This is a genomic window from Acinetobacter sp. SFA, from assembly GCF_001647535.1.
In the GTDB taxonomy this organism is placed as follows: Bacteria; Pseudomonadota; Gammaproteobacteria; order Pseudomonadales; family Moraxellaceae; genus Acinetobacter; species Acinetobacter pecorum.
Map to the genome: position 1 here is coordinate 115,343 of NZ_LSZI01000019.1, position 57,671 is coordinate 173,013.

Here is a 57,671-nt window from a genome sequence, read left to right on the forward strand (position 1 = left end):
TTGCCATTTTATTGGCGACGGTGATTAACCACGGTCTTTCTGCGGTATTGGGACAATGGGTCACTACAGTGATTGGGCCAGAGGTACTAATGTGGATCGTTTCGCTTGGCTTTATCGCGATGGCTATCTGGATGCTGATTCCGGATGAACTCGGGGATGAAAATGCCAGCATCAATAAATGGCAAAAATTCGGGGTATTTGGTGCGACCTTTATTCTGTTCTTTCTGGCAGAAATTGGCGATAAAACCCAGATTGCCACAGTTGCACTGGCGGCACGTTTCGACAGCGTATTCTGGGTCATGCTTGGGACCACTTTAGGTATGATGCTGGCCAATGCACCTGCGGTCTTTTTAGGTGATAAACTCGCCAACAGATTGCCAATCAGCCTGATTCATAAAATTGGTGCGGCGATTTTCCTGGTGATTGGTGTGGCAACCCTGGTTCAACATTATTTCTTTTAAATAATAAAATAATATTTATGTGAATCCTGAGCTAAAAACTCAGGATTTTTTATGATTAAAATGCTATCGAAATGTTGATAAATAGCGTGATATGGTCAGTTCTATTGATTGTAAGTTTGATTAATTCCATATATTTTATACGGGTATAAAAGTGTCATTTTTATTATAAATTGGGGAATTTACATGGCTTTTGAACGCACCACATCGCAGGTTCTGTTTGATAACGGGACGCATAAATGCATCAGCTTTACCAGTCTGGTTAAAGGTGAAGGCGTTCAGGCAAACCAGTTTCTGATCATTGATCATGAGCGTGCTGCGGTGCTCGATCCGGGGGGTGATTTAACCTATGTGCCGCTGACCATGGAACTGAATAAATACACCCGTTTGACCAATCTGGATTATGTCATGGCCTCGCATCAGGATCCGGATATTATTACCTCGATGCCACGCTGGCTGGTCTATACGGATGCCAAAGTCGTCGCATCCAAGCTCTGGGCACGTTTCCTGCCCCACTTAAACTCGGCTTTTATGAGTGACCGGATGAAAGGTAACTGGCTGGACCGCCTGGTAGAGCTTCCTGATCACGGTCAGATCGTTCCGCTCGGTCAATCTCATATTGTGGCGGTACCGGCGCATTTCCTGCATTCGGTTGGGAACTTCCAGTTTTATGATCCGGTTGCCAAAATCCTGTTTTCCGGTGATATGGGCGCGTCCATGGTTGAAGATGCCGCAAAGCCACTGGAAAACTTTGCCGCGCATATTCCGAAAATGAAAAGTTTCCATCAGCGCTATATGTGCAATAACAAGGTCATTCGTCTCTGGGTGCAAATGGTGCGCGGCATGGAGATAGAGATGATCGTGCCGCAGCATGGTACGCCATTTATCGGCAAAGAACAGATTACCCAGTTTCTCGACTGGATTGAAACGCTGCAATGCGGTACCGATCTGATGGATGAAACGGTTTTTACCTGTCCTGAATAGTTCATCCAAAAGATAAAATTTTTCTTGTATGGAAAAACAACATTTTTTATATTTCTTCTTCAAAAAATTTTTTTGATGACGAGAACTTATAAGAAATGTTGTCTCAAATTCCAACACCGGATGCGTGTTTAAGCTGTGGGGCGTGCTGCGCCTATTTCAGGGTTTCTTTTTATTGGGCTGAAGGGATTCATATGCCTGAGCACTATACTGAACCTGTTAATGCAGTTTATTCATGTATGGCTGGAACCAATCAAAAAAATCCACGCTGTATCGCACTGGATGGCACCATCGGCCAGCAGGTGAGCTGCGGTATGTATGAGCTGCGCAGTTCATCCTGCAAAGAAGTACAGATTGCCGATCAGCAATGCAACAAGGCACGGGTGGCACACAATATGTTGCCCTTTGTCCAGATTGAAACTGATGAAGCCGAGAATGATGACAGTTTTGAATATGTCAGCTAAATCCATCCGTAGCAGAGCTTAGGCTCTGCTTTTTACAATAGCCTCGAAGGATCAGGGTATATATTAAGTTAGGAAACTTGATTATTAAGCATAAGGGACTGCCCCAGAACACAAATAGCTCTGCTGGTACAACGCTTGAAGAAAAAAATAATTTTGCAATTACAATGAAATTTAAGCCGATATTTGTTTATAATAGTGCACGGAAATTACCAGTGAGACTGTTATGTTGACCATCGTTCAAGACGCGTTAACCTTCGATGATGTCCTATTACTCCCTGCCTATTCTACTGTTCTTCCAAAAGATGTCTCCCTAAAGACACGTTTAACTCGTGGCATTAACCTGAATATTCCTCTTGTGTCCGCAGCAATGGATACGGTGACTGAGTCCCGTATGGCAATTGCAATGGCGCAAAATGGTGGTATCGGTATTTTGCACAAGAACATGGATATCGCTGTTCAGGCTGCAGAAGTGCGCCGTGTGAAAAAATTCGAAGCGGGTATGGTTAAAGACCCGATTACAGTCACTCCTGAAACCACAGTACGTGAACTGATTGCCTTGACTCAAGCCAATAACATCAGTGGTGTGCCAGTTGTGAAAGACGGCAAAGTGGTCGGCATTGTGACCGGTCGCGATACACGCTTTGAAACCAATCTTGAGCAGCCAGTCAGTAATATCATGACCGGTCAGGATCGTTTGGTGACGGTTCGTGAAGGCGAATCGAAAGAAAACATTCAAGCCTTATTGCAACAGCATCGTATTGAAAAAGTATTGGTAGTTAATGATCAGCAAGAGCTGAAAGGCTTGATTACGGTAACTGATTTCCGTAAAGCTGAATTGTATCCAAACAGCTGTAAAGATGATCTGGGTCGTCTGCGTGTTGGTGCTGCTGTCGGTACCGGTGCAGAAACGCCAAGCCGCGTAGAAGCCCTGGTTGATGCAGGTGTGGATGTGATTGTAGTCGATACTGCACATGGCCATTCTGCAGGTGTGATCGAGCGTGTACGTTGGGTGAAAGCCAACTATCCACAAGTTCAGGTGATTGGCGGTAACATCGCCACAGGTGATGCTGCATTGGCTTTACTGGATGCAGGTGCGGATGCAGTAAAAGTCGGGATCGGTCCTGGCTCAATCTGTACCACACGTATTGTGGCGGGTATTGGCATGCCGCAAATCTCTGCCATCGATAGCGTAGCCTCTGCACTTAAAGATCAGATTCCATTGATTGCGGATGGTGGTATCCGTTTCTCTGGTGATATGGCTAAAGCGATTGGCGCCGGTGCGAGCACCATTATGGTCGGTTCATTAATGGCAGGTACTGAAGAAGCGCCTGGCGAAGTTGAATTCTTCCAGGGCCGCTACTACAAAGCTTATCGTGGTATGGGTTCATTGGGCGCGATGGCGGGTGCCACAGGTTCTGCTGACCGTTACTTCCAGGATTCCAAGGCCGGTGCCGAGAAGCTGGTTCCAGAAGGTATTGAAGGTCGCGTACCGTACAAAGGTCCAATGGGTAATATCGTACATCAGATGATGGGTGGCCTACGTTCTTCGATGGGTTATACCGGTTCTGCGACGATTGAAGACCTGCGTCAAAATGCCAAGTTTGTAAAAATCACTTCTGCCGGTATGTCGGAATCGCATGTACATGATGTGACGATTACCAAAGAAGCACCAAACTATCGTGTGGGTTAATCTCCCGTGATTTAAAATTTGAAAAAGCCGTCATGCAAATGACGGCTTTTTTATTTTGGTGTAAAGTGTGGCACAAGGAAAAAAATGGGTGATATCAATCATCCGCGAAGAAGTGAGATAAAGATGAGTTATTTTGGTACGGACGGTATCCGTGGAAAGTTTGGCGAATTGCCGATTACCCCTGAGTTTGCCCTGAAACTGGGATTTGCAGCCGGAAAAGTTTTAAAACGTCATAGCAAAAAATCCAAACCGCTGGTGGTTTTAGGTAAAGACACCCGTTTGTCTGGCTATATTCTGGAAGCGGCCTTGCAGGCAGGTTTAAATGCTGCCGGTGTGTATGTTCATCTCTTGGGTCCATTACCGACACCAGCGATTGCCCATCTGACTCGTGCCCTGCATGCCAGCTTGGGAATCGTCATTTCTGCGTCACATAATCCTTACTTTGACAATGGGATCAAGTTCTTTTCTGCGGAAGGCAAGAAATTGCCAGATGCTATCCAAGAAGAAATTAATCAAGAACTTGATAAAGAAATGGTCATTGAAGATACGGCGAATCTGGGTAAAAGTGTCCGGGTCAAAGATGCCAACGGCCGTTATATTGAGTTCTGTAAATCGACGTTCCCATATCACCTGGATCTGAATGATTTAACTATCGTGGTGGATTGTGCCAATGGCGCGGCCTATAACGTCGGACCTGCGGTGTTCCGTGAACTGGGTGCCAAGGTCATTGCCATTCATGATGAACCAACCGGTTTAAATATTAATGATAATTGCGGTTCCACCCATCCTGAAAGCTTGCAACAGGCGGTACTTGAGTATAAAGCGGATCTGGGCGTTGCGTTTGATGGCGATGCCGACCGTGTGGTCTTGGTGGATCAATACGGCAAACTGATTGATGGCGACCATATACTGTATATCTTGGCCACTCAAAGCTCGAAAAAACCGGCTGGGATTGTGGGTACCTTAATGAGCAACATGGCACTGGAACTGGCGCTAGAAAAAGCGCAAGTACCCTTATTGCGTGCCAAAGTGGGTGACCGTTATGTATTGCAGGGTCTGGAAGAAAATGGCTGGACCATTGGTGGTGAGCCTTCAGGTCACATTCTGACTTTGGACAAGAGCACCACAGGCGATGCGATTATTGCCGCCTTGCAGGTCTTAACGGTGATGGTGGAACAGAAAAAAGCCCTGCATGAACTGGTAGCTGACTTTAAACTGCTGCCAAATGTCCTGGTCAATGTACGTTTAGATGCCATGTTTGATCCTTATTCAGTACCGGCACTGGCAGCTGAATTTGAAAAAGCCGAACAGCAGCTGAAAGGCCGTGGCCGTTTATTGATTCGCAAATCAGGCACAGAACCGGTCATCAGGGTGATGGTCGAAGGTGATGATCTGGCTGAAGTTACCACACTTGCAAATAGCTTGGCAGATGCTGTACGTGCCAATGCTGCTTAACGGGAGCATAAATGATGAGTGATCTGATCAAGGATCTGAGTGAGCTACGCCTGAATTATGAAAAAGGCGAGTTGCAGGAACAGCAAGTCAATCCGAATCCGCATATGCAGTTCCTGCAATGGTTTAACCATGCACTGGAAGCGAAATCGCATGAACCCTATGCCATGTCGCTGGCGACTGCCAATGCACAAGGGCGTCCGCATGTGCGTACTGTGCTGTTACGTGGTGCCACTGAAGCAGGCTATGACTTCTATACCAATTATGACAGTCAGAAGGGTCTGGATCTGGCTGAAAATCCGTATGCCGAACTGTTGTTTTACTGGCAGGATCAGGAGCGCCAGATTCGTATTTCGGGTCGTGTAATGAAAATCTCGGAAGAAGAATCCACCGATTACTATCATAAACGTCCACGTGATAGCCAGATTGCCGCACATGTCAGTACGCCGCAAAGCGGGGTGATTGGTAGCCGTGAAGATTTGCAACAGCGGTTCTGGGATTTGCATCATCAGGTCGCGAATCAGCAAGAGCTGGACAAACCGGTCTTCTGGGGTGGCTATCGTCTCGAGCCAGATTATTATGAATTCTGGCAGGGTCGTCCCAACCGTTTACATGACCGTCTGAGTTATCGTAAAAGCGATGATGGCTGGACTTTAGAGCGCTTAATGCCATAACCATGCAAAAACTGGAAATCAAACAGCGACCTTTTTTAACCCGTCCTGAAAACTTATCGGGTGTTCCTGCATTTGTAGCCGAGATTCTGGCCCGGCGTGGGGTGGCATCTGGGCAGGAGCTGGAACTCAAGCTGAAGCATCTGCTGGCACCGACCATGAAAGGATTGCCTGAAGCCATTCAACTGATCGATCAGGCGATTGATCGTGGCCAGAAAATCGTGATTGTCGGTGATTATGATGCTGATGGCGCGACCAGTACTGCTTTGATGGTGCTGGCACTTCGGGATATGGGTGCAAAGGTCGATTATCTGGTACCGGACCGTTTTAAATATGGGTATGGACTGACACCCGCAATTGCAGACCTGGCCTTTGTCAATTTTACCCCTGATTTACTGATTACCGTGGACAATGGCATTTCCAGCCATGACGGAGTAAAACAGGCGCAGGATCACGGCATGCAGGTGATCATTACCGATCATCATCTGACGACCAAGCCGACACCTGAAGCTGAAGCGGTGGTCAATCCCAATCAGCTGGGTTGCGACTTTCCAAGTAAAGCCTTGGCCGGGGTCGGGGTGGCTTTTTACGTTCTTGCTAATTTGTCCACACATCGTAAAAAACTGGGAAAATCCACCACCTCAATTATTAACTATCTTGATCTGGTGGCGCTCGGTACTTATGCCGATGTCGCGAGTCTGGACTACAACAACCGCATTCTGGTCGATGCAGGTCTGAAACGGATTCAGCAAGGGCAGTGCCGCGCAGGAATCAGTGCGCTACTTGATATTGCCAAACGTGATCCCGCTGGTCTGAAAGCTCAGGATTTGGGCTTTGTGCTGGGCCCGCGGATTAATGCCGCTGGACGCATGGAAACCATGGACATCGGCATCGAATGTCTGCTGGCTCCTGATCTGGCCACGGCCTATCCACTGGCTGAACAACTCAATAAGCTCAATGTTGAACGCCGTCAGGTGGAAGGAAAAATCAAGCAGGAAGCGCTGCTTGAGCTGGATAAAATTCAGTGGGATGCACCTGAACTGCCTGCTGCACTGATTATGTTTGAACAGCATTGGCATCAGGGTGTCATCGGGATTGTAGCAGGACGTTTGAAAGAGCAGTTTCATCGTCCAAGTATTGTCTTCGCTGCTGATGAGGATGGCATTCATATTAAAGGTTCGGCACGCTCGATTGAAGGTATTCACATTCGGGATAGCATTGAACGGGTTGCGGAACAGTTTCCGCATCTGGTCAGCCACTTTGGTGGACATGCAGCTGCGGCAGGTTTGACGATAAAAAAACAGTACTTTTCTGAATTTAAACAGGTTTTTGAAAATCTCGTTGCACAGATGGATGAGGATTTATTCACTGCAACTTTATGGACAGATGGGGAATTGCCAAGTTCTGCTTTTCAGATTGAAACAGTCGACTTGTTGCAAAACTTAAGTCCTTGGGGGCAAAAATTTCCCCAGCCGACTTTTGAGGGTGTATTTAAAATTATGGACTATCGCTGGCTCAAAGATGTCCATCTGAAATTGCGCGTGGCTTTGGAGAATGGTCAGGTGGTGGATGCGATTGCCTTCAATGCAGCGGATAAATATAGTTTTGACCCAATGAAAAATACGCGGTTGGTCTATGAGCTGGATAAAAATATCTTTAACGGCAATGTCAGCCTGCAGATGCGGATTATTCATTTAGAACAGTAGCTAATAGGCCATAAAAAACCGCTCACTAGAGCGGTTTTTTCTTTTCAACGGAGAGATTAGAAGCGGAAAGTACCGTTAATTCCAAAAGAGTCAGCACCGTCAGTAGTCGTATAATTTACGCCAGCTGCAATAGCAGGGGTAAAGAATTTTTGTGCGCGTACTGAGAAGACAGTATCAAAATCTTCTAAAGTTGTATCGTTAATAGATACACCAACGCTTAACGTTGGATCAATATAAAGATCAGCAGCAACACCATATGCTGTTTCATCACCGAAAGCAGTTGACGCTTCAAAGTTAGCGTAGTGGTTGCCAATGAGAGTTACATATTTAGCACGTAGAGTAAAAGCAGTATCATCTGCTAATGCAGAAGCAGAGCTAAAAGTATTGATAAAGCCTTTTTTGCCTGCTTGATACGCATCGATATTTTCTTTTGAAATACCAACAGCTAAAAGTAGGCCATTAATCGGTAAATAACCAGCTTCAACAGCGTAACCTGTATTGTCATCAGACACTTTACCAAATTCATTTTCAACAGTTACTTCTGCACGGTTTAAGCTACCAGCAACGTAGAATTGCGAATCTGGAATAAAGAATTCACCATTGATGCCTACAGTATCAATTTTAAGCTCAGCGCCTTCATCGTCAGTATTCGCATGAGCATAAGCTAAACCAATATTACTTGCTCTACCTAAAAAAGCTGCTTCAGCAAGAGGTGAATTTTTAACTTGCACTCCGTTTAAATAATATTTTCCACCTATAGAAAATGTATTTACATCATCACTAAAACCATCAAGATCTGTGTTCTCATATCCAGCATTGAGTTCAGCTTGATAAGCATGTGCAGTTCCTAGGCTAGCAATAAGTGCTGTAGCAAGAGCAAGTTTCTTAAGCATTTAGATTTCTCTCTTTGTTATAAAAATATAACTGTTTGATTAACAGTTGTAACAAATTGTACGGTTTATATTTGATCCGTCAATGTGCAAAAAATACCTAAATGCCTGTTAAAAGTGCAATAAAAAAACCCATCCGAGGATGGGTTTCTTTTGAATGAAAAGTATCGTGGTTTAAATTAGAAGCGGTATTTCGCAGCTACACCAAATTTGTTGTAGTCATTATTCCCTACTTCACCAAAACCTACGCGACCTTCCAAGCTTACTTGCTGGTTAATGAACTTACGTGCACTGATACCAAATTCATTGGTATCTGCAAAACCATGATCTTTACTATAATAATCTATACCAACACTGAGAGTTTTATCGATGAAGTAGTCTGCTGCCAGATTCCATTCATCTAGATCACCAAATCCTGCACCTGCTTCCAGGTTAATATCTTTACCATTGCTTAATGTAGTCACATATTTAGCACGAAGCGTTGGATCTACACCATCATCGTAGTCATTATCATAACCTTTCAGACCCGCAGCAATTAATAAGCCTGGTGCTGGAAGATAACCAATTTCGGCGCCATAGACAGTTTCATCAAAATCACGGCCGTTGTCGCGTTTGATATCATCACGACCCACGTTACCACTTAAATAAAAATCGGAATTTGGTACAAAGTATTCAACGCCTACACCATAACGATGACGATCATCATCACCCACTTCATCATATTGGTATTGAGCGCTTACATTGCTAGCACGGTCAAGGAATGCCGCTTCTGCCAATGGTGCATTACGAGTTTGAACTGGATTGAAGTAATATGTACCATCAACACCGAAAGAACCGCTGGTTCCACCGTTGTCCGGATCAATTACTCCCGCTGATCCACCAATTTCAGCTTGGTAAGCATGTGCTGCTGTTCCAGTCATGGCTATTGCTGAAAGTAGTGCTGAAGCAATCGCTAATTTTTTCATGGTTAATACCCCTCAAATCGTGAGTTAAAATATTACACTTTTTGTTACAACTTTAAGTGTAGACCAATTCCAAAGATCGTCAATCACAGGAAAGTTACCGCAATGTGAATAGCGTAATCTTATGTAATTTTATCTAAATAAGTCACTGAATAATAAGGTTAAGTTTATAATGTAGTGTTTTATTAAAACTGTGTAGATATTGTGGAATGTATTGAAATTGCTACTTTTTATTTTTTTTAGTATGCCTTTTAAAAAAGAAAAAAAGATCCATAGTCTTCAGAGACTAACTGAATAAATAGCAGCAAAAAATAATAGAAACCATTAAATAAAAAATAACTAATAAAGGGATTTTAGGGCGGTGCTGAATTCTACAAATAAGTCCTAAGAAATAATCATTTGAACTTTTAGCCAACACTGAGGACGCGCAAACTGCAAAAAAAGACTGTGCTATAATCGCGGGCTAAATAATTTGTGCCTAATTCTGATTGAGAGTAATTCACGTGGAAATTAATCCGTATCTAAACCAATTAAAAGACTTAAACGAACGTGGTCAGACACTACGGGGGTATCTTTGACTACGATCTGAAAAAAGAGCGTTTAGAAGAGGTCCTGCGTGAATTAGAAGATCCGGCCATCTGGAATGACCAGAGTCGTGCCCAAGCCATGGCTAAAGAAAAAGGCGAGCTGGAAAACGTATTAAATGTACTGGACGGGTTAGAGACCCAGCTGGAAGATGCGCAAGCGATGCTTGATCTGGCTGTGGAAGCAGATGAAGAAACCATGCTTGAAGATGTGCAGGCTGAGCTGAATGCTGCTGAAGAAGAACTGGCCAAACTTGAATTCCGCCGCATGTTTAGCAATCCGATGGACCCGAATCCATGTTATGTGGAAATTCAGGCAGGTTCAGGTGGTACTGAAGCACAGGATTGGGCGTCCATGCTGCTGCGTATGTACTTGCGCTGGATCGAACGTCATGGCTTTAAAGCTGAACTGATGGAAGAGTCTGACGGCGATGTAGCCGGGATCAAGTCTGCCACGATTCGTGTAGAAGGCGAGTATGCTTATGGCTGGTTACGTACTGAATCTGGCGTACACCGTTTAGTGCGTAAGTCGCCATTTGATTCGGGTAACCGCCGTCATACTTCATTTTCTGCCGTGTTTGTGTCACCTGAAGTAGATGACAACATCGAAATTGAAATCAATCCTTCAGATGTGCGTACCGATACTTATCGTGCCTCAGGTGCCGGTGGTCAGCACATTAACAAAACTGATTCTGCGGTGCGTTTGACCCATATTCCGACCGGGATCGTGGTGGCCTGTCAGAACCAGCGTTCACAACATGCTAACCGTGACCATGCCTGGAAACAGTTACGTGCCAAGCTTTATGAGCTGGAAATGAACAAGCGTAATGAAGCTGCCCAGGCGCTGGAAGATTCCAAGTCTGATATCGGTTGGGGTAGCCAGATCCGTTCTTATGTACTGGATGATTCACGTATCAAGGATTTGCGTACTGGCGTAGAAAATTCCAATACAGGTGCCGTACTGGATGGTGATCTGGACAAATTTATTGAAGCAAGCCTGAAACAGGGCTTGTAACAAGTCGTTTAAAGCTGGCGTAACAATGCTTTAACAGTTTGTGACTTTTATATCTAAATTTATCGATATATAAATCGAAAAAATACGATATAATGATTGCAGATGCTGAATGAAGTTTCGTTGCGCCACTGATTGTGATGTGCTTATGGATCTTGATCTAATTTTTAAAGCCTTGGCCAATCCGACCCGTCGGCAGATTCTGGAGTGGTTGAAATCTCCAGAACAATATCTGTCTGTGGAGGAGTGTGGCGGCTTTCAGCGTGGTGTCTGCGCGGGCCAGATTGAAAAATTAGGACAAGTTTCTCAATCCACCATGTCCAACCATTTGTCCGTGTTGCAACAGGCGGGTTTAATTACCGCCACCAAACATGGGCAATGGTCGTATTTTTCCCGCAATGAAGCTTTGATTCAGCAATTTATCGAACATTTACAACAACACCTTTAGCCGGTGGGAGTAACGATGGCTGAATTAAATTCTCCTTTAACGCTCGGTGCGTTAGAACTCAAAAACCGTGTCATTATGGCGCCGCTGACCCGTAGCCGTGCCACTGCTGATCGTGTGCCAACGCCAATGATGGCCGAATACTATGCCCAGCGTGCAAGTGCAGGTCTGATCATCTCTGAAGCAACTGTTATTTCTGAAGAAGCCAATGGCTATCTGAATACGCCAGGACTGTTTAGTGATGCCCAGGTAGAAGGCTGGAAACAGGTGACAAAAGCGGTTCATGAGAAGGGCGGCCTGATTGTTGCCCAGCTTTGGCATGTCGGCCGTGTATCGCATCCGGATTTGTTAAACGGTGAAACACCAGTATCGGCGAGCAGCGTACAACAGGCTGGTCACGTCAGCCTGTTACGTCCAAAACGTCCATACGTCCTACCACGCCCATTAGAAATTGCTGAAATTCACGCAATTACCGAGCAGTATAAACAGGCTGCAATTCGTGCCAAAGCAGCCGGTTTTGATGGCGTTGAGTTGCATGCAGCCAATGGTTACCTGATTGACCAGTTCCTGCAAACAAAAACCAATAAACGTGAAGATGAATACGGCAGTTCAGTTGAAAATCGTGCGCGTTTCCTGCTAGAAGTCATGGATGCACTGATTGAAGTCTGGGGTGCTGATCGTGTGGGTGTACATCTGGCACCACGTGGCGATGAGCATGATATGGGCGATAATGATCCACGTGAAACCTTTGGTTATGTCATGGAGCAGCTGGGCAAACGTCAGATCGCATTTTTCTTTACCCGTGAGTACCTGGCAGAAGACAGCATTTCAGAGTATATGAAACAGCGCTCACATGGCGTACCGTACATTGCCAATATGCGCTTGAGCCGTGAAGATGCGATTGAACTGTTAGCATCTGGCAAAGCTGATGCGGTATCTTTTGGCAAGGCTTATATTGCCAATCCGGATCTGTATGAGCGACTGCTTGAAGATGCACCCTTGAATGAACTAAAACTGGAAAACATGATCGGCAGCCAGGCAGCTGAAGGATATATTGATTATCCAACCCTGGCTGAAGCAGAAGCTTTAAGCATCGCAGAATAATCTAAAATTGAGCCACATTGATTAACATGTTGATGTGGCTCTGCTATATTCTGCCCATTGAATCTTTGGACAGGGGCGCAAAGTGGCCACTCCATTTTGGTACAACGCAGCCTTGGCGCTGGTTAAACCCTTATATCAATCGCGTATTCGTAAACGTACGACCGGGCCGGAACAATTACAACAAGAAATGACAGAACGTTTCGGTCCATTTCAATCCCCCAAAAACCTGCATGCCATCTGGTTTCATGTAGTGTCGGTAGGTGAAACCAACGCGGCCCAACCTTTAATTGAGCATTATTTAAAACTCGGTCATCCGGTGCTGGTCACCAATACCACCAAAACCGGTCAGGCCCGGGCCAAATCGCTGTTCTTAAAGCCACCCTACTTAGATTTATTCCAGGCCGTGTATTTGCCTGCTGACCAGAAAACACTGATTCAGGATTTCTATCGGAAATATCAGCCTAAGCTACTGTTGTTAATGGAAACTGAACTCTGGCCGAATCTGATTGATCAGGCACCGGATTTTAAGGTGCCCTGTTTACTGCTGAATGCCCGACTTTCTGAAAAATCCGCCAAAGGCTATGCCAAGGTCAAAGGTCTGACCCGTGGCATGCTGAAAAATTTAACTGGCCTTTTGGCACAGGATGCGGCTACCCGGCAACGCTATATCGAACTGGGAATTGCAGCGGGGAAAACCCAGGTTTTGGGCAATATCAAGTTCGATATTACTGCGCCTGAGCACTTTATCCAGCAGGCAGATCAGTTAAAACAGCAATGGTCTTTAGCAGGTCGTAAAGTGATCACGCTGGCCAGTACCCATGCTCCTGAAGAAAAAGAAATTTTGAGTGCTTTAAAAGCTGCTTTAGAGGCTGATCCTAAGTTGGTCTGTATTGTGGTGCCGCGTCATCCGGAACGTTTTGATGAGGTGTTTCAGGCAACACAGTTACTAGGTTTAACAACCCGGCGCCGTAGTTTGGGGCAACATATTGAAGCAGATACCCAGGTTTATCTGGCCGACTCTATGGGGGAAATGTGGCTTTGGTATGCTTTGAGTCAGGCATGTTATGTCGGTGGTTCTTTAAATGAACCAGGTGGTGGACATAATATTCTGGAGCCGATTGCGCTGAATGTGCCGACTGTTTTAGGCAAAAACTATTTTAACTTTCAGACCATTGTGGATGAGTTTTTAGAAGCTCAAGCGGTAGAAGTGGTCGAAAATGCTCAGCAAGCAGCGACGACTTTATTGGAGCTTTTAAATAATTCAGAAAAGGCTGAAAGTTTGAATACGGCTGCGGAAAAGATTATGCAGCAAAATCAGGGTTCACTGGCAAAGCATATTCAGGTGATTGATCAGTATCTCCAGAAAAATTAGTCATAGAAAAAAATCAAATGTTTTGGAGGCGGCAGGGATGCCGTCGTTAGGCTGTGATACAGGGAAGTGTCCTCAGCCTAACAAAAGCGTTTTCCCTACTTTTGCGCTGTCAAAAGTAGGGAAGGCCTATACAATAATAATTTGATCTAATTATGATTAGAGGCGATGTTAAGTCAATTTAAAGGGCAATCACGGCCTTTTGATGAGGTACAGAATATATTTTTTATAGCGCAGGCAGTATCTTACTTTTGTCAGGCCAAAAGTAACAAAAGCCTTTTGCAGCGCTGAAGGGACGTCCTGTCCCTCAGCACTGCAGGCGACATCCCTGTCGCCACCCTCTAGCCAATAGAGGGATATATCATATTTTTTTGGTCTTCTTTTTTATGAACATCGTCCTGCTTGATCCCCGTCAAACCCAATCTGAGATTTGGACGATCAGTGCCAAACGTCAATTGGAACATTTGCAGACACATTTGGACATTCAAGTCGGTGATACGCTCAAAGTGGGTATCCGTGAAGGCAAGCGTTATCTTACAGAAATTGTTGAAATCTCTGAAACATCAGTACAACTAAAACCGCTTCAAGAGGAAGCTGTTCCAGAAAAATTACCTGTGACCTTAATTGCGGCCTTGCCACGGCCCAAAGTCCTGCGTCGTCTGATCATGGATGCTGTCACGATGGGAGTAGAAAAAATCATTTTACTGCACAGCTATCGGGTAGATAAAAGCTACTGGCAGACACCGTTTTTGCAGCAGCTGGATCATTATGTTGAACTGGGACTGGAGCAGGCAGGGGATACGCTCGCTCCAGAAATAGCGCTATATAAACGCTTTAAACCTTTTGTGGAAGATGTCTTGCCGGGTTTGATTAGTACGGATTGTCCAGCTTTTGTGGCACATCCTTATGCCGAACAGCCTATGCCATTTGCGCTTCAGCATCCTTGCAGTATCGTGATTGGCCCGGAAGGTGGTTTTATTCCCTATGAGATCGATCTGCTCATAAAAAACGGCTGCCAGGCAGTGAGCCTTGGCAACCGTATTCTGCGTACCGAGACGGCAATTCCTTATATTTTAGGTCGGCTGTTTAGCGCGAGCTGAGGCATCGTCATGACCATCCCCACGATAGACCTTCACTTCCTGAACGGGATAAGGAATTGAAATATTGTGTTCTGCAAAAGCTTGAATCACGCGTTCCTGCACCGCACTGATCGAAGTTCCGGTTCCGGTATCTGTGGTGTCGACCCACCATAAAGCTTTCAAGGTAATCGAGAAGTCTGCCAGTGCAATGACATTGACGCTAAAGGCAGGTTGACTCAGGATGGTTGGATCCTTATCCAGAATTGCAGTAATAATATCTTTGGCTTTCTGGATGTCATCTTCATAGCCAATACCGACCGAAAACTCACAGCGGCGACGGGTATAGGCGGTATTTACAGTCACTGCACTGGTGTAGACCGTGGCATTGGGAATGACGATACGCCGGCCATCTGGTGAGCGTAAAAAGGTCGCGCGAATCTGGATATCTTCAACTGTACCTTCCATGCCATTCACGATAATGTCATCACCAATCTTGAAGGGTTCACCCAGTAAAATCAGTACGCCGGAAAGCAGGTTCTGGAAAATATCCTTGAAGGCGAAACCGATGGCCACTGAGCCAATTCCGAGGGCACTCATCAGCTGAGCCGGGGTAAAGCCAGGAATTGCAATCACCAGCCCGATTAATACACCGAAAAATATAATGAAAGTACTGCCTACACGGTTCAGGACCAGCACCAGATTCTGCCGGGTATAAGAGCGGTTTTCTAAAGTCTTGCGAATAAAAAACTTGAATATTTTGGAGAGTAACCAGAAAATCGAAATCACCACCAAGGCAATACAGAAATAGGGCACACGCTCCCAAAAGCCTTCTATGATCTTGTCAATGGCACTATAAGCATCATTATACTTGGCGGTATGTTCAATTACGGTCTGTGCTGTTTTTTCAGTTGCCTCGTGCAACAGCTCAGTCGTGCCTTCAGTGACCTGATTCAAAGTGTTTTCTTTTTCTGCCACGAAATTTCCCGCATTTAAATTTTGCCTATTTTGCCTGATGTTCAGCAAAAAATTAACCAGGGTTTGCCAGCATGGCCAGGTATTTCTCCCAAGGCTAAAGTCAATATTAAAAGTATTTTGTGGTTTTCTGCATCATTTCTGCCGGAGTCTGCGGCTGTTCTCCACCACTCATATAACCGAATAAAGCCAGTGAAGCCAACAGGCTAAGCAAAGTCAGGATAATCATCAGCCAGGCCAGGACCTTTTCCCAGAACAAGGTGATCCGTGCCGGACCATAGTGATTTATGCCACGATCACCCGAACCAAAGATTATATAAAGCCATACAAAAATGTTAACTAAGGGGAGCAATAATAACAGCACCCACCAGCCGCTCCTGTTTAAATCATGGAAACGGCGAACAGTAACGACTAAAGCAAAATACAGGTAGGCCAGAACGATGAGCAGTACACCAATGCTGCCCAAGCCTTGTAATGAAATCAGCCAGTTCGGGTCCATGGAAGGTGTGGCAATATTTAGAATATCAATACTAAGGCCCAGTGCGAGCGTGCAACATAAAAAAATGAAATGCAGAAACGCCGACCAGGCAATAAAGCTCAAGCGCCCGAAACGCCCTTTCATCGACAGGGGATGATCTGCTAGAGGCAGATCAGGCGGACTAAAGTAGGGAGATTCAGGCGATGTCATAAAGAGAGTGTCCTGCTAAACCAGACCCAATAACAATGAGAGGTCAATTTTATTTTAAAGGGAATTACTACAGATCATACACAGTTGTGTAGAAAATTCTGTACTGATAAGTTGTGGTTTATTTTGATTGAATTTGTATAAATAATCTACGACGAAAGCATGATTGCCGGATTTGAAATAAGCAGGCCATACTGCCATTATGCATAAAAAACAATCAACCACGCCGCATTAACCTCTCGTGATGAGATAGAACAAAATCAAGGAAGTGAATTATGCAAGAGATCTATCCAGTACCTGAAGAATTTAAAAAAACAGCACGTACGCTCGAAGAGCAGTATTTCGAGCGTTATCAGTATTCTATAGAACAGCCAGATCAATTTTGGGCAGAGCAGGCGCAACGTCTGGACTGGATCAAACCCTTTACCCAAGTCAAAAATACCAGTTTTAACAAAGACGATTTTAAAATCGAATGGTTTGCCGATGGCCAGCTGAATGTCAGTGCCAACTGTCTGGACCGGCATCTGAAAGAACATCCCTATAAACCGGCGATCATCTGGGAAGGTGACCATCCTTCAAGGCACAAGATTATTTCCTTTGCCGAGCTGCATGATGAAACCTGCCGTTTCGCCAATGTACTGAAGAAAAATGGCATCCAGAAAGGTGACCGGGTCATGCTGTATATGCCGATGGTCTCCGAAGCTGCGATTGCCATGCTGGCCTGTGCCCGGATCGGTGCGGTTCATTGTGTGGTATTTGGCGGTTTTTCGCCAGACTCCTTAGCCAGCCGGATTGAAGACTGTCAGGCCAAAATGGTGATTACTGCTGATTCTGGCATGCGTGGCGGTAAGGTCATTCCACTGAAAGCCAATGTCGATGAAGCGCTGAAACTTGCAGGCACAGAGTCTATTCAGAATGTCATCGTGGTACATCGCACCGGTAACCCGATCGAAATGCAGGAAGGGCGTGATCTGTGGTATCACATGGAAATTATGTCAGTCAATGACATCTGTCCACCCGAACCGATGAATGCCGAAGATCCGCTGTTTATCCTGTATACCTCAGGTTCTACCGGCAAGCCCAAGGGAGTATTGCATACCACTGGCGGCTATCTGACCTATGTGAACTGTACCTTCCGTGAAGCATTCGATATCAAGCAGGATGATGTGTTCTGGTGTACTGCAGATGTCGGCTGGATTACCGGGCATTCCTATGTGCTGTATGGTCCGCTTTCAAATGGTACCACCACTGTGATGTTTGAAGGGGTTCCGCAATATCCGAGCTGGGCACGTACCGGGCATATTGTCGACAAGCATAACGTGACCATTCTCTATACCGCGCCGACAGCGATCCGCGCCATGATGCGTGAGGGAGATGCTTTTGTACGGGAAAGTGACCGTAGCAGCCTGAGAATTTTAGGATCAGTGGGTGAGCCAATTAATCCGGAAGCCTGGAACTGGTACTACACAGTGGTCGGTGAAGGTCGCTGTCCAGTGATTGATACCTGGTGGCAGACCGAAACTGGCGGTTTCATGATTACGCCATTGCCGGGTGCGACTGCCTTAAAACCGGGTTCGGCGACACGGCCTTTCTTCGGCGTACAGCCGGCCATTGTCGATGCTGACGGCAAGGAACTGGAGGGAGAAGCCGAGGGTAATCTGGTGATTAAGGATTCCTGGCCGGGTCAGATGCGGACCATCTGGGGTGATCCCGAGCGTTTTATTGAAGCCTATTTCTCGACCTATCCAGGCACCTATTTTACCGGGGATGGGGCACGTCGTGATAAAGATGGTTATTACTGGATTACCGGCCGTGTCGATGATGTCCTGAATGTGTCCGGACATCGTCTAGGTACGGCAGAAATTGAAAGTGCACTGGTGGCGCATGAATCGGTGGCCGAGGCTGCTGTTATTGGTATGCCACATGATATTAAAGGACAGGGAATTTGTGCCTTTGTCACTTTGCAGGCCGCTGTAGTAAGTTCAGATGAACTACGCGGTGAGCTGGTGAGCTGGGTGCGTAAGACTCTCGGTCCAGTGGCTACACCAGATGCCTTGCACTGGGCACCGGCCTTGCCAAAAACCCGCTCCGGCAAAATCATGCGTCGGATCCTGCGAAAAATTGCAGCCGATGAGCTGGACAGTCTGGGAGATACTTCAACCTTGGCTGAACCGCAGGTGGTGGAGCATCTGATTGCAGAAGTACAGCGTAATAAAGTTTAAATTTAAGCGGTTCCAATACCGGCATTCTGCCGGTATTTTTATATCAGTCATAAGCTCTGCATGCTTTCGGATATAGGTCAGTACCCTGATCTGCTAAGCTGTTTCCATGCTGAACATGAGTTAAAATAATGAATGCACAATCCCCATATTTAAATCAGTCTCCTGTCGATATTGCCCAGAAACTTGCTGAAAATTTTGCTCTGACTGCCGCAGAGCGGGACAAACAGGGGGGTAATCCCAAAGCCGAGCGTGACCTGATTCGCCAGAGTGGCTTGCTTGGCCTGTCCATTCCAAAACAGTATGGCGGTCAGGAGGCAGATTGGCAGACCATTTTTAAAACCATTCAAATTATGGCCCAAGTGGACAGTTCACTGGCGCATGTCTATGGCTTTCACCATTTGCTGATTGCGACCGTGCAATTATTTTCCCAAGCGGAACAATATGGCCCGTGGTTTGAACAGACGGCCCAAAATAATCTGTTCTGGGGTAATACTCTAAATCCGCTGGACCGTCGCACCACAGCCACAAAAGTTTCAGAAAACGAATATATTTTTCATGGAGATAAAAGCTTCTGCTCAGGTTCGATCGATTCAGATATGTTGCTGTGTTCAGGCTATAACGATGCCGGAAAATTGCTGATTGGTGTGATTCCTACCCAACGCAAAGGAGTAAGTTTTCTGGGCGACTGGAACAATATGGGCCAACGCCAGACCGACAGTGGTACCAGTCATTTTGAGCAGGTCAAAATTCATCAAAATGAACTGCTGTTAAATCCAGGCCCATTGAGTACGCCGTATTCCAGCCTGCGTCCTTTGATCGCCCAGCTGATTTTCGTGCATCTGTTTTTGGGTGTGGCAGAAGGGGCATTTGACGTCGCCAAACAGACCGTACAAACCCAAAAAGCCTGGTCCAAATCACTGGTAGAAGATGCGGTGAATGATCCTTTTATCCAGAAGCATTTCGCTGAGTTTTATGTACAACTAGAAGGTGTACGCTTACTGGCAGATAAAGCAGTTCAGGCTTTACAGGCAGCCTGGGAGCTTGGGAATGATTTAAGTGCCGAACAGCGCGGTGAAGTCTCGGTTGCCATTGCCACCGCTAAAATTGCCGCAACCAATACCTCTCTCTATATTACCCAGAATATTTTCCAGGTGATGGGTGCGCGGGCTACCACGGCCAAGCTCAATCTGGACCGTTTCTGGCGCAATGTCCGCACCCAGACCTTGCATGACCCAATAGATTATAAGTATCAGGAAGTGGGGGAATGGGTGCTAACTGGAAAAGTGCCTGATCCAAGCTTTTATTCCTGATCTGAAAATAAAACAGCCTCTTTATCGGAGGCTGTTTTATTCGGGATGAAAAAGTTTGGTTTTAAATTTGCTTAAACGCTTCAATCGCTCTTACACGAGAGGCTTTTAAATCCACAATCGGTTTTGGATAATCCAGTGCAAGATCCGGATTTTTGGCATAAGGTTCATGAATAAATTTAGCATCCAGATGCCCCAGTTCCGGCACCCAGCGGCGAATATAATCCCCATTCGGATCAAACTTCTGTGACTGGCTGACCGGATTAAAAATCCGGAAATAGGGCACGGCATCCATGCCGGTCGAAGAACACCATTGCCAGCCGCCATTGTTCGCCGCCAGATCACCATCAATCAGCTGCTGCATGAACCATCTTTCTCCCAAGCGCCAGTCTATCAGCAGGTTTTTACATAGAAACATCGCAGTAATCATGCGCACCCGGTTATGCATCCAGCCAGTGGCTCGCATTTGCCGCATACCGGCATCGACAATCGGAATCCCGGTTTGTCCTTGTTGCCAGGCAGCCAGATCTTCAGGTGCATTGCGCCATTGGATGTTATCGGTATTTTCCTTAAAAGGCCGATGTCTGGATACACGGGGAAAATCAAACAGGGTATGCAGATAAAACTCGCGCCAGAGCAGTTCATCCAGCCAGGTCTGCTGACCGATATCATCAATCTGGAAATAACCGTCGTTAAACAGGGGCTGCATACATTGACGGATCGAGAGAATACCGATATTCAGATACGGTGACAGGCGGCTGGTACCATCGACTGCAGGTAGATCTCGCTCGGTTTTATAGTGAGCCATTTTCTCCCCGATAAAATCATTGAGCAGCTCAAAGGCAGTTTGATCTTCTGCAGGCCAGAGCTGGGCAGCATGATCGACCTTATAATCAGCCGCAAATTTTTGCAGATCAAAGCTGGTCAGCTGGTCTGGTAATTCAAGCGGATCTTGAGTCTGAATGGCAGGATAGCAGCCCGGTATATTATGAATCAGTCGCTCATAGCATTTTTTCTTGAATGCGCTATAGACCTGATAGGGTTGATTGGACTGGTTACGGATACTGGTTAGTGGAAACAGGCTGCGATCATCATACAGCTCGACCCGGATCTGCTGCTGTTCCAGCATCTGCTGTACCTGTGCATCACGTTGCAGTTCATTCACGCCCACTTCAATATTGGCATGTAGCGTATCAATCTGCAGTTTTTGGCACAGGCTTCGCATTTCGGCAGGCAGGTCTTGCCATAAGGGAATATTTAAAATGATTAATGGAATATTCAGCTGCGTTAACTGCTGCTTTAAGACGTCGAGGCGGCGCAGATAAAAATCGATTTTAATCCGGGCATCCTGATGCAGCTTCCATTGTTCGGGAGAGAGCACCACCACTGCTATACAGCTGCCTTGCTGGGTGGCATGCCAGAGCGCGGCATGATCATGAATGCGGAGGTCTTGACGAAACCAGATCAGTTGCATTGTTAAAATTCTTGGAAAGTCGTTAGTGCAGAATTTTAAGGAATTGATGGTTTTAAACCTAGCCAGACAACAATTTTATCACATAAAAAATCCCCCAAGCCGAGCCTTGAGGGAGGGAGTGAATCTGCTGAGATTTATTGGAATGATTATACGGGCTCAGCTTCTTCTTGCTGCACAGGCGTTGCCTGTTGTGCTTCAAGCTCACGAACCAAAGGCAATACCTTCTGGCCAAAATATTCAATTTCTTCAATAAAATGCAAGAAACCTGACAGAATCAAATCTACGCCCACTTTTTTCAGTTCGATAATCCGTTCAGCAATCTGCTGCGGTGTCCCGATTAGATTGGTGCGGAACCCGTCATTGTATTGCACCAGATCTTCAAAGGTGGATTGGGCCCAGTTGCCTTCGCCTTCCTGACTTGCTGCGCCAGCTTCACGGGTCGCTTCACTAAAAGATTTCACCGCCTGCACATTGGCCTTGCTAATAATTTCCTGCAATACAGCCTGCGCTTCTTCTTCGCTATCTCGTGCAATCACAAAGGCATTTACACCAATTTTCACCGAGTGATGATTTGCCTTGGCTTTTTCACGAATATCATCGATCTGTTTTTTCAGTTCTTCCGGGGTATTGCCATTGGTGAAGTACCAGTCGGATACACGGGATGCCATATCACGTGCTGCCCGGGAACTGCCGCCCTGAAAGATTTCTATATGAGGCTTCTGCAATGGTTTAGGACTCAAGGTATAGTCTTTAAATTGATAATATTTACCCTCAAAATTAAAATTGTTCTGGGTCCAGACTCCTTTCAGGCTACGGATAAACTCTTCCGAACGGGCATAACGCTCGTCATGTTCCGGCCATTCTTCACCAATCGCATCAAACTCACCGCGGAACCAGCCACTGACCACATTGATCGCGATCCGGCCATTGCTCAGATGGTCAATTGTCGCCAGTTGTTTGGCGGCCAGTGCTGGCTTCCACGGACCCGGTAGAATCGCGGCAATGACTTTCAGGCGTTCAGTTTTGGCCAGAATGCCATGACTGAAGCTCACCGATTCATGCTGGTTTTCTGCGTTATAGCCGGCAGTAAAACGGATCTGGGTCAGAGCATAATCAAAGCCTGCCTGTTCAGCTGTTTGTGCCAGACGCACGTTATAGTCATAGCTCCAGTCGGTGCGCTGCTCGATGTTACTGACCACCAGCCCACCACTGACATTCGGCACCCAATAGGCAAATACGATATTTTTATCATTCGACATGCTGATTACCCTCTGCGTGCATATTTAAGCCACTTGAGCCTTTGGTGCTTTCTTGCTGTGTAAACGCGATTCTGCTGCATCCAGGCTAGGTACTACTGCAGATGGTAATACTTCTTCCTGTTCAATCTGCTTGTTAATACCCAGATTTTGACTGGCCTGAATGGTTTTTTCTTTAATCACTTCAGCACGCTGTCCTTTAGCAGGCGCCCATTCCAGAATGGGTAATGCTCGCGCCACAGCCAGGGTAATCCGGTCACGTAGCAATTCACTGTGAATGGTATATTCAGGGGTGAAATCGCGGTCGGTGGCATAAACACCAATCGGCAAAGTCTGCGCCTGAAAGAAGCTGAATAAAGGACGCAGTTGATGTTCCAGAACCAGGGCATGACGGTCACTACCGCCAGAAGCTGCTAACAATACTGGCACATCGACCAGTGCCGTTTGCTCGACAAAGTCAAAGAAATGCTTGAACAGGCCGGTAAATGAAGCGCGGTAAACCGGGGTGCCAACAATCAGTGCATCTGCGGCTTCTACGGCTGCCAGATCATCCTGAATGCGTTGTGGCAGTTGATTGCGGTAAATCGCGCCGCCTAGCAGTGAACCAATTTCACTAAATTTAATGAAATGTACATTGATCGGTGTGGCTTCCCCCAGTTTATCCAGAATCGCCTGAACCAGGGCTTCGGTTTTTGAAGGATGATTTAAACCGCCAGATACGGCCACAATATTTAAGGGTTTTTGCGCATTAAAATTAGACATATTTAGAACCTGAAAATAGGGTTAATCTCGGAATGTCCTTATTAATCCTGATTCAGCGCAGGACTGTAAAATAACGAAAAGCAGAAAAGTTATCTGATTTTTTGATATACAAAAAAAGCCTGATTTATAAGTAAAAAATATTTAATAAACCTATGATATTTATACTTATATTGAATAAATATAAGCTTTTTCAGTGAGGAATAAGATATATATAAAAAAGTGATGAGAATTAAATAATTATTGAAATACTGCAAAAATGGGCAGTTTAAAAAGAAAAACTGCATATTATTTTAAAAATAATAGTGTCTTGCATATCCTTAAACCGGGTTGTGTGGTTAGAATAGGGCCTACCGTGCCAAGATCTTTCTCACGTTGCCTATGAATATTTTAATCGTTGATGATCATCCACTATTTCGTCATGCCCTGATTCAGGCTGTACGTTATAGTCTGCCCCAAGCCCAGATTCATGAAACTGCGGCAGTCAATGAATTTTATGAACGTCTAGAAAATGGCCCTGAGCCTGATCTTGTACTCTTGGATTTAAACCTGCCAGGCGCATCTGGCTTTTCTGCTCTGGTGCATGTTCGCGCACAGTATCCGTCTTTACCGATTATCGTCGTGTCTGCACATGAAGAGGTCAGCATCATCCAGCGTGCTATTGCGCATGGTGCGATGGGCTATATTCCTAAATCTGCCCACCCAAGCCATATTGGTGAAGCGATTCGTGAAGTACTCGAAGGTGAAATCTGGTTACCACCCAATCTGTCGGCCAATATGAACTTTGATCCGCGTGCTGCCGATGAAACGGCTTTGGCCGAACGGATCCAGTCTTTGACACCGCAACAGTTCCGGGTGTTGATGATGGTAGCTGAAGGTTTATTGAACAAGCAGATTGCTTATGAACTGGATGTATCCGAAGCCACCATTAAAGCCCATGTCACGGCAATCTTCCGTAAGCTGGGTGTACAGAACAGGACGCAAGCAGTATTGGCCATTAATGCGCTGAATATTGAAGACCGCAAAATGTAAGCTCTGCATAGCCGAATTGAAGAAGACCTCATAGGAGGTCTTTTTTATGAAAAAAATGAAGTGAAAAGATATAAAGATGTTAGGCGATATAATCCTGTTTGCGAGTAAAATCATCACAAAACAGCGGATTTAAGGCACATTGCAGTTCATCAATCTGCTCTTCGGTGACATAACCTTTGGATTTCAGATATTCTGCCACGCGATCATCACGCAGACTCAGGAAGGTCGCGTCATATACCCCTAGATCTACAAACAGTGCCGCAGTTTCCAGACTGTTGAAACGGTCCAGATAAACTTCATTGTCATACATCAGGAAGATGTGATCGTCCGGTGCAGTCGGGTCAACATGTAAACGCTGTGCCAGCTCATGTGGGCAGGTTTTGATAAATAACAGATCAGATAGCTCGTCGAACTGGCTGGTATCCAGGCAATCTTCTTCATTTTTGACCTTGCCCAGCCACGCTTTAAATACCAGTACTGCACCACCACGCAGTAGCATGCTCCAGATCTGCTGCCGGGTTGCTGCGGGGAGATCCCTGGCTTCAGCTTCAAGAGACTGAATTAATTTATCTTCCTGTTCAGCAATCTTTTCAAATAAACCCAGACCTTGTGGCTTGTAGGCATAAGGTTCAAAGACATCAAAATGTAATTCATCAAAGACTTGCAGCGCCAGCGGGACTGCACTCTGATACAGCGTTTCCAGTGCCTGATACTGGGCATCATTCAGCTTGCTGTATTTAAAAATCTGTGTCCAGTCAATGTTTGGCAATAGGGCATTGGCACCATATTGACGGTGAAACTGCTGAGTCTGATTCAAGTCATGGTTTTGATCTATGTTCATGTGAAGAACTCCGATATACAGAAAAATAGATCAGCTGCCAAAGGAATCAAGGCATGTATATGAGATGGAAACTGATCGTTTCTTTTCCTCTATTTTTAAAGCCAAGTGCAGGGGATAAAACATACGACTAAAGTTATAGGAATAAAAAATCGATCTTTAATTTTTATAAAAAACATCAGCATAAATAATTGTAACTAAGTGTACACATGACCATTAATACATTCGTCAGTTTTTGCCATAGTGAATTGAAAAATGATCATTTTGGTCAATTTATTGAGCGATATTTTCGGAGTTTTTACTGCTTTTAGCACATTGGAATAAATTTTATGCAATTAAAGTAATTCTATGTAGCAGATGAGTATAAAAAATGCCCATTTCAGGAGCTGAAATGGGCATTGATCGCGGTCAAAATCTGCTCAGGTGTCAGAAATTTTCAGTCCGGATAGCCAAGAACGTAACGAGGCCGGTTTTAGCGGCTTTTTCAGCAGAACAATGTTCAGCTCTTTGAGACGCTGTGGCAGTTCCGGATCGGAATCGGCCGTAATCAGGGCGACCGGAATATCGCTACGACGATGTTCCAGAATAAAATCCAAACCAATTTTGTCTTGGTTAAGATGTTGATCTATCAACCAGACCTGAATATTCTCCTGTTCAATCAGCTGCTGTGCCTGTTCCGGTTCAGTAGCCTTGAAGACCTGATAGCCCCATTTACTTAATAAGGTGGACATGCCTTCGAGGATGGTTTCATCATTGTCCAGACACAGAATCCTAAAGGCTTTGCTCTTTAAAGGAACAGTCTGGATTGGTGCTGCCACAACTTTCGGTGCTTCAACCACAGGGACTTCAATCATAAAGCAGGAGCCTTTACCCAACTCGGAGAAGACATATACCGGATAGTCCAGCATGCTGGTCATACGCTGTACGATCGCCAAGCCTAAACCAAGACCCTGTTCACCCCAAGGTGAGGTATGGCCGCAACGCTCGAATTCCTGAAACAGCTTGATGCGCTGTTCTTCAGCAATCCCCGGTCCGGTATCCCAGACGCCAATGCGGATATGATCTGGCTTGCTACCCGAACGTAACACGCCGACCACGACTTTACCTTTGGCGGTATAACGCAGCGCATTGCTGACAAAGTTCTGGATAATGCGGCGAATCCATTGCGGATCGGTATCAATCCAGAACTGCGCATCATGCACACTGAACTGGATGCCACGCTGTGCAGCAATCGATTTGAACTGGAGTTCCAGATCGCGCAGCAGGTCATGCAGCGGATAAGCCTGACGTTTAGGCTGAATGGTGCCGCCTTCCAGTCGGGCAATGTCCAGCAGGGCAGACAGCATGCTTTCGGCACCATGCAAGGCACGATCCAGTTGTTGCAAGGTCTTGCGGTCTTCGTCATTCTGTACACTTTGTTCAAGTGCGGTACTGAACAGCCGCGCAGCATGCATTGGCTGCAACAGGTCATGACTAGCTGCAGCAATGAAGCGGCTTTTTGACATATTGGCCTTATCTGCCTGTTCCCGTGCCAGTTGCTGCTCGGACAGGGCATCGGCGAGCTGCTGGGTACGGTCCTGAACCCGCGCTTCAAGTACGGCTTCATTTTCACGGAAAGCGGTAATATCGGCAAAAGTGGTAACGAAACCGCCCCCTTCAATCGGATTACCGCGCATCTGAATCACCCGGCCATCTTTACGAATCCGTTCAAATTCATGGGCACTGCCGACCTGCATCCAGTGAATCCGCTTACGGACATGTTCTTCCACCGAACCCGGACCACATTCACCACGTTCAGCGTTATAACGGATCAGGTCAGCGATCGGACAACCGACATAGACAATATCGGTAGGATAATCAAACAGTTTCAGATACTGATTGTTCCAGGCCACCAGACACATGTTTTCATCGACCACGCTGACCCCTTGGGTCATGTGATCAATCATGGTCATGATCAGGTTCTGGTTAAAGCGTTGCCATTGTGAGGCCTGATCGAGAATATTGGCGACCTGACCTAAGGCCAGGCCATTATTGACCATGGCGGTAGTAAGCAGGGTACGTGCTGACGCTGCCCCGATGGTTCCGGCCAGATACTGTTCGGTAAAACGCCACCACATACCATTGGCACTGCTGTTTTCATTCAGCTCAACGCTATTTTGGGTACAGAACTGCTGGAAAGCACGTGTGGTTGGGCCTTCACCGGTAATCCGTTTGGCTAGGGTAATTAGGTCACCGACTTTTAAACGTGCGACATCCTGATGGGAATAGCTGACCTCGGTAGAAGGACTCTGTGAAGGCAAGGGCTTGGTTTCATAATAGAAGAAACTTTCAGCCTGAATCTGCTCGGCCACACTTGGACGGAAAATACGGGAAATCCAGATATACAGCAGGGTGTTTAAACCCAGCGCCCAGACCACCCCATGCGTCAGTGGGTCAAAAGATTCAAAACCGATCAGGGCTTCTGGTCGTAACCAGTTCCAGCCAAAAGGACCATGAGTGAGCAGGCTTTGGCTGAAGCCTTTATAGGCTTCAGGCAGGCTGCGCAAAATGGTTGGAAACAGCAAAGTATAGGCCCACAGGGCAAAACCAGTTAACAGTCCGGCATATACGCCCTGTTTACTGCCACCGCGCCAGTACAGGCCGCCAATCAGGGCAGGAGCGAATTGTGCCACCGCACTAAACGCCAGCAGGCCAAAAACCGAGAGCTGATCAATATCATTGAAGAAGTTGAAGAACAGAAAGCCCATCAACATTACACCCAGAATGCAGACCCGGCGGGTAAATTTCAGTACCAATGGTAAGCGCTTGTCATGCCGTGAAATCAGTTTTAAGCGCCATAATGCCGGCATAATCAGGTCATTGCTGAGCATGATCGACAGGGCTACGGAAGACACCAGTAGCATGCCGGTAGAGGCAGAAAAACCGCCCAAGAAGGCGAGTAAAGTGAGCCAGTCCTGATTATAGCTGAGTGGTAAAGACAGTACGGCTACATCCGGAATGGCCAGATATTGGGGGGCCGCATGCAATGCCCAGCTGGCAATTGGAATAATCGCCAGGGTAGTTAATATCAAATAAACTGCGAACCAGCGCCGTGCACCGCGGATATGTTTTTCATCGCGCAGTTCCACCACTGCCACATGGAATTGGCGCGGCAGGCAGATAATCGCCAGTGCCGCCAGCAGGGTTTGAATCCAGAAGCTTTGTGGTACGCCAAACAGTTGTACCTCACGAAAAGTGGTGCTGATATCATGACTGATCTGTGCCATATTTCCTGGCGCTTCAAACATGAAGAAACAGGCCACAGCCAGTAAGGCAAAGAGCTTTACAAACGACTCAAATGCTACGGCCAGCATCAGACCGCCATGCTGTTCAGTATTGGCAATCTGACGGGTACCAAACATCATGGCCAGTATTGCCAGAATACCGGTCAGGAAAAGCACGCCATTGGTGGTGCCTGTTACGCCTGCAGAAGGTTCCAGAATGACGGCGGCACTCAGGGCAATGGCACGTAACTGCAAGGCCAGATAAGGTATGATCGCCACCACGGCAAGAATGGTGACCAGCGAGGCGAGGGGGCCACTTTTACCATAGCGGGCAGCGACAAAGTCTGCGATTGAAGAAATAGCATGATGCTGCCGAACCCGTCCCAGTCGGCGCCAGATATCATAGCCAACAGCAACAAATAACAGTGGCCCCAGATAGATCGGCAGGAAAATAATACCTTCACGTACCGCCGCACCCGTGGCGCCATAAAAGGTCCAGGATGAACAGTACACTCCTAGAGTTAAACTGAACAATAACATGCGGCCGCGGGTACTTAGCCGGCTGGCATGTTTTTCCCCGTAAAAAGCGCAGATAAAGAGTAATGCGATATAGAGGGCAAGGATCCCTATGATGAGCCAACTGTTCATATAGCCTGATGTGTACTGAGCATGCCGCTATGATAGCGCATCACGAAAGCGACAGTTTAAATTGATCATTTTTTAACGACCAAAGTCTAAATTACAAGCACCTACGATTCTTGTTAATTTGTAACAGTGATAATTCGAATTAAAAAATAGTCGGCCCAAGGTTGGGCTACAGGAGTGTAATTATGGATGAGGTACAAGTAGATCGAATTCTACAGAATCCAAAATTCAAGGAAATGGTCCACAAGAAAAGTATGCTTAGCTGGACGTTGACCGGAATCATGCTATTTGTCTATGTAGGTTTCATGTTGCTGGTGGGCTACAACAAAGAATTTCTACTGTCTTCAATTTCAGGCGGTGTCACCACGTGGGGGATTCCACTAGGGTTAGGCATCATTGTCCTGTCATTTATTTTGTGTGGTGTGTATTCGTACATTGCCAACAACAAACTTGATCAATTGACCGAAGAAGCGATACGTGAAGTCGAAGCGATTGCGCATGAAAAAGGACCACATTAAGATGAAATGGAATTCTCTTATTGCCTTGGTGACTACAACAGTCGCTTCAGGCATTGCATTGGCTGGTCCTGATCTGGGGGCAGCAGAACAGCAGGCAACCAACTGGTCTGCCATCATCATGTTTGTGATTTTCGTTGGGGCAACGCTGTTTATTACCAAATGGGCAGCAAAGCAAACCACCAATACCAAAGACTTTTATACGGCCGGTGGCGGTATTTCCGGTTTCCAGAATGGCCTGGCGATAGCCGGTGACTTTATGTCAGCTGCATCTTTTCTGGGTATTTCCGCGATGGTGTTCCTGTCCGGTTTTGATGGCCTGCTCTACTCACTTGGTTTCATGGTGGGCTGGCCGATCGTATTGTTCCTGATCGCAGAGCGTCTGCGTAATCTGGGTAAATACAACCTATCAGACGTGGTTTCTTTCCGGTTGCAGGAAAAACCGGTACGTACCTTGGCTGCTGTGAGTTCACTGGTTGTTGTTGCGTTCTACCTGATCGCACAGATGGTGGGTGCAGGTCAGCTGATCAAACTGCTGTTCGGTCTTAACTATAATATTGCAGTGGTCATTGTGGGCTTGTTAATGATGGCCTACGTAATGTTCGGCGGCATGTTGGCGACCACTTGGGTACAGATTATCAAGGCGGTGATGTTATTGTCTGGTGCAACCTTTATGGCATTTATGGTCATGAAAGGTGTAGGCTTCAGCTTTACCAACATGTTCGAACAGGCCATTGATGTCTATGCAAAAGTGCATGACTTGAGCCTGGCAGATGCGACCAAGATCATGGGGCCAGGTAGTCTGGCGTCTAACCCGATTGATGCGATCTCTTTGGGTCTGGCATTGATGTTTGGTACGGCAGGTCTTCCACATATCCTGATGCGTTTCTTCACGGTAAAAGATGCCAAAGAAGCACGTAAATCAGTAGTGGTAGCAACAGGCTTTATTGGTTACTTCTACCTGCTGACCTTCATCATTGGTTTCGGTGCGATTCTGTATGTCTCGAATAACCCACAGTTCCTTGATGTTGCGAAAATGGCAGTGACTGGCAAGCTGGAGCTGGTCGGTGGTAATAACATGGCGGCGGTTCACCTGTCTGACGCAGTCGGCGGTGACCTGTTCATGGGCTTTATTTCTGCAGTTGCATTTGCCACGATTCTTGCAGTGGTTGCAGGCTTGACTCTGTCAGGTGCCTCAGCTATTTCGCATGACTTGTATGCCAACGTCCTGAAGAAAGGCCAGACTACACCTGCCTCTGAACTACGTATGTCTAAGATTGCGACTTTAGGTCTTGCGATCTTCGCGATGATTCTCGGGATTCTGTTCGAGAAACAGAACGTAGCCTTCATGGTAGGTCTGGCGTTCTCGGTTGCAGCATGTGCCAACTTCCCGGTACTGGTATTGTCCATGTTCTGGAAAGGCCTGACGACACGTGGTGCCGTGATTGGCGGTGTGGCAGGTCTGGTGACTGCTGTAACCTTGATTGTACTGTCTAAAGCAGTATGGGTAGATACTTTGGGTATTTCCGATACACCAGTGAATCCGTTCAATGGCCCAGCAATCTTCGCGATGCCATTGTCATTCTTCTGCTGCTGGTTGTTCTCTGTGACGGATAGCTCGGCACAGGCTCAGGCAGAACGCAAAGCCTTTGATGCCCAGTTTGTACGTTCACAAACCGGTCTTGGTATCTCCGGCGCATCGGATCACTAAGATTGGCGTTACACAAAAAAAGTCCCGTGAGGGGCTTTTTTTATGGGGGCATGATTATATTTCTTGTTAAAAGAAGTCCCGTATTGGAATGGATGAGCCAGATTTCTATAGTGTGCTATTTCAGTAATTTTCATACAAATCGCATATCTGCAAGCTGTTTTGAACATGCTATGTTAACGCTGCTTATAACAACAATGCGTTCCCTGCATGACAATAGCAACTAGAAGGTCATTATGAAGCAAACTTTACAGCAGTTCTGGAACAGCTTTACACAGCTGCCTTCTGCATGGCTGTTATGTCTGCAATTGCTGATCCTGATCTTGTCCGTTTTAAGTTATGAAAGTGTGTCTTACCGGGCGGGAACCTGGGTGCTTGGTGTGCTGGTATTACTGGTGATTGCTCGGGTCATTCGCCAGACCCCGATGTTTACTATTCTTGGACTCAGCTTTGTCGCCGGCGCGATTTTATTTTCCTCCCTGATTGTACTGGGGCTGCGTTATACCTGGATCCATGTTACCGCCAACCTGTTTGAAGCCGGGGCTTATTTCAGTGCAGCCTATGGCCTGCTGCGTTATATGTTTCATGATCGCTATCTGACCAAAGATGAACTCTTTGCTGCTGGTGCAGTATTTACCTTGCTGGCCTGGGGCTTTGCCTTCCTTTACAGTATTTGCCAGCTTCTGGTGCCCTACAGTTTTTCGGATCCTGACCTGCACGCCTATCAGCCTTGGCTGGACCTGCTTTTTCTCAGTTTCAGTGTACAGTCTGCAACAGGACTGTCAGATATGATGCCGGTCAGTCCGGTCGCCCGGATGCTGGCCATTGTCCAGATGTTTGTCGGGGTGATGTATCTGGCGCTGATTGTGTCACGCTTAATTGCCTTGCAATATATCTCGCGCCTGCCGCATAAAAATAACGTCAAAGACAGAGAGCACCCATCTGAACACTAAACCTTATATTTTTTATTTTATTTGTTACAGGAACTTAACGGCTTTATTTTTTCTAACCTCCTAAAATAACAGCAGATCTTGCTCTCATAGACTGAATCTGTTCCCGTATTTTAACTTTCTTAATAATTATTTGACGCTGTTTGTCGATCCAATTTTAAAAATGGAGGATGTATGCCTTCTGCGAAACCATCCTGGTTTGCCAATATCAATCCAAATGTTTTTATCAGTACTGTAAGTATTATTGCGATATTTCTAGCGCTGGTCATATTTGCGCCCGATGCTTTTTCACTTCTCACCCAGCAACTGAACCAGTGGATTACTACGTCCTTTAGCTGGTTCTATGTCTTGTCTGTGGCGATATTTCTGATCCTGCTCATTTATATTGCCCTGTCAGACATGGGTAAAATCAAGCTGGGACCTGACCATAGTCAGCCTAAATATAAAAATACCTCCTGGTTTGCGATGTTATTCACCGCAGGGATGGGGATTGGCCTGATGTTCTTTGGCGTAGCTGAACCGGTGATGCACTATGTCACGCCGCCGGCCGGAACGCCTGAAACGGTGCTGGCTGCACAGCAATCTATGCGGGTTACTTTTTTCCACTGGGGTCTGCATGCCTGGGCAATTTATACGCTTGTTGGCCTGTCGCTGGCTTATTTCGCTTACCGGCATCAATTACCCTTAAAAATCCGTTCGGCCCTATATCCGCTGATTGGTCAAAAAATCTATGGTCCGCTTGGAGATGGGGTCGATACGTTTGCCACCATTGGTACGGTATTTGGTGTCGCCACAACACTGGGTTTCGGGGTTACTCAGATCAATTCAGGTTTGAATTACCTGTTTGGTATTGAACAGGCACCTAGCACTCAGGTGATCCTGATCATTGTGGTGAGTGCCATGGCAGCGACTTCTGTGTTTTTTGGATTAGATAAAGGAATTAAACGCTTATCTGAACTAAATTTAGTGCTTGCACTACTGTTGCTGATCTTTGTCTTTGTGGCAGGTCCAAGTATTTACCTGTTGCAGACCACTATTCAGAATGCCGGACAGTATGTTTCAAATCTGTTCAGTATGACTTTTAACCTGTATGCCTATCAGCCAAGTGGCTGGATTGGGGGCTGGACCATCATGTACTGGGCCTGGTGGATTTCTTGGTCGCCATTTGTCGGCATGTTTATCGCCCGGGTTTCAGAAGGACGAAGTATTCGTGAGTTTATCGTTGGCGTACTGCTGATTCCCACTGGATTTACCCTGATCTGGATGGGTTTTATGGGCAATGCCGCACTGTACAGCATTATGCATGAAGCCAATACCAGCTTGCTAGAAGCAGTTCAGCGTGATTCTTCAGTTGCCCTGTTTGAGTTTCTCAGTCATCTGCCTTTCAGTTCAGTGACCAGTATCATTGCGACGGTGCTGGTGATGCTATTCTTTGTGACTTCTGCCGATTCAGGAGCATTGGTGACTGATTATCTGACAGCAAAAAGTGAAAATTCACCGACCTGGCAGCGTCTGTTCTGGACCGTACTCATGGCTTTACTGGCGATCATCCTTTTACTGGCAGGCGGCTTAGAGGCACTGCAATCGGCCACGATCATGAGTGCCTTGCCATTTACCTTCATTATGCTGCTGATGTGCTGGGGTTTAATCAAAGCTTTGCATCTGGATGTCACCAAAATGCATGCACTGCAAGCAGCACGGATCACCCCGCGTGCCATCCAGAATCCGCGTAGCTGGCAACAGCGCTTAGGTCTAATCATGCATTATGCGCATAGCCAGGGTGAAGTACGTGATTATATTGAGACCACGGTCAGCAAAGCATTTAGCAGTTTTCAGGCTGAACTGAAACGGCGGCAGATACAGGTAAAAATTGCTCAACTGGAGGACGGTCTTGAGTTGCGGGTCGATCATCAGGATGAAATGAACTTTATCTATCAGGTCATTGCTACGCAGACTGTAGTACCAAGTTTTATGCCGGATGCTGACTCTCCCCAGTCTTATCAGGCAGAAGTCTTTTTAAGAGAAGGCGGGCAGGGCTATGATGTGATGGAATGGACACAAGAAGATCTGCTTCAGGACATCATTGATCAGTATGAACGTCATCTGCATTTTTTAAGTCTGGTGCGCACACCTGAGTAAACAGCTTCATAAAACAATAAAAAGGACGCATATTGCGTCCTTTTTTACTTCAGTATCTAATCAGAAATTAGAAACGGAATTTCGCATTAAGCGCACCTAGGTGTGCATCATTCGCACCGTATTCACCATCAGCATAAACGTAGCTTGCGCCAAGTGATACTGCTGGAGTCACAAAGTAACTTGCATTCACGCCAACTGCAGAGGTCGGCACGGTAGAGCTCTTGTAGCTGCCATCTGTATAAGAAACACCTAGACCCAGTTTAGGCGTTACATAAAGATCTGTTTTCAGTTGATACATCGTATCTTCGCCAGAAACTAAACCAGCTTCAAAACCGATAGCCATGTCAGTACCATCGATTGGACCTACATATTTAGTTCGTGCGGTGACTGCATCTTTCTTTTCACGGATCGCGCGCGATTCCATAGTTGCACTCATCAGACCATTATTTAAAATGTTGAAAGTATCTAAGGATTCTGTAGCAGCAATATTGGTATAACCTACCGCCATCAGGAAGTTTGGTAAAACCATGGCACCCAGCTCTAGTGCATAACGATCGCCAGAATCATCATTTTGAATTAAAGCAGTGAAATCATTTTTAGCGTCAGTTTTAGAGTGGTTATAAGATGCGCTTGCATATACTGGCACAACACTTGTAGGAATATAGGCTTCACCCTTAATGCCATAAGTGTGTTGTTCTGCATCAAACTCTTCATTTATCGTAACTGGATTACCATTCACATTAACTGTGCGGTTAATATCGGCAGTCAGCTGGCCAAAATTGTAGCCAGCAGAAATGCTGCTTGCTTGATTCAGGAAAGCAGCTTCAGCTAATGGCCCTTTAGAAGCGTCGACATCTTTAAAATAATAAGTCCCTTGTACCCCAACGTTATAGTTACCATCGTTAAGTTCGGCATCGTAATAGCCTACAGTACCTTGTACTTCAGCTTGGTAGGCTTGGGCACCTGTCACAGCAAGTAATAATGCTGATGCTAAATAAACCTTTTTCATACGCATTCCAATTAAGTTAATGAAAAAACATTTGAATTTTCATGAATAAAAGTCAAAAGGTCAACCTTTAATCAGTAGTAAATTGCTAACAAAAAAGGACGCATATCGCGTCCTTTTTTATTTTCAGCATCTAATCAGAAATTAGAAACGGAATTTCGCATTTACACCGATCGTCTGTGTATCACGAACTTGAGCAGTTTTTGCAAGATTCGCTTCATAGTTAGCATTTACATAAGATGCGCCAACTGCAACAGCAGGGGTGATGAAGTAGTTAACGTTCGCGCCCCATGCTTTGTCTGGAGAACCCGTAAAGCTAGATTCCATATAAGAAGCACCTACGCTTAACTGCGGGTTAAGGAAAAGAGTTGTACCTAAGTTGTAGGCAGTGTCTTCGCCATAAACCAGACCGCTTTCAAAACCAACTGACATGTTGGTTCCGTCAATCGCGCCTACGTATTTAGTACGGGCAGTGATTGCATCTTGGTCTCCATTGATTGTTTGAGACTCTAAGCCTGCTTTAATAACACCGTTATTAAACATGTTGAACGCGTCATAAGACGTTTGGTCTGCGACGCTGGTATAACCAACAGCAACCAAGAAATTAGGAATCGGTAATACACCTACTTCTAATGCATAACGGTCGCCATTGTCATCCGCTTGACCACCTTTACCATCAGTAATGGTATGGCTATAAGATGCACTTGCATAAGCAGGAACAACTTGAGTCGGGATGTAAGCTTCACCTTTCACACCAAAAGTATGAGAAGTCTGGTCTTTGGCATCAGCGTCTACATCGTATTCGCCATATGTATAAGCAGCAGAAACGTTTGATGCCTGATTAAGGAAAGCAGCTTCAGCTAAAGGACCTTTAGTCGCATCAACATTTTTAAAGTAGTAAGTACCTTGAACAGCACCAGTGAAATCTTTGTCATTTACAGTATTGTCGATGAACTCTGACTGACCTTGAACTTCGAATTGATATGCTTGAGCACCGGTCATGGCTAATAATAAAGCAGTGGCTAAACCGAGTTTTTTCATGATATTTACCGTTTTGTTACAAGATGTGTACAGCTTGGAACATATTGTATTGTAACAATTTATTAAGTCAATCTGGTCTGCGATAGCTATTTTTTTAAGCTAAATAATTGTATTATTTTTGTGTAAATTTCATGTTTTTGATGAATCTCCTCTTTGTAGAAAAAATTCTTTTATAACAAAAGGTAAACTTTAAAATTAAAATCAAGTTCTAAAATTAAGGAGAAATTATGTTGATATTTTTATTTCTTAATTCAATTAAATTTAAAATTTAGATTGGTAAAATCAATTAATGGGAGGTGGAATTTTCCATAAATATGTCAACAAACTTAAGCTATTCAGCTCATCAAATCTTTGATTGGGTTGATTATTTTTTAGCCTAAATAGGTCGGATGGCATGGTGGATGCCTATTTTTTAAGCCAAATAAGAATGTTTTATAATCTTGAGCGAAGCAATCGGCTTTACTTTTTTAAGAGAATTTTACATAATATAAAAATCAAGTTAGAGTTCACACTTTCAGGGTGATTTAGCCTGATTCTCCACAATTTTTTGTTTTATCGGCCCAGCTTTCCCCAAGGTTGGGCTTTTTTTTGCCCCGAATTTTTAATTTTAACGATCCTCGATTCCTGAGTTAAAACACTCAAGACAAAAGCAGATATATTAAGAATTGGATGGCACTAAAATGGTGCAATTTGAAAAGTAAAAATAGAATGAAAAAACTTAATAGTTAAAAAAAACCCCAATTTTCATAGAAAACTGGGGTTTTTTCGCCAAAATTTGCGGGTAAACTAAAATATCTGCTGAGGAATAATTTAACTCGCCCTAATGCGGTGCATTATGCACCTCTTTGTTGCATGTGTAAATAGTGCAGAAAGCAAGTTTTTATATTTTTTTAACTATAAATATCTTCTTATTTTGATATGCGTTTATGTTGGGCTATAGATATAAAACTCTGCTGTATCGTCTGAAAGGAGCAATAGTACAGATTTTAAGAAGTTTAGATTAAAAAAATTATGAAAAACATAAGCTAACTAAGACTAAAGACTTTAAGAAAATCTGTTTTTATTTGTATAATAAACATTCTATTTGGATTTGTTTGTAATATTGGGGCGTAATACAACAGCATGAATACATTACGCTCTGAGTGGATCAGTAAACGTTTATACGGGTCGATGTCGATTATTATTTTGTGCTTACTCTGCATCTGTATTCCCTTGATCGTCAGTAGCAGTCAAAGCTATTTAAAATCCAGACAAACTTATCAACAACTTAATGCCTTGCAACAGGTCGCTGATCTGGCAAATAAAATTTCGCGTGAGCGCGCACCTGCCAATAAAGCCATGTCCAGTTCGGTGCAAGAATTTGCCAAGCATCAGCAAGAGTTAATCCGCTATCGGCAGCAGGTAGACCAGCAATTGTCCCTGACGACTGAAGTATTGGCAAAAGTCGGTTTTAACGATCTGAATCAGCAACTTTCACAGCTTGAAATCAGTCTGAAAAAAGGACGTGCACAGGTTGATGCTTATACCCGGATGCCACGTCAGCAACGTAATGCACAGGAAATGGATCAGGCAATTCTGGCGATGTTCGCTGCCTGGGAAAGTTGCCGCGAACTTTTGCGGGGTGTGGCAATGACTTCAGATAGCTCATCAACTCATCTAAAGAACTATATTAGCCAGATTCTATTTTTATCTGATTTGCGCGATCAGGCGGGGCGGGTTGCCTCGTCTGTCATGGCGCATGTGACATTTGACACCCCGCTCCCGACAGAAAATATTACCCGCTCTTTACAGACCCAGCATCAGGTGCGTTATCTGTGGTCATTAATTGATACCCTTCAACCTGCTCAAGATAAGACCGAGGAATTCATCCGTTTGCATCGGCGGGTAGAAACCGAGTTTATTCAGCAAGGTTTACCGATCGTCAGCGAGCTGATCGATGATAGTCTGGAGCAACGTGATTACCATTTAAGCGGAACCCAGCTGACTGAAGCGATCGTAGACAAATTTGCGACCGTGGTGGATCTGCAAAATTACCTGCTGCAATACAGTAGAGATGCAGCGATCCGGGAAATGAACAGCAATATGCAGCGTTTGACCTGGAGCATATTGTTGTCGTTGATTTCATTGCTGACCGCTATTTCTACCATGGTCTTTGCACGCAAACAGGTTTTTCTGCCGCTGATTCAGGCGCGTCGCCTGCTGTTGAATTTATCTAAAAATTCGGGTCGTCAAAAAATTGATATGCCGCTGCGTGACACGAGCCATTCGGATTCTCTATTTGCAGCCATTCAGAAATTGCAGCAGATGTTGCAGGAACGCGATGCCCTGGAATTTCGTTTAAAGAATATTGCCCACTCCGATTCTTTGACCGGATTATCCAACCGTTTTGCCCTGGAAGAATATATCCGCTTTCTGGAAAATCAGCCGGGTCAATTGAGCCAAACCTGTCTGATGATTATTGATATTGATCATTTTAAACAGGTAAATGATCAATATGGACATATTATTGGTGATCAGGTCATTCAGCTGGTGGCCGAGCGTTTAAAAGCCAATGTCCGTGCTACAGATTTGCTAGTGCGTTATGGGGGTGATGAGTTTCTGGTACTGATTGAAAATATCCAGATGCAGCAGGCACTGATTGTGGCTGATAAAATCCGTGCTGAAGTGGCTGAGCGTCATATTGTGACTGCAACAGGAGATGAGATTAAGGTTTCGGTCAGTATTGGCGTAGCGATTGGTGCTGGCTCTTGGATAGCTTTATTGTCAAATGCAGATGATGCTTTGTTTGCGGCAAAGGCCAAAGGACGCAATGCGGTGGCTGAGGTTTAAATACACTGAATAGAATATTTAAAATTAATGTTTTGAAAGCAATCATCCTTAGATTTGGTAATGATAAAAATAGAATAAGTATCGTCCATTTAAATGATTGAAAATTATAAAATTCAGAAAGGTTTAAAATGAGTGAAAATTGTATCTTCTGTCAGATTGTGAAAGGTGAATTACCTTGTCATCTGATCGATGAAAATGAGGATTTTTTGGCTTTCCTCAGTATTTATCCAAATACCCTGGGCGTAACAGTTGTTATTCCAAAACAGCATTATTCTAGTTATGCATTTGAACTGAGCAATCAGGTTCTGGCAAATCTGGTTCTCTACACCAAACAGGTGGCATTAAGGCTGGATCATTATTTTGAAGATGTGGGTCGAACCGGCATGGTATTTGAAGGTTTTGGTGTTGATCATGTGCATGCCAAGTTATTTCCGATGCATCAGACTCAAGGCCTGCATAAGAATTGGCAACCTGTGAATTCGTCAATCGATAAATATTTCGATGCCTATGAAGGATATATTTCATCGCATGATGCGCAAAGAGCAGATGATCAAGAACTGGCGCAATTGGCTAAAGCAATTCGTTCAATAGTCTAGTGAAAGATAAAAAACGGTGAACGAATCACCGTTTTAGCATACTTATTACCTGAATAAAAAATCTCCCTAGCCCTAAGTCCTATATGACGTCAGATAAAGAAGAAAAATCCCTCCTTTTTCAAAGGAGGGTTGGGGAGGATTTAAAAAATAAATCACTTCAACAACGGCTTCAAGAATTTACCTGTATGTGAAGCTTTGACTTTCACTACTTCTTCAGGCGTTCCTTCCGCGACAATCATACCGCCACCCGAACCGCCTTCAGGTCCCAAATCCACCACCCAGTCGGCGGTTTTAATTACGTCCAGATTATGCTCAATCACCACGATGGTATTACCCTTGTCACGGAGCTGATGCAGGATATCCAGCAGTTTGGCAATATCATGAAAATGCAGACCTGTGGTCGGTTCATCCAAAATATACAGGGTTTTACCAGTATCACGTTTGGCCAGCTCGCGTGCCAGTTTGACCCGCTGTGCTTCACCACCGGAAAGGGTGGTAGCAGACTGACCCAGACGGATATAACCTAAGCCCACCTGATTCAGCGTTTCCAGACGACGGTGAATCACTGGAATGGCATCGAAGAAATGCATGGCATCTTCAACGGTCATTTCCAGTACATCGGAAATGTTCTTGCCCTTATAGTTCACTTCCAGCGTTTCACGGTTATAGCGTTTGCCATGACAAGCATCACATGGCACATACATATCCGGCAGGAAGTGCATCGCCACCTTGATCATGCCGTCACCTTCACAGGCTTCACAGCGACCACCTTTCACGTTAAACGAGAAACGACCGGCAGCATAACCGCGTGCCTTGGCTTCTTGCGTCTGTGAAAACAGTTCACGAATCGGGGTAAATAGACCGGTATAGGTTGCCGGATTGGAACGCGGGGTACGTCCAATCGGACTCTGGTCAATATCCACAACTTTGTCGAGGAACTGCAAACCATCAATCGATTCAAACTTTTCCGAAGTTAAAGTGGTGGCACCATTGAGCTGGGTCGCCGCCAAAGGTAACAAGGTACGGTTGATCAGGGTAGATTTACCTGAACCAGACACCCCGGTAACACAGGTCATAATACCTAAAGGAATGGTCAGATCGACTTTTTTCAGGTTATGCCCGGATGCTCCCATCAGCTTGATTTGTTCCTCAGGCTTAGGCGGTTGAATCCGTTTTTTCGGGACTTCAATTTTTAACTTGCCAGATAAATATTTTCCGGTCAGCGAGTCAGGATTAGCCAGAATTTCATCATACGTTCCTTCGGCAATTACATGCCCGCCATGCACACCGGCACCCGGACCGATATCAATAATATGATCGGCGGCACGAATCGCATCTTCATCATGCTCGACTACCAAGACGGTATTGCCCAGATCACGCAGACGGATCAGGGTCTGTAACAGACGGTCGTTATCACGCTGATGCAAACCAATTGATGGCTCATCCAGCACATACATGACGCCCATCAAACCGGCACCGATCTGTGAGGCCAGACGGATACGCTGTGCTTCACCACCAGATAACGTTTCGGCAGAACGCGACAGGCTGAGATAGTTCAGGCCGACCGAAACCAGAAAGTGCAGACGTTCACGGATTTCCTTGAAAATCTTGTCGGCAATTTCACCCCGTGCACCTTCCAGATGAATGCCTTGATAATAGCTTTCAGCATCGCCAATCGACATGCGGGTAATGTCGGCAATGGTCTTGTCCAGAATTTTCACATTGCGTGAAATTTCATTCAGGCGTGAACCATCACAGGCATCGCAGGCGGCATTGGACAGATACTGTGCCAGATCATCACGCACATAATTACTTTCGGTTTCACGATAACGGCGTTCCAGATGCGGCAAAATTCCTTCAAAGGGAATGACCCGATTATGGCGACGGCCACGTTCATCGATATAACTCAAATCAATTTTTTCTTTGCCGGTGCCGTACAGAAATTTTTTCTTGGTATCGGCATCCAGTTCATTCCACGGCGTTTCTAGAGAAAAACCGAAATGCTCGGCGACTTTCTGGATCATGCTGTAATAATATGGACGCTGACGGTCCCAACCACGAATGGCTCCCTGACTGACGCTAATCTCAGGGTTGGGAATCAGTTTGTCGGCACTGAAATGGCTGCGGGTCCCCAGACCGTCACAGACCGGACAGGCACCAAAGGGATTGTTGAATGAAAACAGGCGTGGTTCCAGTTCAGCCACAGCACGGTCACATTGCGGGCAGGAATGCTTGGCTGAAAACACGCGATCGTTATGTTCGCCTTTCATCCAAGATAAAATCGCGATATCGCCACCGAGACGTAGCGCGGTTTCAAAACTTTCGGCAATACGGTTACCCAGATCATCACGTACTTTAAAGCGGTCGACCACCACTTCAATGGTATGTTTTTTCTTTTTATCCAGCTCAGGTGGTGGATCAATTTCCATGATCTCGCCATCCACACGGGCGCGGACAAAACCCTGACTTTGTAGCTGTTCAAACAGCGCTGTATATTCGCCCTTACGTTCGCGCACGACCGGTGCTAACAATAACAGAGCAGTGCCTTCTTCCAGTGCTTTGACTGCATCGACCATTTCAGTGACTGTTTGTGCCACCATTGGCAGGTCATGTTCCGGACAATAAGGCGTTCCGACCCGTGCATAGAGTAGACGTAAATAGTCATAAATTTCGGTAATAGTGCCTACAGTCGAACGCGGGTTATGGCTAGTAGACTTCTGTTCAATAGCAATAGCTGGGCTTAAGCCTTCGATCGAATCGACTTCCGGTTTTTCCATCTGGGAGAGGAACTGGCGGGCATAGGCTGAAAGCGATTCGACATAACGGCGCTGACCTTCGGCATATAAGGTATCGAAGGCCAATGAGGACTTACCTGAACCAGACAGTCCCGTAATCACCACAAACTTGTCGCGTGGTATATCAAGGTTCACATTTTTCAGGTTATGGGTACGTGCGCCTCGAATACGGATGTGGCTTTGGCTCATGCAAGAATCCTAGAATATTCATCAAAAACTCTTATATGATACCGGATGAAAAATGTTCAAGTGCAAATAAAAGTATTTTAAACGTCAAGTTATGTCGGTGATTGGTCAAAAGATCAGTATAAAAGCAACTATTTAGAAACGGATGATGTATTTTTCCATTGAAATTCTGGCCAACCTTTTTATCAAGACGTCTAAATATGGATTCGACTTCTGCAAAAGGTTGAGTGCATGGAAGTGCAGAGTATCAATCAAGATGAATATTAAAACTATTTTGCATTATTTAAAATTTTTTAGAAAAAAAGCCCTGTATTGAACAGGGCTAAATTCAGCTTAAATTAATCCAGACCAGGCCACTGGCGTTGTTCATAAGCACTGTCCCAGAATAGCCATTCCAGGCGCGTTGCATGGGTATAAGCTGTATGCATTTTTTCTAGTGTATCGGCATCGACACGCGCTGCCACCCGATCCACGGTTGCAATCACATTACGCACGGCGGTATGGAAATCTTCCCCGGCATAGGTATCAATCCAGGCCTGATAAGGATTATTTGCTGCAGCATTGTCGACAATATCCTTGCCGACTTCTGCATAAATCCAGAAACACGGCAGCAACGAAGCCAATACCACCGGATAACTTTCGGCCCAAGCCGTCGCCTGCAAATAAGAAGTATAATGATGGCATGCCAGCGTCAACGGTGTCTGCTCAAATTGCGCCTTGCTAATACCAAAATCCTGCATAAAGCCATCATGCAGGCTGCGTTCTACCACAATTGCAATTTTAGCTGCTTCACTAAACTGGATAACGTCATCTGCCTCAAAAGCTTTGGCTGCACAGACTACCAGCGCACGACCATAGGCCAGCAGATAATGCGCATCCTGAATCACATAATGGCTAAAGGCGTCACGGCTTAAGGTGCCCTGTGCCAGCTGCTGGTTAAAAGGCAATGCTAATGTCTTCTGATAAAGTTCGAGATTACGTTGCCATACATCTTGAGAGAAACTCATACTAAAATCCTGAGCAGTTGAAGTCTAAGCATGCAGCACTATAGCAAAGAACGCCCTGTTTAAAAGATCAACAACCTGGAAAAGCAGAAAATACTCAAATATGGCTCAGGAAGTGCTTTGGTTTAGATGACAAAAGTTTCATAATTGAGACAACTTCTGGTTTTAGTATTTCCCTGTAATTAAAGAAATACATTCAATGAAATTTATCTAAGGTCGATATGTATGTTGAAACATTTTGGTTTCTCAATTGCATTTTCGATTGTGTGTCTTGGTTTGTCTGCTTATTGGGGTTATACCCACGGTCCGGAAGCGGGCCTGCAAACCATGTTCACAGCACTGACCATCACCGCTATTCTGGCGATTATGGAAGTGTCGTTATCTTTTGATAACGCGGTTGTCAATGCATCTGTCCTTCGCGGCTGGGATCATTTCTGGAAAATGCTCTTCCTGACGGTCGGAATTTTAATTGCCGTTTTCGGGATGCGTCTAATCTTCCCGGTGGCCATCGTCGCGGTAACCGCAGACATGGGCTTTATGGAAGTAGTCCAGCTGGCCCTGAATGATCCAAAAGAATATTCGGCGCGTTTAATGGCACATCATCCTGAGATTGCAGCCTTTGGTGGTGCCTTCCTGTTGATGGTGTTCCTGAACTTCTTCCTGGACGAAGAAAAAGACACGCACTGGTTCAGAAGTGTAGAACGCCGTCTATCCAATATAGCCAGTGTTCCTGCAATGTCGGTCTTTATCGCCCTGGTGGCGCTGCTGATTATGGCGGCCAATGTGGTAGAGGCCAAGCGTCTGGTCGTGACGATGGCGGGGATCTGGGGTATTGTGATCTACATCGGGGTACAGGTCCTGAGCCATCTATTGGGTGGTGAGCCGGAAGTCGATGAAAATGGCAATGCAGTTCGTCATGACGAAAATGGCGTGCCTACTGGCGTGGTAAAAGCCGGTATCGGTGGCTTTCTCTACCTCGAAGTTCTGGATGCTTCCTTCAGTTTTGATGGCGTGATTGGCGCCTTTGCGATTACCTCGGATGTGGTGATTATCATGCTGGGTCTGGCGATTGGTGCGATCTTCGTGCGTTCCATGACCATTTATCTGGTCGAAAAAGGTACACTGGATGCTTATATCTATCTGGAACATGGCGCACATTATGCGATTGGTGCCTTGGCCTTTATCATGATCGCCAGCGGGACTGGCGTGCATGTGCCAGAAGTCGTGACCGGTCTGATCGGTGTGGCCTTTATTGTCTGGGCTGTGATTGCCTCGATCCAGTATAAAAAACGTCAGGCAGCTTTAGACAAATAAAATGTTGCTCTTGACTGAAAAGCGTGGCTCCGGCCGCGCTTTTTTATTTTTAGATCGGCATCATCTTTATTTCAACTAAAATTCTTGTCTTATTAATGAGCTGAATGTCCTATAATCTGGGCTCCAGATTAATTAACCCAATCGCCATAATTTATGATGAATGCTTTAGAACGTCGTTCAACCTTTGCCCTGAGCAGTATTTTTGCACTGCGCATGCTGGGGTTGTTTATGATTATCCCGGTATTTTCGGTGGCAGGGCAGGCATATCAATATGCGACACCTGCACTGATCGGTTTGGCGGTCGGGGTCTATGGTCTGACCCAGGCACTGTTACAGATTCCATTCAGCCTGATTGCGGACCGTTATAGCCGTAAGCCGCTGGTGGTTTTAGGGCTGCTTTTATTTGCATTAGGTGGGGCAATTGCCGCCATGTCGGACACCATTTATGGTGTCATTATCGGCCGTGCGATTGCTGGAGGCGGGGCAGTATCTGCTGTGGTGATGGCATTGCTGGCAGATGTGACCCGTGAAGAAAACCGTATGAAAGCCATGGCAATCATGGGGATGAGTATCGGTCTGTCTTTTGTGGTGGCCTTTAGTCTGGGGCCTTGGCTCACAGGTCTGGTCGGTATCTCGGGATTATTCTGGGTGACCACGGTGATGGGCCTGGCGGCGATTGCCATGCTGTTGATGGTGCCGAAAGTCACGCGCCATCATCAAAACTTTCAGCAGGGCTATCTGGCACAGCTGAAACAGGTACTCAAAATCGGTGATCTGAACCGGCTGCATGTATCGGTCTTTACCCTGCATTTATTGCTTACCGCCATGTTTATCTATGTGCCTTCGCAGCTGATCGAATTTGCAGATTTGCCACTAGCCAGTCATGGCTGGGTGTATTTACCGCTATTGGTGCTCAGTCTGTTTTTTGCTTTTCCAAGTATTATCCTGGCAGAAAAATACCATAAAATGCGCGCGATTTTTCTGGTCGCCATTACTGGCATTATTCTGGGTTTAATGGTGATGGCATTTGGTTTTGAATCCAAATATGTCTTGCTGACCGGTCTGGGCCTGTTCTTCATCGCCTTTAATGTGATGGAAGCCCTGTTACCATCCTGGTTATCGAAAGCGGCACCGATCCAGTCCAAAGCGACGGCAATGGGCGTGAATGCCAGCAGCCAGTTTTTAGGGGCGTTCTTTGGCGGTATGATTGGCGGACAATTGCTGCTGCTCAATAATACCTCAATGGGCTGGAGTATCCTGACAGGGATCGCGATAATCTGGCTGCTGATGAGTTTTGGTCTGGCTCAGCCGCGTTATCTGTCCTCATTGGTACTGCGATTGCCGGAAAGCAGACAAACTGACGAATGGACTTCTCAGCTTTTGGCGATTCGTGGTATTGAAGAGGTCGTGGTGATGTCTGAACAGCAAGTTGCCTATGTAAAAGTCGATAAACAGCAAATAGATGATGCTTCGCGACAACAATTAACGCACTTGTTAGGTAAAGAGGTAGCCATTTAATCATAACTCTTATAAAGTAAAATACAGAAATATATAGGAAGTAGACGGCAGATGCGTGGTGTAAATAAAGTTATTTTAGTGGGTACTTTGGGTAAAGATCCGGAAACCAAAACTTTTGCAAATGGTGGTTCTCTCACTCAATTTTCGATTGCAACCAGCGATTCGTGGACAGATAAAAGTACGGGTGAGCGCAAAGAACAAACGGAATGGCACCGTATCGTGCTGCATAACCGTTTAGGTGAAATTGCACAGCAATATCTTCGCAAAGGCTCAAAAGTGTATATTGAAGGTTCATTACGTACCCGTCAGTGGACTGACCAGAATGGTCAGGAACGCTATACGACGGAAATCCGTGGTGAACAAATGCAGATGCTAGACTCTAGCCGCCCTCAAAACGATCAGGGTGAGAGCAGCTTTAATCAGCCACGTTTTAATAATAATCAGGCCAACAACAACCAGGGTGGTTATGGCAATAACCCGCAATCCGGTTATGGTTCAGCGCCACAGCAAGGTGGCTTTAACAACAATAATCAAGGCGGTGGCTATGGCAACAATAATCCGAGTGGTTTTGCGCCGAAATCTGCACCTGCTCCAACAGCAGCGCCTGCAGCAGATCTAGATGATGACCTACCATTTTGATGTCTAACTCAAAAAGGTAAATCGTCATTAAAACCCACCTGAATATGGTGGGTTTTTTATATCTTAAAGATTTGTATTAAGTTTGAATAAAGCCCTGATTTATTAAAATATTAAGAAGTCTTAAAGCATGACGTTGCTTTTGATCAGAACAACTCTGCATCGAGAAAATAAATGAGATAAGCAATACCGATAGAAATTTATGATCTAAAAAAGCGATCATTTTTATAAAAACTTACGGTTTTACCTATTTGAAGATTTTTCGTATTCTAGCTTCACAACATAAGCAATCCCAGAAATAAGCGAGAGGAAATATCTCATGAGTTTAATCAATACTGAAATCAAACCGTTCAATGCAACTGCTTATCACAATGGTCAGTTCATCGAAGTTTCTGAGCAGGACCTGAAAGGTAAATGGTCAGTGGTGTTTTTCTATCCTGCAGATTTTACCTTTGTTTGTCCAACAGAACTTGCAGATTTAGCTGATCAATATGCCGAATTCCAGAAAATGGGCGTAGAAATTTATTCTGTTTCTACCGATACCCATTTTACTCATAAAGCTTGGCACGATACCTCAGAGGAAATCCAAAAGATTCAATATCCAATGATCGGGGATCCGACGTGGACATTGTCTAAAAACTTTGAAGTATTGATTGAGGCTGAAGGTCTGGCAGATCGTGGTACTTTCGTGATTGATCCAAAAGGTAAAATCCAGATTGTTGAAATCAACGCGGGTGGTATCGGCCGTGATGCACAAGAACTTCTGCGTAAAGTGAAAGCAGCACAATATGTCTATGAACACCCAGGTGAAGTTTGTCCGGCAAAATGGAAAGAAGGTGAAGCAACACTTGCACCATCCATCGACCTGGTGGGTAAAATCTAATTCATACCTGCTTTTTTGCAGCAAAAGATCCAGCACAAGTTGCTGGATTTTTTAATTCTTAATTCAGCTATTTGCGCCTCATTTGAAGATAAATCAAGAAAGGTAGAGTTTTATTATCCGCCTTTCAAGTTACTTATTCCGGTTAATCAGGTGAGTCCAGTACCACGCTACGTGATTTATAAAGTATGAAAACAAAGAAGCCCCTGCTTTCGCAGAGGCTTTTATTTAAAAGGCGCTGTAGTTTCTTGTCGTTTTAAATAATTTTCGCATAAACCCATCCGAGTCTAAGCAGATAAGTTTAAGCTTTTATTATGCTGCGAATCATAGGTATTCTAAAAGTATTTGTCAACCAAAGGTTATAAAAATGGTTAACTAAATTATTTGTTTTTAAAGTGTATTTTTAGTCAATTAGGCAAAAATATGAGTAAAATCCTAGATTTGATGTAACTGGACTGATACTAAGAAATAGATAAAAAAACAGCAGCACGTCAATCCAAAAGCTTTTACGAAAAACATATATTCTGGAAGATTTTAATAACCTGTTTGACTGGCGCATGGTACATAATTTCTGTAGTTTTTCAATGACGGATGATCAGTTTGGATATTGCAGTAATAGGTAGTGGCATGGCCGGACTGGCTACAGCCAGAATGCTCCAAGATGCAGGGCATCACATCACGATTTTCGAAGCACTTCCTGGTCGCGGCATGGACAGTCATAGCCTTGAATTTGAAGGGGGGCTGATTGATGCACCTTTACGTGTGATGAACCCCTATCTGTGGAAAAACACCCTGAGCTTGGCCACACATCTAGGCATTAAAACTTATCCGGTGCGGACTTATATGGCCTGCAGCTGGTTATTTGAAGATAAAACTGAAACTTGGCTGACCACATCGCGCAGCCGTATTGGCAATATCCCGATTATCAACAACCGTAAAGGCTTGCAGCAGTATGGCTGGCGTTTGGTCAAAGGCCTGTTGCAGTTAAAAGTTGCATTGACTAAATTCTTTAAATCAAAAAATCAGGACATCAGCCTGGCAGAATTTATCAACCGCAACGAGATTGAAGAAGTATTCTGGCATGGTGCGGTGATGCCGGTGCTATATACCATCTGTACTTGTAATCCGAAAACTATTGGTGAATGGCCAGCTAAACCCTTGTTGATTTTCCTGCGTCAATTAACCGATGGTGATGCGTTACTGCGTCTGCAAGGCGGTACACCGGCGCTGGTCGACAAGCTGATTGAAGGCATTCAGATTGAAGACGGTTCAGCGATCACATTGGTACAAGAGCAAGGCGATCAGGTCAGAGTGGAAAATGCAGCCGGTTATTCAAAACTGTTTGACCGGGTGATTGTCGCGACCCCGACCACCAAAATTGAGGAGTTCCTAGATGCAGAACAGTTTGCCAGTGAAATTGAGTTATTGAAGAAATTCAAATTCGAACAGGGCGAACTGGTGATTCATACCGATGCCAGCGTGATGCCGCCAAAACGTAAAGACTGGGCCGTACTCAGTTATATGATGGACCGTAAATTTACCCGTCAGCAATTTACCGTGTGGCTCAACTCGATTGAGCCTTCTCTGGTTGGCAAATCGGCCGTATTTCAGACCTGGCGTCCAGTGACTGACATTGATCCGAAGAAAGTGATCAAATCGGTAATGCTGACGCGTGCAGTTGTTGATGCCAATACGGTGGCACTGAATAAAGAATTGCAGCAACGTCATCTAGAAGCCAATCGTAAGGTCTTCTTCTGTGGCTCATGGTCATGTGATGGTTTACCGATTCTGGAATCGGCGGTGACCTCAGCGATGAAAATTGCGGAAATTTTTGGTGCACCTTTACCATTTCAGGGTTTAAAACCTGTGGTCGAGGTTGCCCCGCAACTGGGTTATTAATCCATGCAATGGCTTCAGGCACTGCGTCAGCGTCTTCCCCAGCACAAATATGCAATTGATGCCGCTGTGTTGGGTGATCATGCACAATTGCCCTGGAGCAATTTAGGGTATTGGCAAGCAGGTCAGCAGGATTATGCGGCTGCCTGTCGAATGCTCGCCGATCACCTTGCACAATCTGTAAATTTAAATTCAAAAGATAAACTGCTGGATTTAGGCTGTGGTCAGGGTGCCAGTTTGCTGTACTGGCAACAACACTATCAGGTGCAATATCTGGCCGGGGTTGAGCTGCAAGCTGCCTGTGTAGCCAATATTCAGCAATATTTACCAGAACTGAATGCCATTTATCAGGCGTCATTTTTGCGTTTAAAAGAATTGCCATTTTCCCAGCGTTTTGATGTGGTGTTATGCCTGGATGCAGCCTATCACAGTCCTGTGCCTGTATTCTTAGAGCAGGTCCGCAGTGTTTTAAATTCAAATGCGCGGATTGGTTTTCATCATCTGGTTTTGTCCGAGCGCTGGAAAACTTTAAATGCATTACAACGACGTAAGTATCAGTTCTTATTGAAATCTGCCGATGTGAATTTAAAAGATTTAATGACAGTAGGTGCGTTATATGCCTGTCTGGATCGTTTTGAATTTAAAAATATTGAGATTCAGGATCTGTCCGAACCGGTATTTTCCGGCTTTGCTGATTATGTGCAACAGACTTTGAATTCAAAGCCATCAGATGCTCAGGCTCAAGGCTCCAAACTGGATCAGTTTAAAATTCAGATGACAGCGAAACTGTGCCAGAAATTATATCAGGAAGGGATCGTGAGATATGTGCAAGTGACGGCACAATCGAAGCACTAGAAAGTGCAAGAAGGCTCAGTTCAAAATACCAAAACCCAGAAACATCAAAGCCTCACTAAAAAGCGAGGCTAAGATATGGTGCCGGCACACGGATTCGAACTGTGGACCTACTGATTACAAGTCAGTTGCTCTACCAACTGAGCTATGCCGGCATGGTGGAGTGCATTTTACAGATTTTTGATAGCCACGCAAGCCAAAAAATAACCGTTTAATCAGTTTCGGCAGAATTTGCTTATTTCAATCTAATGATTGAAAAGTTCTATGTTTGGGCATGTGTAAGGAAATTGCCCATATATCAAAATATGGGCGAGGGTGAAATTATAAGATTTGCTATGGATATGAGTTCGTTAAAAGGGTTATCTGTTTTTCAGGATGCGATCTAATTCTTGTGCACATTCCTCTAAAGTAAAGGCCATATCAAACTGCATTTGAGGTTTGAGTTCTTGAGCGAGGCTTCTCCACTGTTCGATGAGTCTTAAGGCTTTTTGAATTTTATGTTTATTGATGTCCTTGGCAATGGTTGGGGTATAACCGCCACGTTTTGCATTTTTAATCTGTTTTGCATAGTTTGCGCTGTTATTCATGTTCGCTCTCCGAATAGCAGTGTATCTATTTTTAACTTCAAATTTGAATGGCTTGGTTCACTTATTGATTTCTTTCTATCCTGTGGTTTTTATTCTCCTTTTAGATGATTTACCAGCAACATAACATAGCTTTAATGACAATGAAATTAAGCTATTTCTGTGCCAGTTATTTGCCTGAATACATAAATAACAGGCTGAAATAGATAAGGTATAGAAACTGTACGGTTCATTATATTTTGTAGCGGAGGGGGATGAAGATTCCAAGACCATCATTTCATTTTAAATGCTGATTCACTGTAGGCTTTTAGGAGAAAAAATATTTTTTATTTCAATAAGTTGGCTAGGATGAGTTATAGCTATATGTGATGCAAGAGCAGATAAGTTTTTGATTAATACAAGAATAATAGAAAAATTGAATACAAAAAAACCGAATCATGGGATTCGGTTTTTTAAAATTTTGGCGGTGAGAGAGGGATTCGAACCCTCGAAACGCTATAAACGTTTACACACTTTCCAGGCGTGCTCCTTCAGCCACTCGGACACCTCACCATAGGCCGAGGATAATAGCGAAAAAAACCAGCTATGCCAAGCTGAAACAATTGATTTGAAGAAAAACTTTTAACGTAGTGCTATGATTCGCAAAAATGCTTGTTAAAAACGAAGACAATTTATGCAAAGCACTGCACAAAAGGCAGCTCTTCCGGTCATTACACTGGCTGCGCTTGGAGTAGTTTTTGGAGATATTGGGACCAGTCCGCTGTATGCACTGCGCCAATGCTTCCTCACTGCACATCTCGCCATTAGCGAAGCTTCAGTACTCGGCATCCTGTCCCTGATTTTCTGGTGCATGATGCTGACCATCAGTTTTAAATACGTCACCATCATCATGCGTGCTGACAACAATGGTGAAGGCGGGATCATGTCACTCCTGGCATTGAACCTGCGTACCACACGAATTTCCGATCAAAAGAAAATTTTCCTGATCGCCTTGGGCTTTATCGGGGCATCACTATTTTTTGGTGACGGAATTATTACTCCGGCAATCTCCGTGCTCTCAGCCATCGAAGGCCTGAGTATTGCGACGCCCATTTTCAATCAATGGCTGGTGCCGTTATCGATCGGAATTCTGGCTGGACTGTTTATAATTCAGCGACATGGTACGGCGACGATGGGCAAGTTCTTCGGACCTTTAACCCTGCTCTGGTTTCTGTCCATTGGTGGCTTTGGTTTATGGAGCATTATCCAGACCCCATTTGTACTCTGGATGGTAAACCCTTACTGGGCTTATCACTTTGTGGTTGATCAGCCTTATGTGGCTTTTCTGACCATGGGGGCGGTGATCCTGACCATGACCGGCGGTGAAGCAATTTATGCCGATATGGGGCATTTTGGCCGTCTGCCGATTCGTCTAGCCTGGTTCATTATTGTCTTGCCGTGTCTATTGCTGAATTATGCCGGGCAAGGAGCATTGTTGCTGCGTAATCCTGAAGCACTAGAGAACCCTTTTTATATGCTGTTACCTGAGTGGGCCTTGTTCCCGATGATTGGACTGGCAACAGCAGCAGCGGTGATTGCTTCACAGGCAGTTATTACCGGGGTGTTTTCTATGGTCAATCAGGCCATTCAGTTGCGTTATTTGCCGCGCTTGTCGGTCAAACATACTTCGGCAGTGGAGCGCGGTCAGATTTATCTGCCTTTCATTAACTGGATGCTGTTTATCTCGGTCCTGATCCTGATTTTACTGTTTGAAAATAGTGCCAGTCTGGCCAGTGCCTATGGTGTTGCAGTGACCATGACCATGCTCTGCGGCACAATTCTGATCTCAATTCTGGCGTATGGCTTCTGGCGTTGGCCGGTATGGAAAGTGGCTTTATTTGCTGTGCCATTTTTGGCACTGGATTTGATCTTTGTTGCTTCAACTTCCTTAAAAATCGCTTCGGGAGGTTGGGTACCAATTCTGATCGGTGCAGTACTGTTTACAATTCTCATGACCTGGAAAGACGGGCGTGCTTTGGTGCTGACACGGCTTGAGCAGGATGCTTTGCCGATAGACTTATTTATTAAAAGTATCTCAATGGGGGACGGTACCAAGTTTGTACCAGGGGATGCTGTTTTCCTGACGGGCACACCCAATATTGTGCCGCATGCCATGCTGCATAACATTAAGCATAACAAAGTCTTACATGAAAGAAATATCATGCTCACGGTAATTACCCGCGACATTCCTTTTGTCGACAGACAAGATCGGATTGAGGTAGAAAAACTGAGTGAACACTTTTACCGGGTATTTATCTATTACGGTTTTAAGGATCAGCCCAATATTCCGGATGCGTTACAACAGGCCTATGAGCAATGGAATTTTGAATATGACCTAATGCAGATCAGTTTCTTTATTTCACGTGAACGGATTATGCATACTGTGGGTGAGGGCATGGCACCGTGGCGGGAAAAGCTGTTTATTTCCATGCAGCGTAATACTAGTCCGGTCAGTGATTTTTATCAGATTCCAACCAACCGTGTAGTCGAGCTGGGCACCCAGATCCAGATCTAAGTAAGATGAGAAATCAAAAAAACCAGAGCCATACTCTGGTTTTTTTATACAGAAAACAATAAACCGGCGAGTTTGGTTTATTGCTCAAGCTCTACCGCAGCTGGCATTTCAGGTGCCGCATTCAAAGGTTCTTCCATCTGTACTGGCTCTGCATCCGATTGCACCGCAACTTCAGCCTGTTCATTGCTTACCTCTGCTTCAATCACAGCGGCTTGCTGTTCTTCCTGTGCTGGTTGTGGTTGAGGCGCAGCCATAGACATGTTTGCCTCTACACCTGCCTCATTCATGCCAGGTTCTACCATAGCTGGTTGAGGAACAGTACCTGAATTTGGTGCCTGAGTCATTGCTGGATCATTAGACATTGGGGCGGGTGTATTTGGCATTGCGGGCTGTGGTGCCACTGTACGCGGGTCAACTAGGCGGATCTGGCCCGAATTTACCAAACTTTCTAAAGAGCCTTCCTGGCCATTCACTTTTGTACTGATTTTAGCTTTAGAGAGGCTTTCAAGTGTTTCACCCGGTTGAATGGTGGGTTCGGCAAATGCCCCTACGCTCATCACACTTGTAAATAATCCTAAACTTAATATTTTAGAGAATTTGGAATTCATAATTAACACCATTACTAATAATTGTACGAATTGGATAGGCGCTTAGCTTTACATACTCAGTCTATGAGGCCAAACAAAGCTACGTAAACACCGTGAAAATTCATTTAAAAAGAAATAAAAACCAGACAGTTTGTTACAACGAATGCGGTTTATACACAGTTATTGTTTATTTAGTAAACGAATAGTGGAGCCAAGATATACTTCGCTTATACAGCTTGTTAAGCTCAATTAAAGTCGGTGTTGATCTAAAAAGTACGTGTAAGAATGGCCAAGAAGCAGCGTAAATCCAAAAATTCATTTTTTCAGTTTTTAAATGATAATAGTATTAAAGTCATTCTGGGTGTAGTGGCTTCGAGCAGCTTCGCCATCGCTTTTGGTCAAGAAAAAATCAGTCAATGGGTATCACTGTCATCCTCTACCGATTCTGCCTGCCTGAACCAGTTTTACCGTGATGTACCCCCTTACCTGATGAGAGAGAGCCTGAAAAAAGACAGTTATTCACTGTGTTTTAATGGCTTTAATGTAGAGTATTCCGGAGTATCCAAGACCCCGCTCTGGGTGGCAGAAGCTTTAACGCCGGCACGCTTAAGCAAGAAAATTCCTCGTGAAGACAGTTTTCATGAAGAAGAGCGGGTTAGTGCGAAACATCGTGCCACATTGGCGGATTATCGCGGGTCGGGCTATGACCGGGGGCATATGGCACCCAATGCTGACATGCCGACTAAAGCGGCACAGTTTGACAGTTTTTCCTTGGCCAATATGGTGCCGCAGGCGCCCAAGAACAATCAGCAGGTCTGGCGTGAGCTGGAAGAGGCTACCCGTGCGATTGTGACCAAGCAAAAGCAGGATGTCTATGTCATCACCGGTCCGGTATTTGCAGGGAAAAAACTCAAAACCATCGGCAATGGTGTAATCGTGCCGACTGCGGTCTATAAAGCAGTTTATATGCCGAAAACCGGTGCCATTGGTGCCTACTATGCTCCGAATGATAATTCACTCAAAGTACGTATAGTCAGTGTCTGTTATCTGGAAGAACAGTTGGGAATTAACCTGTTCCCGCAGCTCACTGAAGAGCAGAAGCGCAATACTTATCGCCTGCCATTGACAGCCAAGGCAGTAAAAGCCAACCAGAAAATTGAATATTCGAACTGGGATGCGGAAAGCCAGTGTGCCGAAGACGTTTCCAAAGAAAACCTGCAGGCGCTGCAACGCCAGTTCAAATTTGCCTCAAGCGGCTCGACCTCACCTGCAGCTGGCAGTGCGATGGATAGCGCAACGCAAGATACTATCGTGAAACAGCTGATTGATGCCTTATTGCAATATATTTTGCAGCTGTTGAAATAAGTTTGCTGAAAAAACCGGAATTCAGGTAGCATCGATATCACAGCTTGATTAGAAAATAACAAAGACAGGTGAAAAGGATATGTTTAAAGCATTTGAAAATGGCAACGAATCCCATGCCATTCATGATCTGACTTTGGAAAATGATCTGGACTGCGTCAGCCTGTATGGTAACTTGCAGATCACCAAGGATCAGCAGGGGCTGAAAGTGGCCAAAGCCTTGCAGGCTTTTATCGATGATGTCGTGCAGCAGCTCGAGAACACACCTGACCTGCCAGAAAAAATTCAGCGTAATGACCTGGATGAAATTGAAAATCCATTTTTATAAAACGTGCAGCTCTGTTTTTCTGCACGTTCTAAGGGAAACATGCAGAAAATGAACTTATAAATTAGGTAGAGATTTTTATATCTCTATCCCTGCAAGCACTAGTTTTTCTTTTCCAGCAGGGTCTTGTAAATCAATGCGCCAATAATGCCGCCAACTATCGGGGCAACCCAGAATAACCACAATTGACTCAATGCTGCAGTCTGTGCAAAAAGTGCTACACCTGTACTACGCGCAGGATTGACCGAAGTATTGGTCACGGGAATACTGATAAGGTGAATCAGGGTCAGGGCAAGACCGATGGCAATTGGCGCAAAGCCAACAGGTGCACGACGATCAGTAACTCCCATAATTACAATCAGAAAGATTGCAGTCAGTATAATCTCGATGATTAATGCCGACCCCATAGAATAATGGGCGGGCGAGAGTTCAGCAAAACCATTGCTGGCAAAAGCACCGGTACCGGTAAATCCTAGCTGACCTTGTACAATCACATACAGTAACCAGGCGGCCAGAATTGCACCAATCACCTGTGAGACGATATAGGGAAGCAGCTGTTTAGCTTCAAAACGTCCACCTGCCCATAAGCCCACACTGATCGCAGGATTAAAGTGTGCTCCCGAGATATGACCGAGGGCATAAGCCCCGGTGAGTACGGTTAAACCAAATGCCAAGGCGACGCCAGCGAAACCAATTCCCAGTTCCGGAAAAGCCGCTGCTAATATCGCGCTGCCGCAACCACCGAAGACCAGCCAGAACGTACCGATCAATTCTGCAATATATTTATCCATAGTGTATTCCTTTATTGTTTTTATTTGCTTTTTTTAAATTTTATATCAGTAAGCTGCAATAGGGAGAGCAGATTGCTGCTGTCTTTATTCGTGCCTGTCAGGGTTCACGACATTGAGATGCTTTCTAATCGCCATTGTTGTGGCGTCAGCTTGGTCCACTGCTTGAATGCCCGCTGAAAGGCACTCTGTTCAGAATAACCGAGTAACATTGCGGTTTCTTGCAAGCTCAAGTGTGGATCTTTCAGGTATTGCATGGCCATCATGCAGCGGATTTCCTGCATCC

At 45.2% G+C, this 57,671-nt stretch carries 47 protein-coding genes and 2 tRNA genes (2 of these 49 running past the window's edge); 30 read left to right on the forward strand and 19 right to left on the reverse strand.

The window, feature by feature from the left end:
* The 7 genes from AY607_RS11630 to recJ form a co-directional block, all read left to right on the forward strand.
* Positions 1-461 carry the 3' portion of a TMEM165/GDT1 family protein gene (locus tag AY607_RS11630; protein WP_064095059.1) on the forward strand. Its footprint begins 115 nt before the window's first position, so only the last 461 of its 576 coding nucleotides appear in the window; its start codon lies beyond the left edge, outside the window; the stop codon is at positions 459-461.
* A gap of 183 nt (positions 462-644) precedes the next feature.
* Positions 645-1,442 carry an MBL fold metallo-hydrolase gene (locus AY607_RS11635; protein WP_064102608.1) on the forward strand — a complete coding sequence of 266 codons (798 nt, stop codon included), beginning with the start codon at positions 645-647 and terminating at the stop codon, positions 1,440-1,442.
* A 95-nt stretch (positions 1,443-1,537) separates the two neighbouring features.
* Complete coding sequence (locus AY607_RS11640) at positions 1,538-1,903, forward strand: YkgJ family cysteine cluster protein (protein WP_081406316.1); 366 nt, start codon at positions 1,538-1,540, stop codon at positions 1,901-1,903.
* Positions 1,904-2,126: 223 nt separating this feature from the next.
* The gene (gene guaB, locus AY607_RS11645) at positions 2,127-3,593 is read left to right on the forward strand and encodes an IMP dehydrogenase (protein WP_064102609.1); all 1,467 of its coding nucleotides are present in this window, start codon (positions 2,127-2,129) and stop codon (positions 3,591-3,593) included.
* Between the two features lie 123 nt (positions 3,594-3,716).
* Positions 3,717-5,048, forward strand: a complete 1,332-nt coding sequence (gene glmM, locus AY607_RS11650) for a phosphoglucosamine mutase (RefSeq protein WP_064102610.1) — start codon at positions 3,717-3,719, stop codon at positions 5,046-5,048.
* Between the two features lie 14 nt (positions 5,049-5,062).
* Positions 5,063-5,719, forward strand: a complete 657-nt coding sequence (gene pdxH / locus AY607_RS11655) for a pyridoxamine 5'-phosphate oxidase (RefSeq protein WP_064102611.1) — start codon at positions 5,063-5,065, stop codon at positions 5,717-5,719.
* 2 nt (positions 5,720-5,721) lie between these two features.
* Positions 5,722-7,422 (forward strand): single-stranded-DNA-specific exonuclease RecJ, encoded by a 1,701-nt coding sequence (gene recJ, locus AY607_RS11660; protein WP_064102612.1) that lies wholly within the window; start codon positions 5,722-5,724, stop codon positions 7,420-7,422.
* Positions 7,423-7,478: 56 nt separating this feature from the next.
* Here the strand turns inward: recJ and AY607_RS11665 are convergent, their stop codons facing one another.
* A complete protein-coding gene (locus tag AY607_RS11665; protein ID WP_064102613.1) occupies positions 7,479-8,315 on the reverse strand; it encodes a putative porin in 837 nt (278 codons plus the stop codon).
* A gap of 176 nt (positions 8,316-8,491) precedes the next feature.
* The gene (locus tag AY607_RS11670; RefSeq protein ID WP_064102614.1) at positions 8,492-9,277 is read right to left on the reverse strand and encodes a putative porin; all 786 of its coding nucleotides are present in this window, start codon (positions 9,275-9,277) and stop codon (positions 8,492-8,494) included.
* A 500-nt stretch (positions 9,278-9,777) separates the two neighbouring features.
* Here AY607_RS11670 and prfB point away from each other — a divergent pair.
* From prfB to AY607_RS11695, 5 genes are all read left to right on the forward strand, one after another.
* A protein-coding gene (gene prfB, locus AY607_RS11675) for a peptide chain release factor 2 (protein WP_155858362.1) occupies positions 9,778-10,873 on the forward strand; the annotation gives its coding sequence in 2 pieces (ribosomal slippage) (positions 9,778-9,849 and positions 9,851-10,873; 1,095 coding nt in all).
* Between the two features lie 145 nt (positions 10,874-11,018).
* Positions 11,019-11,318 carry an ArsR/SmtB family transcription factor gene (locus AY607_RS11680; RefSeq protein ID WP_064095178.1) on the forward strand — a complete coding sequence of 100 codons (300 nt, stop codon included), beginning with the start codon at positions 11,019-11,021 and terminating at the stop codon, positions 11,316-11,318.
* Positions 11,319-11,333: 15 nt separating this feature from the next.
* Entirely contained in the window at positions 11,334-12,419 is a 1,086-nt protein-coding gene (locus tag AY607_RS11685) for an alkene reductase (RefSeq protein ID WP_064102616.1), read from the forward strand.
* An 82-nt stretch (positions 12,420-12,501) separates the two neighbouring features.
* On the forward strand, positions 12,502-13,791 hold the full coding sequence (locus tag AY607_RS11690) for a 3-deoxy-D-manno-octulosonic acid transferase (protein WP_064102617.1): 1,290 nt from the start codon (positions 12,502-12,504) through the stop codon (positions 13,789-13,791).
* Positions 13,792-14,174: 383 nt separating this feature from the next.
* Positions 14,175-14,888, forward strand: a complete 714-nt coding sequence (locus AY607_RS11695; RefSeq protein WP_064102618.1) for a 16S rRNA (uracil(1498)-N(3))-methyltransferase — start codon at positions 14,175-14,177, stop codon at positions 14,886-14,888.
* On the opposite strand, the gene AY607_RS11700 is transcribed toward AY607_RS11695, so the two are convergent.
* Positions 14,862-15,842 carry a mechanosensitive ion channel family protein gene (locus AY607_RS11700; RefSeq protein ID WP_064095046.1) on the reverse strand — a complete coding sequence of 327 codons (981 nt, stop codon included), beginning with the start codon at positions 15,840-15,842 and terminating at the stop codon, positions 14,862-14,864. The genes AY607_RS11695 and AY607_RS11700 overlap by 27 nt on opposite strands.
* Before the next feature lie 106 nt (positions 15,843-15,948).
* Entirely contained in the window at positions 15,949-16,527 is a 579-nt protein-coding gene (locus tag AY607_RS11705; protein WP_064102619.1) for a DUF805 domain-containing protein, read from the reverse strand.
* Positions 16,528-16,799: 272 nt separating this feature from the next.
* On the opposite strand from AY607_RS11705, the gene acs reads away from it, so the two are divergent.
* Together acs and AY607_RS11715 are read left to right on the forward strand one after the other, a co-directional pair.
* On the forward strand, positions 16,800-18,746 hold the full coding sequence (acs, locus tag AY607_RS11710; RefSeq protein ID WP_064102620.1) for an acetate--CoA ligase: 1,947 nt from the start codon (positions 16,800-16,802) through the stop codon (positions 18,744-18,746).
* 128 nt (positions 18,747-18,874) lie between these two features.
* Positions 18,875-20,056 carry an acyl-CoA dehydrogenase family protein gene (locus tag AY607_RS11715; protein ID WP_064095043.1) on the forward strand — a complete coding sequence of 394 codons (1,182 nt, stop codon included), beginning with the start codon at positions 18,875-18,877 and terminating at the stop codon, positions 20,054-20,056.
* Between the two features lie 61 nt (positions 20,057-20,117).
* Here AY607_RS11715 and AY607_RS11720 read toward each other — a convergent pair whose 3' ends face one another.
* The 3 genes from AY607_RS11720 to msuE all read right to left on the reverse strand — a co-directional run bounded on the left by AY607_RS11720 (position 20,118) and on the right by msuE (position 23,545).
* On the reverse strand, positions 20,118-21,527 hold the full coding sequence (locus AY607_RS11720; protein WP_064095042.1) for a cryptochrome/photolyase family protein: 1,410 nt from the start codon (positions 21,525-21,527) through the stop codon (positions 20,118-20,120).
* A gap of 146 nt (positions 21,528-21,673) precedes the next feature.
* Positions 21,674-22,786: a dimethylsulfone monooxygenase SfnG gene (sfnG, locus tag AY607_RS11725; RefSeq protein ID WP_064095041.1), complete on the reverse strand. Its 1,113-nt coding sequence runs from the start codon at positions 22,784-22,786 to the stop codon at positions 21,674-21,676.
* Positions 22,787-22,810: 24 nt separating this feature from the next.
* Complete coding sequence (gene msuE, locus AY607_RS11730) at positions 22,811-23,545, reverse strand: FMN reductase (RefSeq protein ID WP_064102621.1); 735 nt, start codon at positions 23,543-23,545, stop codon at positions 22,811-22,813.
* A 378-nt stretch (positions 23,546-23,923) separates the two neighbouring features.
* On the opposite strand from msuE, the gene AY607_RS11735 reads away from it, so the two are divergent.
* Complete coding sequence (locus tag AY607_RS11735; protein ID WP_064095039.1) at positions 23,924-24,574, forward strand: response regulator; 651 nt, start codon at positions 23,924-23,926, stop codon at positions 24,572-24,574.
* Positions 24,575-24,653: 79 nt separating this feature from the next.
* Here AY607_RS11735 and AY607_RS11740 read toward each other — a convergent pair whose 3' ends face one another.
* Together AY607_RS11740 and AY607_RS11745 are read right to left on the reverse strand one after the other, a co-directional pair.
* Complete coding sequence (locus tag AY607_RS11740) at positions 24,654-25,415, reverse strand: hypothetical protein (protein WP_064095038.1); 762 nt, start codon at positions 25,413-25,415, stop codon at positions 24,654-24,656.
* 416 nt (positions 25,416-25,831) lie between these two features.
* On the reverse strand, positions 25,832-29,323 hold the full coding sequence (locus AY607_RS11745; RefSeq protein WP_064095037.1) for a PAS domain-containing hybrid sensor histidine kinase/response regulator: 3,492 nt from the start codon (positions 29,321-29,323) through the stop codon (positions 25,832-25,834).
* A 182-nt stretch (positions 29,324-29,505) separates the two neighbouring features.
* Between AY607_RS11745 and AY607_RS11750 the strand changes: the two genes are divergently transcribed.
* The 4 genes from AY607_RS11750 to AY607_RS11765 all read left to right on the forward strand — a co-directional run bounded on the left by AY607_RS11750 (position 29,506) and on the right by AY607_RS11765 (position 34,632).
* The gene (locus tag AY607_RS11750) at positions 29,506-29,838 is read left to right on the forward strand and encodes a DUF485 domain-containing protein (RefSeq protein ID WP_064095036.1); all 333 of its coding nucleotides are present in this window, start codon (positions 29,506-29,508) and stop codon (positions 29,836-29,838) included.
* A 1-nt stretch (position 29,839) separates the two neighbouring features.
* Positions 29,840-31,546, forward strand: coding sequence for a cation acetate symporter (locus AY607_RS11755; protein WP_064095035.1), 1,707 nt, complete (start codon positions 29,840-29,842; stop codon positions 31,544-31,546).
* A gap of 233 nt (positions 31,547-31,779) precedes the next feature.
* Entirely contained in the window at positions 31,780-32,496 is a 717-nt protein-coding gene (locus AY607_RS11760; protein WP_064095034.1) for an ion channel, read from the forward strand.
* A gap of 171 nt (positions 32,497-32,667) precedes the next feature.
* A complete protein-coding gene (locus AY607_RS11765) occupies positions 32,668-34,632 on the forward strand; it encodes a BCCT family transporter (RefSeq protein ID WP_064095033.1) in 1,965 nt (654 codons plus the stop codon).
* A 67-nt stretch (positions 34,633-34,699) separates the two neighbouring features.
* Here the strand turns inward: AY607_RS11765 and omp33-36 (AY607_RS11770) are convergent, their stop codons facing one another.
* Together omp33-36 (AY607_RS11770) and omp33-36 (AY607_RS11775) are read right to left on the reverse strand one after the other, a co-directional pair.
* Positions 34,700-35,641: a porin Omp33-36 gene (gene omp33-36, locus AY607_RS11770; RefSeq protein WP_064102622.1), complete on the reverse strand. Its 942-nt coding sequence runs from the start codon at positions 35,639-35,641 to the stop codon at positions 34,700-34,702.
* 141 nt (positions 35,642-35,782) lie between these two features.
* Positions 35,783-36,679, reverse strand: coding sequence for a porin Omp33-36 (gene omp33-36, locus AY607_RS11775; RefSeq protein ID WP_064102623.1), 897 nt, complete (start codon positions 36,677-36,679; stop codon positions 35,783-35,785).
* Between the two features lie 1,122 nt (positions 36,680-37,801).
* Here omp33-36 (AY607_RS11775) and AY607_RS11780 point away from each other — a divergent pair.
* Together AY607_RS11780 and AY607_RS11785 are read left to right on the forward strand one after the other, a co-directional pair.
* Entirely contained in the window at positions 37,802-39,508 is a 1,707-nt protein-coding gene (locus AY607_RS11780) for a sensor domain-containing diguanylate cyclase (protein WP_064102624.1), read from the forward strand.
* 128 nt (positions 39,509-39,636) lie between these two features.
* Positions 39,637-40,104, forward strand: a complete 468-nt coding sequence (locus AY607_RS11785) for an HIT family protein (protein WP_064095029.1) — start codon at positions 39,637-39,639, stop codon at positions 40,102-40,104.
* Between the two features lie 152 nt (positions 40,105-40,256).
* Here AY607_RS11785 and uvrA read toward each other — a convergent pair whose 3' ends face one another.
* Together uvrA and tenA are read right to left on the reverse strand one after the other, a co-directional pair.
* Entirely contained in the window at positions 40,257-43,088 is a 2,832-nt protein-coding gene (gene uvrA / locus AY607_RS11790) for an excinuclease ABC subunit UvrA (protein WP_064102625.1), read from the reverse strand.
* A 335-nt stretch (positions 43,089-43,423) separates the two neighbouring features.
* Positions 43,424-44,092 carry a thiaminase II gene (gene tenA / locus AY607_RS11795; RefSeq protein ID WP_064102626.1) on the reverse strand — a complete coding sequence of 223 codons (669 nt, stop codon included), beginning with the start codon at positions 44,090-44,092 and terminating at the stop codon, positions 43,424-43,426.
* Between the two features lie 222 nt (positions 44,093-44,314).
* On the opposite strand from tenA, the gene AY607_RS11800 reads away from it, so the two are divergent.
* The 6 genes from AY607_RS11800 (at position 44,315) to AY607_RS11825 (ending at position 51,188) form a co-directional block, all read left to right on the forward strand.
* Positions 44,315-45,403 carry a DUF475 domain-containing protein gene (locus AY607_RS11800; protein ID WP_064095026.1) on the forward strand — a complete coding sequence of 363 codons (1,089 nt, stop codon included), beginning with the start codon at positions 44,315-44,317 and terminating at the stop codon, positions 45,401-45,403.
* A 153-nt stretch (positions 45,404-45,556) separates the two neighbouring features.
* Positions 45,557-46,921: an MFS transporter gene (locus AY607_RS11805; protein WP_064095025.1), complete on the forward strand. Its 1,365-nt coding sequence runs from the start codon at positions 45,557-45,559 to the stop codon at positions 46,919-46,921.
* A gap of 51 nt (positions 46,922-46,972) precedes the next feature.
* Positions 46,973-47,560, forward strand: coding sequence for a single-stranded DNA-binding protein (gene ssb, locus AY607_RS11810; RefSeq protein WP_064095024.1), 588 nt, complete (start codon positions 46,973-46,975; stop codon positions 47,558-47,560).
* Positions 47,561-47,876: 316 nt separating this feature from the next.
* Entirely contained in the window at positions 47,877-48,440 is a 564-nt protein-coding gene (gene ahpC, locus AY607_RS11815; RefSeq protein WP_064102627.1) for an alkyl hydroperoxide reductase subunit C, read from the forward strand.
* 588 nt (positions 48,441-49,028) lie between these two features.
* A complete protein-coding gene (locus AY607_RS11820; RefSeq protein ID WP_064102628.1) occupies positions 49,029-50,336 on the forward strand; it encodes an FAD-dependent oxidoreductase in 1,308 nt (435 codons plus the stop codon).
* A gap of 3 nt (positions 50,337-50,339) precedes the next feature.
* Positions 50,340-51,188, forward strand: coding sequence for an SAM-dependent methyltransferase (locus tag AY607_RS11825; protein WP_064102629.1), 849 nt, complete (start codon positions 50,340-50,342; stop codon positions 51,186-51,188).
* 76 nt (positions 51,189-51,264) lie between these two features.
* Here the strand turns inward: AY607_RS11825 and AY607_RS11830 are convergent.
* The 3 genes from AY607_RS11830 to AY607_RS11840 all read right to left on the reverse strand — a co-directional run bounded on the left by AY607_RS11830 (position 51,265) and on the right by AY607_RS11840 (position 52,321).
* A tRNA-Thr gene (locus tag AY607_RS11830) sits at positions 51,265-51,340 on the reverse strand.
* A gap of 204 nt (positions 51,341-51,544) precedes the next feature.
* On the reverse strand, positions 51,545-51,772 hold the full coding sequence (locus AY607_RS11835) for a hypothetical protein (protein WP_004647282.1): 228 nt from the start codon (positions 51,770-51,772) through the stop codon (positions 51,545-51,547).
* Positions 51,773-52,230: 458 nt separating this feature from the next.
* Positions 52,231-52,321, reverse strand: a tRNA-Ser gene (locus tag AY607_RS11840).
* Positions 52,322-52,442: 121 nt separating this feature from the next.
* Between AY607_RS11840 and AY607_RS11845 the strand changes: the two genes are divergently transcribed.
* Positions 52,443-54,323 (forward strand): potassium transporter Kup, encoded by a 1,881-nt coding sequence (locus tag AY607_RS11845; protein ID WP_064095020.1) that lies wholly within the window; start codon positions 52,443-52,445, stop codon positions 54,321-54,323.
* 77 nt (positions 54,324-54,400) lie between these two features.
* Here the strand turns inward: AY607_RS11845 and AY607_RS11850 are convergent, their stop codons facing one another.
* Positions 54,401-54,931: a hypothetical protein gene (locus AY607_RS11850; RefSeq protein WP_064095019.1), complete on the reverse strand. Its 531-nt coding sequence runs from the start codon at positions 54,929-54,931 to the stop codon at positions 54,401-54,403.
* A 264-nt stretch (positions 54,932-55,195) separates the two neighbouring features.
* On the opposite strand from AY607_RS11850, the gene AY607_RS11855 reads away from it, so the two are divergent.
* Both AY607_RS11855 and AY607_RS11860 read left to right on the forward strand, forming a co-directional pair.
* Positions 55,196-56,275 (forward strand): DNA/RNA non-specific endonuclease, encoded by a 1,080-nt coding sequence (locus AY607_RS11855; RefSeq protein WP_064095018.1) that lies wholly within the window; start codon positions 55,196-55,198, stop codon positions 56,273-56,275.
* 79 nt (positions 56,276-56,354) lie between these two features.
* Positions 56,355-56,600 carry a hypothetical protein gene (locus AY607_RS11860; RefSeq protein ID WP_064095017.1) on the forward strand — a complete coding sequence of 82 codons (246 nt, stop codon included), beginning with the start codon at positions 56,355-56,357 and terminating at the stop codon, positions 56,598-56,600.
* A gap of 98 nt (positions 56,601-56,698) precedes the next feature.
* Here AY607_RS11860 and aqpZ read toward each other — a convergent pair whose 3' ends face one another.
* Positions 56,699-57,388, reverse strand: coding sequence for an aquaporin Z (aqpZ, locus tag AY607_RS11865; protein WP_064095016.1), 690 nt, complete (start codon positions 57,386-57,388; stop codon positions 56,699-56,701).
* A 104-nt stretch (positions 57,389-57,492) separates the two neighbouring features.
* On the reverse strand, positions 57,493-57,671 hold the final stretch of the coding sequence (locus tag AY607_RS11870) for an AraC family transcriptional regulator (RefSeq protein WP_064095015.1). 832 nt of this gene lie beyond the right edge of the window; 179 of the gene's 1,011 nt are visible here — the last part of the coding sequence; its start codon lies off the right edge, out of view — the gene reads right to left on this strand; the stop codon is at positions 57,493-57,495.

What these genes read in the sequence shown, in the direction of transcription:
- AY607_RS11635 (WP_064102608.1), top strand. Translation starts at nt 645, where the DNA reads ATGGCTTTTGAACGCACCACATCGCAGGTTCTGTTTGATAACGGGACG.
- AY607_RS11640 (WP_081406316.1), top strand. Translation starts at nt 1,538, where the DNA reads ATGTTGTCTCAAATTCCAACACCGGATGCGTGTTTAAGCTGTGGGGCG.
- guaB (WP_064102609.1), top strand. Translation starts at nt 2,127, where the DNA reads ATGTTGACCATCGTTCAAGACGCGTTAACCTTCGATGATGTCCTATTA.
- glmM (WP_064102610.1), top strand. Translation starts at nt 3,717, where the DNA reads ATGAGTTATTTTGGTACGGACGGTATCCGTGGAAAGTTTGGCGAATTG.
- pdxH (WP_064102611.1), top strand. Translation starts at nt 5,063, where the DNA reads ATGAGTGATCTGATCAAGGATCTGAGTGAGCTACGCCTGAATTATGAA.
- recJ (WP_064102612.1), top strand. Translation starts at nt 5,722, where the DNA reads ATGCAAAAACTGGAAATCAAACAGCGACCTTTTTTAACCCGTCCTGAA.
- AY607_RS11665 (WP_064102613.1), bottom strand. Translation starts at nt 8,315, where the DNA reads ATGCTTAAGAAACTTGCTCTTGCTACAGCACTTATTGCTAGCCTAGGA.
- AY607_RS11670 (WP_064102614.1), bottom strand. Translation starts at nt 9,277, where the DNA reads ATGAAAAAATTAGCGATTGCTTCAGCACTACTTTCAGCAATAGCCATG.
- AY607_RS11680 (WP_064095178.1), top strand. Translation starts at nt 11,019, where the DNA reads ATGGATCTTGATCTAATTTTTAAAGCCTTGGCCAATCCGACCCGTCGG.
- AY607_RS11685 (WP_064102616.1), top strand. Translation starts at nt 11,334, where the DNA reads ATGGCTGAATTAAATTCTCCTTTAACGCTCGGTGCGTTAGAACTCAAA.
- AY607_RS11695 (WP_064102618.1), top strand. Translation starts at nt 14,175, where the DNA reads ATGAACATCGTCCTGCTTGATCCCCGTCAAACCCAATCTGAGATTTGG.
- AY607_RS11705 (WP_064102619.1), bottom strand. Translation starts at nt 16,527, where the DNA reads ATGACATCGCCTGAATCTCCCTACTTTAGTCCGCCTGATCTGCCTCTA.
- acs (WP_064102620.1), top strand. Translation starts at nt 16,800, where the DNA reads ATGCAAGAGATCTATCCAGTACCTGAAGAATTTAAAAAAACAGCACGT.
- AY607_RS11715 (WP_064095043.1), top strand. Translation starts at nt 18,875, where the DNA reads ATGAATGCACAATCCCCATATTTAAATCAGTCTCCTGTCGATATTGCC.
- AY607_RS11720 (WP_064095042.1), bottom strand. Translation starts at nt 21,527, where the DNA reads ATGCAACTGATCTGGTTTCGTCAAGACCTCCGCATTCATGATCATGCC.
- sfnG (WP_064095041.1), bottom strand. Translation starts at nt 22,786, where the DNA reads ATGTCGAATGATAAAAATATCGTATTTGCCTATTGGGTGCCGAATGTC.
- msuE (WP_064102621.1), bottom strand. Translation starts at nt 23,545, where the DNA reads ATGTCTAATTTTAATGCGCAAAAACCCTTAAATATTGTGGCCGTATCT.
- AY607_RS11735 (WP_064095039.1), top strand. Translation starts at nt 23,924, where the DNA reads ATGAATATTTTAATCGTTGATGATCATCCACTATTTCGTCATGCCCTG.
- AY607_RS11740 (WP_064095038.1), bottom strand. Translation starts at nt 25,415, where the DNA reads ATGAACATAGATCAAAACCATGACTTGAATCAGACTCAGCAGTTTCAC.
- AY607_RS11745 (WP_064095037.1), bottom strand. Translation starts at nt 29,323, where the DNA reads ATGAACAGTTGGCTCATCATAGGGATCCTTGCCCTCTATATCGCATTA.
- AY607_RS11750 (WP_064095036.1), top strand. Translation starts at nt 29,506, where the DNA reads ATGGATGAGGTACAAGTAGATCGAATTCTACAGAATCCAAAATTCAAG.
- AY607_RS11755 (WP_064095035.1), top strand. Translation starts at nt 29,840, where the DNA reads ATGAAATGGAATTCTCTTATTGCCTTGGTGACTACAACAGTCGCTTCA.
- AY607_RS11760 (WP_064095034.1), top strand. Translation starts at nt 31,780, where the DNA reads ATGAAGCAAACTTTACAGCAGTTCTGGAACAGCTTTACACAGCTGCCT.
- AY607_RS11765 (WP_064095033.1), top strand. Translation starts at nt 32,668, where the DNA reads ATGCCTTCTGCGAAACCATCCTGGTTTGCCAATATCAATCCAAATGTT.
- omp33-36 (WP_064102622.1), bottom strand. Translation starts at nt 35,641, where the DNA reads ATGAAAAAGGTTTATTTAGCATCAGCATTATTACTTGCTGTGACAGGT.
- omp33-36 (WP_064102623.1), bottom strand. Translation starts at nt 36,679, where the DNA reads ATGAAAAAACTCGGTTTAGCCACTGCTTTATTATTAGCCATGACCGGT.
- AY607_RS11780 (WP_064102624.1), top strand. Translation starts at nt 37,802, where the DNA reads ATGAATACATTACGCTCTGAGTGGATCAGTAAACGTTTATACGGGTCG.
- AY607_RS11785 (WP_064095029.1), top strand. Translation starts at nt 39,637, where the DNA reads ATGAGTGAAAATTGTATCTTCTGTCAGATTGTGAAAGGTGAATTACCT.
- uvrA (WP_064102625.1), bottom strand. Translation starts at nt 43,088, where the DNA reads ATGAGCCAAAGCCACATCCGTATTCGAGGCGCACGTACCCATAACCTG.
- tenA (WP_064102626.1), bottom strand. Translation starts at nt 44,092, where the DNA reads ATGAGTTTCTCTCAAGATGTATGGCAACGTAATCTCGAACTTTATCAG.
- AY607_RS11800 (WP_064095026.1), top strand. Translation starts at nt 44,315, where the DNA reads ATGTTGAAACATTTTGGTTTCTCAATTGCATTTTCGATTGTGTGTCTT.
- AY607_RS11805 (WP_064095025.1), top strand. Translation starts at nt 45,557, where the DNA reads ATGATGAATGCTTTAGAACGTCGTTCAACCTTTGCCCTGAGCAGTATT.
- ssb (WP_064095024.1), top strand. Translation starts at nt 46,973, where the DNA reads ATGCGTGGTGTAAATAAAGTTATTTTAGTGGGTACTTTGGGTAAAGAT.
- ahpC (WP_064102627.1), top strand. Translation starts at nt 47,877, where the DNA reads ATGAGTTTAATCAATACTGAAATCAAACCGTTCAATGCAACTGCTTAT.
- AY607_RS11820 (WP_064102628.1), top strand. Translation starts at nt 49,029, where the DNA reads ATGATCAGTTTGGATATTGCAGTAATAGGTAGTGGCATGGCCGGACTG.
- AY607_RS11825 (WP_064102629.1), top strand. Translation starts at nt 50,340, where the DNA reads ATGCAATGGCTTCAGGCACTGCGTCAGCGTCTTCCCCAGCACAAATAT.
- AY607_RS11835 (WP_004647282.1), bottom strand. Translation starts at nt 51,772, where the DNA reads ATGAATAACAGCGCAAACTATGCAAAACAGATTAAAAATGCAAAACGT.
- AY607_RS11845 (WP_064095020.1), top strand. Translation starts at nt 52,443, where the DNA reads ATGCAAAGCACTGCACAAAAGGCAGCTCTTCCGGTCATTACACTGGCT.
- AY607_RS11850 (WP_064095019.1), bottom strand. Translation starts at nt 54,931, where the DNA reads ATGAATTCCAAATTCTCTAAAATATTAAGTTTAGGATTATTTACAAGT.
- AY607_RS11855 (WP_064095018.1), top strand. Translation starts at nt 55,196, where the DNA reads ATGGCCAAGAAGCAGCGTAAATCCAAAAATTCATTTTTTCAGTTTTTA.
- AY607_RS11860 (WP_064095017.1), top strand. Translation starts at nt 56,355, where the DNA reads ATGTTTAAAGCATTTGAAAATGGCAACGAATCCCATGCCATTCATGAT.
- aqpZ (WP_064095016.1), bottom strand. Translation starts at nt 57,388, where the DNA reads ATGGATAAATATATTGCAGAATTGATCGGTACGTTCTGGCTGGTCTTC.